This is a genomic window from Allobosea spartocytisi, assembly GCF_014764685.1.
GTDB classification, from domain to species: domain Bacteria; phylum Pseudomonadota; class Alphaproteobacteria; order Rhizobiales; family Beijerinckiaceae; genus Allobosea; species Allobosea spartocytisi.
In genome coordinates this window covers 452,439-507,888 of sequence record NZ_JACXWY010000002.1, presented here as the reverse complement: position 1 = coordinate 507,888, position 55,450 = coordinate 452,439, and the positions used below count along the sequence as shown (strand labels likewise).

At 66.5% G+C, this 55,450-nt stretch carries 57 protein-coding genes (2 of these 57 only partly in view); 17 read left to right on the top strand and 40 right to left on the bottom strand.

Annotated elements, in window-relative coordinates:
• The 9 genes from IED13_RS05265 to IED13_RS05225 all read left to right on the top strand — a co-directional run.
• Positions 1-729 carry the 3' portion of a DUF2232 domain-containing protein gene (locus IED13_RS05265; RefSeq protein ID WP_112762123.1) on the top strand. It extends 219 nt beyond the left edge of the window, so 729 of the gene's 948 nt are visible here — the last part of the coding sequence; its start codon lies off the left edge, out of view; it ends in the stop codon at positions 727-729.
• Positions 730-760: 31 nt separating this feature from the next.
• Positions 761-1,324, top strand: coding sequence for a 50S ribosomal protein L9 (rplI, locus tag IED13_RS05260; protein ID WP_038367650.1), 564 nt, complete (start codon positions 761-763; stop codon positions 1,322-1,324).
• Between the two features lie 217 nt (positions 1,325-1,541).
• Positions 1,542-3,029, top strand: a complete 1,488-nt coding sequence (locus tag IED13_RS05255) for a replicative DNA helicase (protein ID WP_038367653.1) — start codon at positions 1,542-1,544, stop codon at positions 3,027-3,029.
• The gene (gene alr, locus IED13_RS05250) at positions 3,029-4,156 is read left to right on the top strand and encodes an alanine racemase (RefSeq protein ID WP_191123572.1); all 1,128 of its coding nucleotides are present in this window, start codon (positions 3,029-3,031) and stop codon (positions 4,154-4,156) included. The genes IED13_RS05255 and alr overlap by 1 nt, the downstream gene beginning before the upstream one ends.
• On the top strand, positions 4,156-5,556 hold the full coding sequence (radA, locus tag IED13_RS05245; protein ID WP_113253102.1) for a DNA repair protein RadA: 1,401 nt from the start codon (positions 4,156-4,158) through the stop codon (positions 5,554-5,556). Before alr ends, radA begins: the two co-directional genes overlap by 1 nt.
• Before the next feature lie 107 nt (positions 5,557-5,663).
• A complete protein-coding gene (locus IED13_RS05240) occupies positions 5,664-6,281 on the top strand; it encodes a CvpA family protein (protein ID WP_038367659.1) in 618 nt (205 codons plus the stop codon).
• Positions 6,282-6,326: 45 nt separating this feature from the next.
• Positions 6,327-7,799 (top strand): amidophosphoribosyltransferase, encoded by a 1,473-nt coding sequence (purF, locus tag IED13_RS05235; protein ID WP_112762120.1) that lies wholly within the window; start codon positions 6,327-6,329, stop codon positions 7,797-7,799.
• 14 nt (positions 7,800-7,813) lie between these two features.
• On the top strand, positions 7,814-8,554 hold the full coding sequence (locus IED13_RS05230) for an SDR family NAD(P)-dependent oxidoreductase (protein WP_191123571.1): 741 nt from the start codon (positions 7,814-7,816) through the stop codon (positions 8,552-8,554).
• 157 nt (positions 8,555-8,711) lie between these two features.
• Positions 8,712-9,395, top strand: coding sequence for a tetratricopeptide repeat protein (locus IED13_RS05225; RefSeq protein ID WP_191123570.1), 684 nt, complete (start codon positions 8,712-8,714; stop codon positions 9,393-9,395).
• Here the strand turns inward: IED13_RS05225 and IED13_RS29325 are convergent.
• The 3 genes from IED13_RS29325 to IED13_RS05210 all read right to left on the bottom strand — a co-directional run bounded on the left by IED13_RS29325 (position 9,382) and on the right by IED13_RS05210 (position 11,908).
• Complete coding sequence (locus tag IED13_RS29325) at positions 9,382-9,702, bottom strand: NAD(P)-binding protein (protein ID WP_191123569.1); 321 nt, start codon at positions 9,700-9,702, stop codon at positions 9,382-9,384. The two genes, IED13_RS05225 and IED13_RS29325, sit on opposite strands and share 14 nt — an antisense overlap.
• Positions 9,702-11,099 (bottom strand): ribosome biogenesis GTPase Der, encoded by a 1,398-nt coding sequence (gene der, locus IED13_RS05215; RefSeq protein WP_038368697.1) that lies wholly within the window; start codon positions 11,097-11,099, stop codon positions 9,702-9,704. Before der ends, IED13_RS29325 begins: the two co-directional genes overlap by 1 nt.
• A gap of 146 nt (positions 11,100-11,245) precedes the next feature.
• The gene (locus IED13_RS05210) at positions 11,246-11,908 is read right to left on the bottom strand and encodes a tetratricopeptide repeat protein (protein WP_191123568.1); all 663 of its coding nucleotides are present in this window, start codon (positions 11,906-11,908) and stop codon (positions 11,246-11,248) included.
• Positions 11,909-12,097: 189 nt separating this feature from the next.
• On the opposite strand from IED13_RS05210, the gene IED13_RS05205 reads away from it, so the two are divergent.
• Positions 12,098-13,132: a purine-nucleoside phosphorylase gene (locus IED13_RS05205; protein ID WP_191123567.1), complete on the top strand. Its 1,035-nt coding sequence runs from the start codon at positions 12,098-12,100 to the stop codon at positions 13,130-13,132.
• Between the two features lie 112 nt (positions 13,133-13,244).
• Here the strand turns inward: IED13_RS05205 and queA are convergent, their stop codons facing one another.
• The 26 genes from queA to IED13_RS05075 form a co-directional block, all read right to left on the bottom strand.
• The gene (queA, locus tag IED13_RS05200; protein ID WP_191123566.1) at positions 13,245-14,330 is read right to left on the bottom strand and encodes a tRNA preQ1(34) S-adenosylmethionine ribosyltransferase-isomerase QueA; all 1,086 of its coding nucleotides are present in this window, start codon (positions 14,328-14,330) and stop codon (positions 13,245-13,247) included.
• 101 nt (positions 14,331-14,431) lie between these two features.
• Positions 14,432-14,902, bottom strand: coding sequence for a peptidylprolyl isomerase (locus IED13_RS05195; protein WP_038367672.1), 471 nt, complete (start codon positions 14,900-14,902; stop codon positions 14,432-14,434).
• On the bottom strand, positions 14,902-15,546 hold the full coding sequence (locus IED13_RS05190; protein WP_051988449.1) for a hypothetical protein: 645 nt from the start codon (positions 15,544-15,546) through the stop codon (positions 14,902-14,904). Before IED13_RS05190 ends, IED13_RS05195 begins: the two co-directional genes overlap by 1 nt.
• A 76-nt stretch (positions 15,547-15,622) precedes the next feature.
• Positions 15,623-16,177 carry a peptidylprolyl isomerase gene (locus IED13_RS05185; protein WP_038368701.1) on the bottom strand — a complete coding sequence of 185 codons (555 nt, stop codon included), beginning with the start codon at positions 16,175-16,177 and terminating at the stop codon, positions 15,623-15,625.
• 545 nt (positions 16,178-16,722) lie between these two features.
• Positions 16,723-17,358: a DUF1062 domain-containing protein gene (locus IED13_RS05180; protein ID WP_191123565.1), complete on the bottom strand. Its 636-nt coding sequence runs from the start codon at positions 17,356-17,358 to the stop codon at positions 16,723-16,725.
• Between the two features lie 410 nt (positions 17,359-17,768).
• On the bottom strand, positions 17,769-17,999 hold the full coding sequence (locus IED13_RS05175) for a DUF1467 family protein (RefSeq protein WP_113253092.1): 231 nt from the start codon (positions 17,997-17,999) through the stop codon (positions 17,769-17,771).
• Entirely contained in the window at positions 17,996-18,388 is a 393-nt protein-coding gene (locus tag IED13_RS05170; RefSeq protein ID WP_191123564.1) for a RidA family protein, read from the bottom strand. Before IED13_RS05170 ends, IED13_RS05175 begins: the two co-directional genes overlap by 4 nt.
• Positions 18,389-18,391: 3 nt before the next feature.
• Positions 18,392-18,796 carry a methylmalonyl-CoA epimerase gene (gene mce, locus IED13_RS05165; protein ID WP_133564106.1) on the bottom strand — a complete coding sequence of 135 codons (405 nt, stop codon included), beginning with the start codon at positions 18,794-18,796 and terminating at the stop codon, positions 18,392-18,394.
• A 172-nt stretch (positions 18,797-18,968) separates the two neighbouring features.
• Positions 18,969-20,639: a ribonuclease J gene (locus IED13_RS05160; RefSeq protein WP_038367681.1), complete on the bottom strand. Its 1,671-nt coding sequence runs from the start codon at positions 20,637-20,639 to the stop codon at positions 18,969-18,971.
• A gap of 171 nt (positions 20,640-20,810) precedes the next feature.
• The gene (locus IED13_RS05155; protein WP_038367683.1) at positions 20,811-21,566 is read right to left on the bottom strand and encodes a biotin--[acetyl-CoA-carboxylase] ligase; all 756 of its coding nucleotides are present in this window, start codon (positions 21,564-21,566) and stop codon (positions 20,811-20,813) included.
• Positions 21,567-21,705: 139 nt separating this feature from the next.
• On the bottom strand, positions 21,706-23,133 hold the full coding sequence (gene nuoN, locus IED13_RS05150) for an NADH-quinone oxidoreductase subunit NuoN (RefSeq protein ID WP_038367685.1): 1,428 nt from the start codon (positions 23,131-23,133) through the stop codon (positions 21,706-21,708).
• Positions 23,134-23,143: 10 nt separating this feature from the next.
• On the bottom strand, positions 23,144-24,655 hold the full coding sequence (locus IED13_RS05145) for an NADH-quinone oxidoreductase subunit M (RefSeq protein WP_038367688.1): 1,512 nt from the start codon (positions 24,653-24,655) through the stop codon (positions 23,144-23,146).
• 4 nt (positions 24,656-24,659) lie between these two features.
• Positions 24,660-26,678 (bottom strand): NADH-quinone oxidoreductase subunit L, encoded by a 2,019-nt coding sequence (nuoL, locus tag IED13_RS05140; protein ID WP_191123563.1) that lies wholly within the window; start codon positions 26,676-26,678, stop codon positions 24,660-24,662.
• Between the two features lie 29 nt (positions 26,679-26,707).
• Positions 26,708-27,016, bottom strand: coding sequence for an NADH-quinone oxidoreductase subunit NuoK (gene nuoK, locus IED13_RS05135; protein WP_038367693.1), 309 nt, complete (start codon positions 27,014-27,016; stop codon positions 26,708-26,710).
• On the bottom strand, positions 27,013-27,636 hold the full coding sequence (locus tag IED13_RS05130) for an NADH-quinone oxidoreductase subunit J (RefSeq protein WP_112762106.1): 624 nt from the start codon (positions 27,634-27,636) through the stop codon (positions 27,013-27,015). The genes nuoK and IED13_RS05130 overlap by 4 nt, the downstream gene beginning before the upstream one ends.
• 277 nt (positions 27,637-27,913) lie before the next feature.
• Complete coding sequence (gene nuoI, locus IED13_RS05125; protein WP_038367698.1) at positions 27,914-28,402, bottom strand: NADH-quinone oxidoreductase subunit NuoI; 489 nt, start codon at positions 28,400-28,402, stop codon at positions 27,914-27,916.
• Positions 28,403-28,421: 19 nt separating this feature from the next.
• Positions 28,422-28,658: a hypothetical protein gene (locus IED13_RS05120; protein WP_191123562.1), complete on the bottom strand. Its 237-nt coding sequence runs from the start codon at positions 28,656-28,658 to the stop codon at positions 28,422-28,424.
• 193 nt (positions 28,659-28,851) lie between these two features.
• Positions 28,852-29,904, bottom strand: a complete 1,053-nt coding sequence (gene nuoH / locus IED13_RS05115; RefSeq protein ID WP_112762103.1) for an NADH-quinone oxidoreductase subunit NuoH — start codon at positions 29,902-29,904, stop codon at positions 28,852-28,854.
• A gap of 6 nt (positions 29,905-29,910) precedes the next feature.
• Positions 29,911-31,974 carry an NADH-quinone oxidoreductase subunit NuoG gene (gene nuoG, locus IED13_RS05110; RefSeq protein WP_191123561.1) on the bottom strand — a complete coding sequence of 688 codons (2,064 nt, stop codon included), beginning with the start codon at positions 31,972-31,974 and terminating at the stop codon, positions 29,911-29,913.
• 4 nt (positions 31,975-31,978) lie between these two features.
• Positions 31,979-33,283, bottom strand: a complete 1,305-nt coding sequence (nuoF, locus tag IED13_RS05105; RefSeq protein ID WP_113253087.1) for an NADH-quinone oxidoreductase subunit NuoF — start codon at positions 33,281-33,283, stop codon at positions 31,979-31,981.
• 11 nt (positions 33,284-33,294) lie between these two features.
• Positions 33,295-34,512 (bottom strand): NADH-quinone oxidoreductase subunit NuoE, encoded by a 1,218-nt coding sequence (nuoE, locus tag IED13_RS05100; protein ID WP_191123560.1) that lies wholly within the window; start codon positions 34,510-34,512, stop codon positions 33,295-33,297.
• Positions 34,513-34,802: 290 nt separating this feature from the next.
• A complete protein-coding gene (locus tag IED13_RS05095) occupies positions 34,803-35,993 on the bottom strand; it encodes an NADH-quinone oxidoreductase subunit D (RefSeq protein WP_112762099.1) in 1,191 nt (396 codons plus the stop codon).
• Entirely contained in the window at positions 35,990-36,433 is a 444-nt protein-coding gene (locus IED13_RS05090; RefSeq protein ID WP_191123559.1) for a GFA family protein, read from the bottom strand. The genes IED13_RS05095 and IED13_RS05090 overlap by 4 nt, the downstream gene beginning before the upstream one ends.
• Entirely contained in the window at positions 36,433-37,038 is a 606-nt protein-coding gene (locus tag IED13_RS05085) for an NADH-quinone oxidoreductase subunit C (protein ID WP_112762097.1), read from the bottom strand. The genes IED13_RS05090 and IED13_RS05085 overlap by 1 nt, the downstream gene beginning before the upstream one ends.
• Before the next feature lie 41 nt (positions 37,039-37,079).
• The gene (locus IED13_RS05080; protein ID WP_038367718.1) at positions 37,080-37,664 is read right to left on the bottom strand and encodes a NuoB/complex I 20 kDa subunit family protein; all 585 of its coding nucleotides are present in this window, start codon (positions 37,662-37,664) and stop codon (positions 37,080-37,082) included.
• A gap of 63 nt (positions 37,665-37,727) precedes the next feature.
• Entirely contained in the window at positions 37,728-38,108 is a 381-nt protein-coding gene (locus tag IED13_RS05075; RefSeq protein WP_210323503.1) for an NADH-quinone oxidoreductase subunit A, read from the bottom strand.
• 333 nt (positions 38,109-38,441) lie between these two features.
• Here IED13_RS05075 and IED13_RS29160 point away from each other — a divergent pair, with 333 nt between their 5' ends.
• Positions 38,442-39,158, top strand: a complete 717-nt coding sequence (locus IED13_RS29160; protein ID WP_112762096.1) for a DUF882 domain-containing protein — start codon at positions 38,442-38,444, stop codon at positions 39,156-39,158.
• Between the two features lie 34 nt (positions 39,159-39,192).
• Here IED13_RS29160 and tam read toward each other — a convergent pair whose 3' ends face one another.
• The 9 genes from tam to IED13_RS05020 form a co-directional block, all read right to left on the bottom strand.
• On the bottom strand, positions 39,193-39,981 hold the full coding sequence (gene tam, locus IED13_RS05060; protein ID WP_248312447.1) for a trans-aconitate 2-methyltransferase: 789 nt from the start codon (positions 39,979-39,981) through the stop codon (positions 39,193-39,195).
• 118 nt (positions 39,982-40,099) lie between these two features.
• Positions 40,100-40,831, bottom strand: coding sequence for an amino acid ABC transporter ATP-binding protein (locus IED13_RS05055; protein ID WP_404801882.1), 732 nt, complete (start codon positions 40,829-40,831; stop codon positions 40,100-40,102).
• Positions 40,832-40,977: 146 nt separating this feature from the next.
• A complete protein-coding gene (locus tag IED13_RS05050) occupies positions 40,978-41,814 on the bottom strand; it encodes a transporter substrate-binding domain-containing protein (RefSeq protein ID WP_112762094.1) in 837 nt (278 codons plus the stop codon).
• 43 nt (positions 41,815-41,857) lie between these two features.
• Positions 41,858-42,508: an amino acid ABC transporter permease gene (locus IED13_RS05045; protein ID WP_038367723.1), complete on the bottom strand. Its 651-nt coding sequence runs from the start codon at positions 42,506-42,508 to the stop codon at positions 41,858-41,860.
• A 9-nt stretch (positions 42,509-42,517) separates the two neighbouring features.
• Positions 42,518-43,186, bottom strand: coding sequence for an amino acid ABC transporter permease (locus IED13_RS05040; RefSeq protein ID WP_191123556.1), 669 nt, complete (start codon positions 43,184-43,186; stop codon positions 42,518-42,520).
• 111 nt (positions 43,187-43,297) lie between these two features.
• A complete protein-coding gene (locus IED13_RS05035) occupies positions 43,298-44,059 on the bottom strand; it encodes a 3-ketoacyl-ACP reductase (RefSeq protein WP_191123555.1) in 762 nt (253 codons plus the stop codon).
• Between the two features lies 1 nt (position 44,060).
• Positions 44,061-44,834 (bottom strand): enoyl-CoA hydratase/isomerase family protein, encoded by a 774-nt coding sequence (locus tag IED13_RS05030; protein ID WP_191123554.1) that lies wholly within the window; start codon positions 44,832-44,834, stop codon positions 44,061-44,063.
• Positions 44,831-46,423 carry an acyl CoA:acetate/3-ketoacid CoA transferase gene (locus IED13_RS05025; RefSeq protein ID WP_191123553.1) on the bottom strand — a complete coding sequence of 531 codons (1,593 nt, stop codon included), beginning with the start codon at positions 46,421-46,423 and terminating at the stop codon, positions 44,831-44,833. Before IED13_RS05025 ends, IED13_RS05030 begins: the two co-directional genes overlap by 4 nt.
• A gap of 21 nt (positions 46,424-46,444) precedes the next feature.
• Positions 46,445-47,512, bottom strand: coding sequence for a LacI family DNA-binding transcriptional regulator (locus tag IED13_RS05020; RefSeq protein ID WP_191123552.1), 1,068 nt, complete (start codon positions 47,510-47,512; stop codon positions 46,445-46,447).
• 165 nt (positions 47,513-47,677) lie between these two features.
• Here IED13_RS05020 and IED13_RS05015 point away from each other — a divergent pair, with 165 nt between their 5' ends.
• Positions 47,678-48,841, top strand: a complete 1,164-nt coding sequence (locus IED13_RS05015; RefSeq protein ID WP_191123551.1) for a dihydrodipicolinate synthase family protein — start codon at positions 47,678-47,680, stop codon at positions 48,839-48,841.
• A 10-nt stretch (positions 48,842-48,851) separates the two neighbouring features.
• On the top strand, positions 48,852-50,000 hold the full coding sequence (locus tag IED13_RS05010; protein ID WP_248312446.1) for an acyl-CoA dehydrogenase family protein: 1,149 nt from the start codon (positions 48,852-48,854) through the stop codon (positions 49,998-50,000).
• Between the two features lie 21 nt (positions 50,001-50,021).
• Here the strand turns inward: IED13_RS05010 and IED13_RS05005 are convergent, their stop codons facing one another.
• Positions 50,022-51,380 carry a sensor histidine kinase gene (locus IED13_RS05005; RefSeq protein WP_191123550.1) on the bottom strand — a complete coding sequence of 453 codons (1,359 nt, stop codon included), beginning with the start codon at positions 51,378-51,380 and terminating at the stop codon, positions 50,022-50,024.
• Entirely contained in the window at positions 51,373-52,038 is a 666-nt protein-coding gene (locus IED13_RS05000) for a response regulator transcription factor (RefSeq protein ID WP_191123549.1), read from the bottom strand. Before IED13_RS05000 ends, IED13_RS05005 begins: the two co-directional genes overlap by 8 nt.
• A 108-nt stretch (positions 52,039-52,146) precedes the next feature.
• On the opposite strand from IED13_RS05000, the gene IED13_RS04995 reads away from it, so the two are divergent.
• The 4 genes from IED13_RS04995 to IED13_RS04980 all read left to right on the top strand — a co-directional run.
• Positions 52,147-52,926, top strand: coding sequence for an ABC transporter ATP-binding protein (locus tag IED13_RS04995; protein ID WP_191123548.1), 780 nt, complete (start codon positions 52,147-52,149; stop codon positions 52,924-52,926).
• Positions 52,927-52,942: 16 nt separating this feature from the next.
• Positions 52,943-53,809 (top strand): ABC transporter permease, encoded by an 867-nt coding sequence (locus tag IED13_RS04990; protein WP_112762365.1) that lies wholly within the window; start codon positions 52,943-52,945, stop codon positions 53,807-53,809.
• 152 nt (positions 53,810-53,961) lie between these two features.
• Entirely contained in the window at positions 53,962-54,978 is a 1,017-nt protein-coding gene (locus tag IED13_RS04985; protein ID WP_112762087.1) for an ABC transporter substrate-binding protein, read from the top strand.
• A 141-nt stretch (positions 54,979-55,119) separates the two neighbouring features.
• On the top strand, positions 55,120-55,450 hold the 5' portion of the coding sequence (locus IED13_RS04980; RefSeq protein WP_191123547.1) for a xanthine dehydrogenase family protein molybdopterin-binding subunit. Its footprint extends 2,009 nt past the window's final position; only the first 331 of its 2,340 coding nucleotides appear in the window; it begins with the start codon at positions 55,120-55,122; the stop codon falls past the right edge of the window.

Below are 55,450 nucleotides of genomic sequence, written 5' to 3'. Positions count from 1 at the left end.
GCCCTGATCATCGGCCTGCCGGCCTGGTGGATCGGCTATCTCGCCTTGCTCGCACGCGGCGATGCGCAGGGCACGACGGAATGGTACCCGCTCGGCAATCTCATGGTCTGGATCGCCGCCACCGCCGCGCTCGCGACCGTCGGCAGCGCGCTGGTGATGACCACCGACTACGAGACCTATCGCTCGGTGATCGCGCGGATGATCGAGAACCTGCTGAACGAGATGGTACGCGGCCGTCTGATCGCCCTGCCCGCCGGCATCGAGGTCGGCGAGCTGGCGCAGAGCCTCGCGCCCGCCGTGCCGCTCGGCATCGGCGCTTCCTTCGTCACCACGATCACGGCCAATCTCTGGCTCGCCGCCCGCGCGGTGAAGGTCTCCGGCCGGCTACCGCGGCCCTGGCCCTTCATTCCGGCCACGACGCTGCCGCGCCCCGCGCTGCTGCTCCTGCTCGCCTCTGCCTTCCTCGCCACGCTCGGCAGTTTCGTCGGCGTCGCGGCGATGGCCCTCACGGGCGCCCTGCTCGCCGCCTTCATGTTCTGCGGCTTGAGCCTGCTCCACGACATCTCGCGCGGCCGCCCCTGGCGGGCGCCGATGCTGATCTCGGTCTATGTCGCGCTCGTCGTGATGCAGGCCCTGCTAACGCCGCTGCTCGCGCTCATCGGGCTCGCCGACACGCTGTTCGGCCTGCGCAAGCGTTCAGCGTCGCCGCCTCCGCCTACCCAATCCTGAAAACCAGACCAGACCTGTAAGGAGAAGACAAATGGAAGTGATCCTGCTCGAACGCGTCGCCAAGCTCGGCCAGATGGGCGATGTCGTGCGCGTCCGCGACGGCTTCGGCCGCAACTACCTGCTCGCCCGCGGCAAGGCGCTGCGCGCCACCGAGGACAACAAGAAGCGCTTCGAGAGCCAGAAGCTCGAGCTCGAGACCCGCAACCTCGAGCTGAAGTCGGAAGCCGATGCCGTCGCCGCCCGCCTGAACGGCCAGAGCGTCACCATCCTGCGCCAGTCCGGCGAGTCCGGCGTGCTCTACGGCTCGGTCTCGACCCGCGACATCGCCGAGGCCCTGACCAAGGACGGCTTCAACGTCGCCCGCAGCCAGGTGACGCTGAACACCCCGATCAAGACGCTCGGCCTGCACACCGTCCCGGTCGTGCTGCATCCGGAAGTCGCCGTCACGGTCACCGTCAACGTCGCCCGCTCGGCCGAAGAGGCTCATCGCCAGGCCGCCGGCGAGGACGTCACCGCCCGCGAGGAGTTCGACCTCGACGATCTCGGCCTCGAGGTCGGCGCGGCGCTGGCCGAGGCCGGCGACGACGATCGCTGAGCCGAACCGCTCGGACGACGAGTCAAGGGCGCCGTGGCAACACGGCGCCTTTTTCGTTCCGTGGCCTGTGCAAAGGAGTGGATCACGCATCACGCTGCTGGCAGGAGATGGCGGGGTGGTAATCTAAGAGTCTTCCGAATCAGCCGCCGCGCGTTTCGTATCCAGCGGCCGAATGTCGGCTTGAAGTATCAATCAGCATCGATTTATCGGGACGGCCATGGCCACCGCTACAGCCCTCGTCGCACGCCTCGACAACCGCGAGGCGGAATACCGCGTCCAGCCTCACAACATCGAGGCCGAGCAGGCGCTGCTGGGCGCGATCCTGGTCAATAACGACGCCTTCTACCGCGTCTCCGACTTCCTGCTGCCGGACCATTTCTTCGAGCCTATCCATCAGCGCGTCTTCGAGCTGAGCTCCAGCCTGATTCGCTCCGGCAAGCTTGCGACGCCGATCACGCTCAAGACCTTCGTCAACGACCTCGATCTCGGCGACATCACGCCGAGCCAGTATCTCGCCCGACTGGCCGCCGAGGCGACGACCGTCATCAACGCCGGCGATTACGGCCGTACGATCTACGAACTCGCCGTGCGCCGCCTGCTCATCGGCGTCGGCGAAGACCTCGTCAACGTCGCCTATGACGCCCCCGTCGAGATGGCGCCGCGCGAGCAGATCGAGGAAGCCGAGCGCAAGCTCTACGAACTCGCCGAAAAGGGCCGCTACGAGGGCGGCTTCCAGAAATTCGACGGGGCGCTGCGTCTCGCCATCGACATGGCGGCGAGCGCCTATCAGCGCGCCGGCGGCCTGTCGGGCATCTCGTCGGGCCTGCGCGATCTCGACCAGCGCATGGGCGGCCTGCAGCCCTCCGACCTGATCGTGCTCGCCGGCCGCCCGGCCATGGGCAAGACCTCGCTGGCGACCAACATCGCCTTCAACATCGCCAAGGCCTGGCGCGGCGAGCGGCAGGCGGACGGGACGATCAAGACGGTCGATGGCGGCGTCGTGGCCTTCTTTTCGCTCGAAATGTCGTCCGACCAGCTCGCGACCCGTATCGTCGCCGAGCAGTCCGGCATTTCCTCCTACAAGATCAGGCAGGGCCGCATCACCGAGGCCGATTTCGCCCGGCTGACCGATGTCGCCGCGCAGATCGAGCGAATCCCGCTCTATATCGACCAGACCGGCGGCATCTCGATCGCGCAGCTCGTCGCTCGCGCCCGGCGACTCAAGCGGCAGAAGGGGCTCGATGTCCTGTTCATCGACTACCTCCAGCTTCTGTCAGGCTCCTCCAAGAACAGCCAGAACCGCGTGCAGGAGCTGACCGAGATCACGACCAGCCTGAAGGCGCTGGCGAAGGAGCTCTCGGTTCCGATCATCGCGCTGTCCCAGCTCTCGCGCCAGGTCGAGAGCCGCGACGACAAGCGCCCGCAGCTCTCGGACCTGCGCGAATCCGGCTCGATCGAGCAGGACGCCGACGTGGTCATGTTCGTCTATCGCGACGAATACTACCTCAAGGGCAAGGAGCCGCGCCCCGGCACCGAAGAACACAACAAATGGCAGATCGAGATGGAGGCGGCGCATGGCGTCGCCGAGCTGATCATCGGCAAGCAGCGCCATGGCCCGACCGGGACGATCGCCCTCCAGTTCGACGCCGATGTGACGCGCTTCTCCGACCGCGCCGACGACCTTCGCCTCCCGGACCGTGAATGATGTCTGTCGAATCGCCTGAATCCGGCGCCTATGGCGCGACGCTGACCATCGACCTCGATGCGCTGGTTTCGAACTGGCGGCTTCTCGGCAAGCGCGCCGGCACGGAGGCGGGCGCCGTCGTCAAGGCGGACGCCTACGGCATCGGCATCGAGCCGGCCGTGACGGCTCTGAGCCGGGCGGGCTGCCGCAATTTCTTCGTCGCCCATCTCTCCGAAGGCATCCGCGCCCGCAAGGTGGCACCCGGGGCGACGGTCTACATCCTGAACGGGCTGCTGCCCGGAAGCGGCGGGATCTATGCCGAGCATGAATTGTCGCCCGTGCTCGGCTCGCATGAGGAATTGCTGGAATGGGCCTCGTTCCGGCAGACCGGCGCGAAAGTCCGGCCGGCGGCGCTGCATGTCGACACGGCGATGAACCGGCTCGGGCTCTGGCCCGGCGAAGGGCTGAACCTCGCCCGCGAGAAATCGGGCACCCTCGCCGCGGCCGATATCGGCCTGCTGATGAGCCATTTCGCCTCTTCCGAGGACGAGGCCGACCCGGCCAATGCCCGCCAGATCGCCGCCTTCGCCGAGATCGCCGCCGTCTTCCCGGAGCTGCCGGCCTCGCTCCTCAACTCGTCCGGACATTTCCTGAAGGACTGCCCGTCCTACCAGCTCACCCGGCCGGGCTACGCGCTCTATGGCGGCAATCCGACGCCGGGCCGGCCGAATCCGATGCAGCCCGTCATCGGGCTCGAAGCAACGATCATCCAGACCCGCGAGGTCGAGGATGGGACCCAGGTCGGCTATAACGGCCGCTGGACCGCCAAGGGCAAGCGCAAGCTGGCCACGATCTGCCTCGGCTATGCCGACGGCTATCCGCGCAACGGGAGCTGGACCGACACGATCACCGGCGGCTCGGCCCTCGTCGCCGGCGTGGCCTGCCCCTTCGTCGGCTCGGTCTCGATGGACCTGATCATCATCGACGTGACCGATGCGCCCGCGGGCGCCGCCCAGCGCGGCGCGAGCGTCACGCTGATCGGCGGGCCACTCGATCTGGAGTCCGTCGGCGCCGGTGCCAAGACGATCGGCTACGAGATCCTGACCAGCCTCGGCCGTCGCTATGAGCGGCGGTATTTGGGCGGCTGATGGCCAAGCGCGGCCCGACCTATCATTGTCAGGCCTGCGGGGCCGTCTATCACCGCTGGCAGGGCAAGTGCGACGCCTGCGGGACATGGTCCTCGCTCGTCGAGGAAGCGCAAGCGGCGCCGGTTCCGGGCGGCGGGCGCCCCTCGTCCGGCGGGAGGGCGCGGGGCCGCGTCTTCGCGCTGGAGACGCTCAAGGGCGAGACGCAGGACGCGCCGCGCATCGTCTCAGGCATAGGCGAACTGGATCGCGTCACGGGCGGGGGCTTCGTGCCAGGCTCGGTGCTGCTGATCGGCGGCGACCCCGGCATCGGCAAGTCGACGCTCCTGATGCAGGCCTGCGCCGCGCTGGCGCTGGGCGGGCGGCGCGTCGTCTATGTCTCGGGCGAGGAATCGACCGGGCAGGTCAGGTTGCGTGCCGAGCGCATGGGGCTGGCCGAGGCGCCGGTCGATCTGGCGGCGGAAACCAATGTCGAGGATATCATCGCGACGCTCGGCCAGGGTGAGCGCCCTGCCCTCGTCGTGATCGATTCGATCCAGACCATGTGGTCCGGCGAGGTCGAAAGCGCGCCCGGCACGGTGACGCAGGTGCGCGGCTCGGCCCAGGCGCTGATCCGCTACGCCAAGACCAGCGGCGTCTGCCTGATCCTGGTCGGCCATGTCACCAAGGACGGGCAGATCGCCGGCCCGCGCGTGGTCGAGCACATGGTCGACGCCGTTCTCTCATTCGAAGGAGAAGGTGCGCACTCGTTCCGGATCCTGCGCGGCCAGAAGAACCGCTTCGGTGCCACCGACGAGATCGGCGTCTTCGAGATGACCGGCAAGGGGCTGTCGGAGGTCACCAACCCCTCCGCCCTGTTCCTCGCGGGCAGAGACCAGCCGGCGCCGGGCGCGGCCGTCTTCGCCGGCATCGAGGGCACGCGGCCGGTGCTGGTCGAGATCCAGGCGCTGGTGGCGCCGACCGCGCTGGGCACGCCGCGGCGCGCCGTGGTGGGCTGGGAGAACAGCCGGCTCGCCATGGTGCTCGCGGTGCTCGAAACCCACGGCGGCCTCAGACTCGGCCAGCACGACGTCTATCTGAATGTCGCGGGTGGCTTGCGCGTCAACGAGCCGGCGGCGGATGTCGCGGTGGCGGCGGCGCTGGTCTCCTCGCTGACGGGCGCGATCCTGCCGCAGGAGGCGGTCTATTTCGGCGAGATCGCGCTGTCGGGCGCGGTCAGGCCGGTCTCGGTCGCGGCGGCGCGACTCAGGGAGGCGGCGAAGCTCGGATTCGAGGCGGCGCTCATGCCGGCGGGCGGTGCCGACCATGGCGACGGCAATGGCCTGTCGCTGCGCCGTTTCGGCCATGTGACGGAACTCGTTGCCGATATCGCCGCCCGCGCGCCACGCAAGAGTGTGAAATGACATCGCCGGCAGGGTGACGCAGGGGCGAGGAACGCGTATAGCAAAACCGAAACGGTGGTCCGTCGGCGGGCCGGCCGTCGTGAGTCATCAGCAAAGCGGCCTTCCCAATGCCTGTCACCATTCTCGATCTCGTCGTCATCGGCGTGGTTCTGATCTCGGCTTTGCTGGCCGCGGTCCGCGGCTTTACCCGCGAAGTGCTCGCCATCGTCTCATGGATCGCCGCGGCGGCCGTCGCCTGGGTGTTCCATCCGCAGCTCGTGCCCTTCATCCAGCAATACATTCCGGCAAGCTCGGCGCAGGGCACGATCGCGCTGGTCGCCTCGATCGCGCTGTTGTTCCTCGGCACGCTGATCGTCGTCTCGCTGCTGACGGCGCGCATCTCCGACTTCGTGCTCGACTCGCGCATCGGCGCGCTCGACCGCACCTTGGGCTTCGTCTTCGGCGCGGCGCGCGGGCTGCTGCTGGCGGTGATCGGCTACGTCTTCTTCGCGGCGCTGGTCGGCAACGAGAAGATGCCGGTCTGGGCCAAGGAGGCCAAGGCCAAGCCGATGCTGGAGGAAACCGGACGCTCGCTGATCGCGATGCTGCCGCAGGACGTGAATGCCGACTTCATCAAGAACCTGCTGAAGAAGCCCGGCACCGAGGCCGCGCCCGAAGCGCCCGCAGAGGAGCCCCGCGCTCCGGGCACGCCGGCGCCCGTTGCGCCTGCCCCAACCCGTCCCTAATTAGCGCGTAGAAAGTTCGCCTCTAAACCCCGTGTGGAGCTCGCCATGATCTCGCCGACCGAGACGGAGACCGCCTTCGATCCCAACGCCGACCGGCTGCGGGAGGAATGCGGCGTCTTCGGGATCTACGGCCATGCCGATGCCGCGGCGCTGACGGCGCTGGGCCTGCATGCGCTCCAGCATCGCGGGCAGGAGGCGGCGGGCATCGTCTCTTTCGACGGCACCCGCTTCCACTCGGAACGGCGGCTCGGCCTCGTCGGCGATGCCTTCTCGGAAGCGAGCGTCATCGACAAGCTCAAGGGCAAGCAGGCGATCGGCCATGTCCGCTATTCGACGACGGGCGAGACCATCCTGCGCAACGTCCAGCCTCTCTTCGCCGAGCTGCATGGCGGCGGGTTCGCCCTGGCGCATAACGGCAACCTCACCAACGGGCTGACGCTGCGCCGCAACCTCGTGCGCGACGGCGCGATCTACCAGTCGACCTCCGATACCGAGGTGCTGCTGCATCTGGTGGCGCGCAGCCGCAAGCAGAATTTCGTCGACCGTTTCGTCGAGGGCATCCGCCAGATCGAGGGCGCCTATGCCTTCGTCGGCATGACCAACAAGAAGCTGATCGGTGCGCGCGATCCGCTTGGCATCCGCCCGCTGGTGCTGGGCGAGCTCGACGGCTGTCCGATCCTGACCTCCGAGACCTGCGCGCTCGACATCATCGGCGCCAAGTTCATCCGCGAGGTCGAGAACGGCGAGGTGCTCATCGTCTCCGAGAGCGGCATCGAAAGCCACAAGCCCTTCCCGCCGATCGCGGAACGGCCCTGCATCTTCGAATACATCTACTTCGCCCGGCCCGATTCCATCGTGAAGGGCCGCAGCATCTATGAGCGCCGCAAGGCGATGGGCGCCGTGCTGGCGCAGGAATCCCCCGCCAACGCCGATGTGGTCGTGCCGGTGCCGGATTCGGGCGTACCGGCGGCGCTGGGCTATGCCCAGGCCAGCGGCATCCCCTTCGAGCTCGGCATCATCCGCAACCACTATGTCGGGCGCACCTTCATCGAGCCGACGCAGAAGGTCCGCGAGCTCGGCGTCAAGCTGAAGCACTCGGCCAACCGCTCGGTGGTCGAAGGCAAGAGCATCGTGCTGGTCGACGATTCGATCGTGCGCGGCACGACCTCCTTCAAGATCGTCAAGATGATGCGCGAGGCCGGCGCCCGCGAGGTGCATTTCCGCATCTCCTCGCCGCCGATCACCCATCCCGACTATTACGGCATCGACACGCCCGACCGCGAGAAGCTGCTCGCCGCGACGCATTCCCTCGAGGAGATGCGGCAGTTCGTCGGCGCCGACTCGCTCGCCTTCATCTCGGTGGATGGGCTTTATCGCGCCATGGGTCATGAGCGGCGCGATCCGCTGAGGCCGCAATTCACCGACCACTGCTTCACCGGCGACTACCCGACCTCGCTGACCGACGTGATCGGCGAGAGCGCCAAGCAGCAGATCTCCCTGCTGGCCGAAGCCGGCTGAACCGGCGGCGTCTGATGTCCAAGCCTTTGCAGGGGCGTATCGCGCTCGTCACCGGCGCCTCGCGCGGCATTGGTCGTGCGGCGGCGCTCGCCTTCGCCGCAGCCGGCGCCCATGTCGTGGCGCTCGCCCGCACCACAGGCGCGCTCGAGGAACTGGACGACGAGATCAACGCGCTCGGCGGCAGCGCCACGCTGGTGCCGCTCGACCTCGCCGATGCGGGCGGGCTCGAGAAGCTCGGTCCTGCCCTGCTGGAGCGCTGGGGCAAGCTCGACATCCTGCTCGCCAATGCCGGCGTCCTCGGTTCCCTCTCCCCGCTCGGCCACGTGACCGAGAAGGACTGGGCCAAGGTGCTCGACATCAACGTCACGGCCAACTGGCGATTGATCAAGTCGCTCGATCCGGCGCTGCGCGCTTCCGACGCTGGACGCGTCATCCTGCTCTCCTCGGGCGCGGCGCATAAATGCCTGGCCTATTGGGGGCCGTACTCGATCTCCAAGGCGGCTGTGGAGGCTCTGGGGCGCACCTATGCGGCCGAGACGGCGACGACCCCGGTCAAGGTCATGCTGGTCAATCCCGGCCCGCTGCGCACCAAGATGCGTGCCGAGGCGATGCCGGGCGAAGACCCGGCGACGCTGAAGACGCCGGGGGACCTCGCGCCGCATCTCGTCACGCTGGCCTCGCCGGACTGGGCCGACAGCGGCAAGATCTTCGACTTCCCGCAAGGCAGGGTGCTGGCGCCGCAGATGCCGGCCTGAGAGCGTCTCGCCGCTCCCGACCATCGGAGGCAGAATGCTCGCAGGTTTCGTCTGGCGTCCGCTTTCCCTCCCGGCCCTCGGCGCGGCTATGGTCCTGACCACCGGACATGCTCTTGCCGATGACGGGGCGGCATCTCCTCGCCCGGCCATTTCGGACTTGCGCCAAACCTGTCGCTCCGGCCTCACGGAAGCGGCCCTCGATCCGCTGGAGAGCATCGCCCGCCATGACCGGGCTCTGGCGGCCTGCAATGCCTTGATCGACAAGGGCGGTCTCGCAGGTGACGCGCTTGCCGCGGCCCTGCTCGATCGCGCGGACCTGCTGGCGCCGGGGACGGGCGCAATCTACGCGCGAGCGCTCGCCGATTACGACCGCGCCATCGCGCTTGCGCCGACGCTCGCGGTCGCCTTCTGGAAGCGCGGAAAGGCCCATCTATTCTACATGCGGGATCTTCCGCGGGCCTTGAGCGATCTCGACACCGCCATCCGTCTCGACCCTGCGCAAGCAGAGTTCCTCGTAACGCGCGCCTCGATCCAGGCCTCGCTCGGTGAATCCGACAAGGCGCTCGCCGATCTCGATCGCGCTGTCGCCCTCGCCCCGGGATTGGAAAAGGCGCGCACCGTCCGCGGCCTGACCTATTTCAACAGGGGTGATACGGCCCGTGCCATCGCCGACTTCAGCGAGGCGATCCGCCTCGCGCCCGAATCGGACGCGAATTACCGGTTCCGCGCCGCGGCCCGGCATGCGGCAAAAGACGAGGACGGGGCTCGGGCAGACGAGGCGAAGGCCAAGGAACTGTCGGCGCGCGACACGGGCAGACCGGCCGGCGTCACTCGGCCCTGAGCCAGCGCAGCAGCCCGGCCTGATCGTCGCTCTCGACCGCCGCAGCGACCCGCCGGCCCACGGCCGCGCCGAATTTGTAGCCGTGGCCCGAACAGGCCGAGACGACCGTGGCCCGGCCGATCTGCCGCGAGAGGAACCTCTTGTCGGCGGTGAAGGTGTGGGCGGACGCGGTGCTGGTCGCCGGACGCGGCGTAGGGGTTGGGGATCTGCGGTGCCTGCTCGAACAGCGTACCGCATGCCCGCGCCGGTTCAACGACCAGGCGGTCGAAAGACCGGCGATGCCGGCGCCCACGACCGCGATACGCATCAGCCCTTGCGTTCCTTGTCGTAAGGATTGTGGCCGCCGCGCGTATGCAGCCGGATCGGCGTGCCCGGCAGCTCGAAGGCCTCGCGCAGATTGTTGACGAGGTAGCGGGTGTAGGACACCGGCAGGTGGTCGAGCTGGTTGCCGAACAGAGCGAAGGTCGGCGGTCGGGCCTTGGCCTGCGTCATGTAGCGGATCTTGATGCGGCGCCCGGCCACCGCCGGTGGCGGATGGGCCGAGAGAACGCCTTCGAGCCAGCGGTTGATGCGCGCGGTCGAGACGCGGCGGTTCCACACCTCATAGGCCGAGAACACACCCTGCATCAGCCGGTCGATGCCCTCGCCGGCGAGGCCCGAGAGCGGGATGATCGGCACGCCGCGCACCTGCGCCAGCAGATGGTTGGCCTTCTCCTTGAGCTCGGCGAGCAGGCCCTGCTTGTCGGCGACGAGGTCCCATTTGTTGAGGCCGATGACGACGGCCCTGCCCTCGCGCTCGGTCAGGTCGACCAGCGTCAGGTCCTGCTTCTCGAAAGGAATGGTCGCATCGAGCAGTACGACCACGACCTCGGCGAAGCGGATGGCGCGCAGCGAATCCGCTACTGAGAGCTTCTCCAGCTTCTCCTCGATGCGGGCGCGCTTGCGCATGCCGGCCGTGTCGAAGAGCTTGACCTTGCGGCCGCGCCATTCCCAGTCGACCGAGATGGTGTCGCGGGTGATGCCGGCCTCAGGGCCGGTGAGCAGCCGCTCCTCGCCGATCATGCGGTTGACCAGCGTCGACTTGCCGGCGTTGGGCCGGCCGATGATGGTGACGCGCAGCGGCCGGTCCGGATCGATATCCTCTTCGGTCCCCTCTCCTGCGACGTTCTCCCAGGCGGCCTCGCTCTCCTCCCCATCCTCATCGGGCTCGTCGTCGATGAAAGGGGCGAGCGCTTCCAGCAGATCCGAAGTGCCCTCGCCATGCTCGGCCGAGAACGGCACGGGATCGCCGAGGCCGAGCGAATAGGCGTCGATGATGCCGTCCGCGCCCTTTTTGCCCTCGGCCTTGTTGGCCAGCAGGATCACCGGCTTGCCGGAGCGGCGCACCAATTCGGCGAAGGGCTGGTCCATCGGCGTCAGGCCCAGCCGGGCGTCGATCATGAAGACGACGACATCGGCCTGGGCGATCGCCGTCTCGGTCTGGGCGCGCATGCGGCCCAAAAGTGAATCCTTGTCGGCCTCTTCCAGACCGGCGGTGTCGATGACCTTGAAGCGCAGATGGCCGAGCGAGGCGTCGCCCTCGCGGCGGTCGCGCGTCACGCCCGGGCGGTCATCGACCAGCGCGAGCTTCTTGCCGACGAGCCGGTTGAACAGGGTCGACTTGCCGACATTGGGGCGCCCGATGAGGGCAACGATGGCTGTCATTCGCTTCACATCTTCCGTCGTCATCCCAGCCACGCAAAGCGCAGAGCCGAGATCCATTGCCTGAACCTTAGCTGGAAACGCTCAGGCATGGATCCCGGGTCTCCCTGCGGTCGCCGGGATGACGCGCGCGATGATAAGGGTTTTTTCTAGTTCTGCACCGTCACCGGCCCGCCACGGACCAGCGCGAGGTAGAGGTCGGCCCGCTGACGCTCGGCCTGCGGTGTCGCCGGATCAGTGACGATGGCGTCGAACCAGCGCCCGGCATCCTCGAAGAGGTTGTTCTTCAGGGCCGAGACGCCGAGGAATTCGCGCGCGGAATGGCGCCAGATGCCCTGCGGCGTCGCCAGCGGCTCCAGCGCCTGCTTGATCTCGGCATAGGGAACGAGATCGACGCGCAGGATGCCGGCGCGCAGCCGGGCCAGGTCGCGATAGCTCTGGTCGAGCGAGCCGTTATTGGCGAGCGCGTCGAAGGCGGTGGCGCCGGCGGCGGGATCGTTCTTGGCCGTCTCGGCGGCGAGACGGAAGCGGGCGATCTCGCGATAGCCGGCCGGTGCACCCGCGGCGAGCTCCTTCAGGATCGACTCAGCCTGGGTGCTATCGCCGTCGCGCGAGGATTTCAGCGCCGCCTCGAAGCGAGCGCCGACGGCCGCCGCCGCCTGATTCTGCTGGTGCTGCCAGAACTGCCAGCCGGCCATGCCGATCACGGCAAGCACGGCCAGCGCCACAGCGGCCCAGCCGTACTTCTTCCAGAACTGCGCCGCCTTGTCCCGGCGGACTTCCTCATCGATCTCGCGAAAAATATCGGCCATTTGACTGTCAAAATCCCTGTTGGGAGCCCGGTAGCATTTTCACGGCCGGAATGCGAGCCGGTTCAACGACCGTGGCGTCGCAGATTGCAGCATCGACGTGGACGGCCCGGCGGCCGCCATGGCAGAACACGGCACGAGGCTTGCTGTGACTCGCTGGAAAGCGGGCAGATCGCCGCTGCGGAGGCCGACATGGCTCAGAACATCATCTCGCGTTGCGGCATCGCTGCCCTCGCCCTTGCCACCCTTGCCCTTGGCACCATCACCTTGCCGGCGAGAGCCGCCTCGGAGCCGATCAAGGTCAAGGTCTTCGTCGCGGCGATGTTCGAGATCGGCGAGAATACGGGCGATCGCGCCGGCGAATTCCAGCACTGGTACGAGCGCTACTGGGTGAAAAGCCCGCCCCATGCCGTCAAAGGCGCGCTGAAGCCGGTCTATTGCAACGATGACGGCGTCTGCGGGGCCGTGCTCGGCATGGGCAAAGTCAACTCCTCCTCCTCGATGCAGGCGATCCTGCTCGACCCGGCCTATGACTTCTCGCAGGCCTATTTCATCCTGAGCGGCGTCGCCGGCACGCCGCCTTCGCGCGGCACCATCGGCGACGTCTCCTGGGCGAGCTGGCTCGTCGATTACGATCTCGGCCATCGCTGGGCGCCGGAGGAAGGCAAGCCGGGCGAGCCGGTCTTCATGCCGCGCAAGGGCTATGAGAGCTACCGCCTCTTCCAGCTCAACCCGGCGCTGGTCGGCTGGGCCGTCAAGCTGAGCCAGGGCACCAACCTGCAGGATTCCGATGCGGCGCGGCAATACCGCATGCGCTATCCGGAGAAGCGCGCGCAGGCTGCGCCGGCCGTGACGACCGGCACGCATATGACCGGCGACACCTTCTTCCACGGCCCCGGCCTGTCGAAGGAGGCCCAGTACATCGCCAAGCTCTACGGCGCCGACGATTATGTCATCACCGAGATGGAGGCGGCGGCGATCACGCTGGTGATCAAGCGCCAATTCGGCACCGACCGTGTCCTGAGCCTGCGCGGCGCGGTCAATTTCGACCAGGGCAACCCGAACGAGACGACGCTGCAGCATCTCGACCCGGCGCCGGGCCAGACCGCCGGCGGCTTCGCCGAAACCGTCGCCAATATCGAGGCGGCGGGCTCGCGCGTCGTCGATCACATCGTGACGGACTGGCCGGAATGGCAGAAGGGCGTGCCGCCGCTGCCGGGGAAGTAAGAGACTGGGAGCGTCATTCTCGGGCGAAGCGAAGCGCAGACCCGAGAATCTCAGGACGAGAAAGCACCGGTTTCAAAGATGCTCGGGTCAAGCCCGAGCATGACGGCTGCGGTCAGCCCGCCCTGAACAGCAGGCTGCCGTCGCCATAGCTGTAGAAGCGGTATTGCTCAGCGATCGCATGGGCATAGGCACGTTTCATCACGTCGAGTCCGCAGAAGGCGGAGACGAGCATGAACAGCGTCGAGCGCGGCAGATGGAAATTGGTCATCAGCACGTCGACCGCGCGGAAGCGATAGCCCGGCGTGATGAAGATCGCCGTGTCGCCGGAGAAGGGCCGGATCGCCCCGTCCTCGCCGGTCGCGCTTTCGAGGAGGCGCAGCGAGGTCGTGCCGGCGGCGACGATGCGCCCGCCCCTCGCCTTCACCGCGTTGAGCGCGGCCGCCGTCTCCGCCGAGACCGTGCCCCATTCGGCATGCATGCGGTGTTCGTCGGTGTCCTCGGCCTTGACCGGCAGAAAGGTGCCGGCGCCGACATGCAGCGTGACGAAATGGCGGGAGATGCCGCGCGCCTCCAGGCCTGCGAACAGCTCCGGCGTGAAATGTAAGCCAGCCGTCGGCGCCGCGACGGCGCCCTCATGACGGGCGTAGGACGTCTGGTAATCGCGGGCATCGGCGGGGTCGGCGGGCCGCTTGCCGGCGATATAGGGCGGCAGCGGCAATTCGCCGAGCCGCGCGATCGCCTCATCGAGATAGGCGCCGGTCAGGCTGAAGCGCAACTCGACCTCGCCGCCCTCGCCCTTCTCCAGGACTTCGGCCTGCAAGCGGCCGAGCTCGCAGGCGTTGCTGGCGCCATCCGCGTCGAACATGACGGTCTCACCCAATGCCAGCTTCTTGGCTGGGCGGGCGAAGGCGCGCCAGCGATCCTCGCTCTCGCGCTTGTGCAGCATGATCTCGACGCGTGCCGAATCCTCGCCGCGATAGCGCCGGCCGCGCAGGCGCGAGGGAATCACGCGGGTATCGTTGAGAACGAGCGCGTCGCCCGGCTGCAGCAGGGACGGCAGGTCACGGATGCCGAGATCGGCGAAGGGCCGGGCTGAGTCAGGACGCACCACGAGCAGACGCGCCGCATCGCGCGGGCTTGCCGGCCTCAGTGCGATACGGTCCTCGGGCAGATCGAAATCGAAGAGGCCGACATCCATCGGTCTACATCTCTCTTCAAACGCAAAGAGCCCTCATTCCGGGCGTCGAACGCGGCTGGCGCCGCATCTCCCGGAACGAGGGCTCGGGTTGAGCGAAGCGATCAGGCCGCGTCGGCCATCACCTTCATCGAGACGATGGAGTCGGGATCGCGCACGGGCTCGCCGCGCTTGATCTTGTCGACATTCTCCATGCCTTCGACGACCTGGCCCCAGACGGTGTACTGCTTGTCGAGGAAGCGGGCATCGTCGAAGACGATGAAGAACTGGCTGTTGGCCGAGTTCGGGTTCTGGGAGCGGGCCATCGAGCAGATGCCGCGGACATGCGGCTCGGCGTTGAATTCCTGCTTCAGGTCAGGATAGTCCGAGCCGCCGGTGCCCGTGCCATGGGGGCAGCCGACCTGCGCCATGAAGCCGTCGATGACGCGGTGGAAGACGATGCCGTCATAGAAGCCCTCGCGAGCGAGCGTCTTGATGCGCTCGACATGGCCCGGAGCGAGGTCGGGGCGCAGCTTGATGACCACCTTGCCCTTGGTCGTCTCCATGACGATGGTGTTTTCTGGATCGAGCGACATCAGCTCTGCCTTTCGTTAAGCGGCACGTGGCCGTGGAAGCGTATGATGAAGGGTCGCCCCGCGATACTCGCTCCGAGGCCCTTCGACAACCTCATCGGCGTGCAGGCATGCACGGCGGCAACGGCGGACTCGCTGAAGCGTCTCTGGAACGCGGGATCGCCCCGCCGGGTTTCCCAGGTCACGCGCGGCTGGCCGAACAGCGTGCCGTCACGCCGCAGGCTGAAGCGGAGCGAGACCATCGCGCCGGTCAGGTCGCCCGGCAGCGGCGGCGGCTGCCAGCAGCGGCGCAGGGCCGGCGCGATGTCGGTGAGCTTGTCGACAGCCTCGTCCGGCTCGTTCGGCGTCTGGGGCGAGACGTCGCCGATCAGACCGATCTCGCCCGCGCCGCCCCTGAGGCGAGACGGGCCGATCCGGCGCTGATCGATGCCGGGGATGTCGTTGCCGCTGAACGGCCCACCGACGCCCGGAGCGTAGCGCTGGCCGCTCTGCGGCGGCAGGATCGGGTTCTGCGAGCCGGAAGGCGGCGGCAGAACCGGATTCTGCGAGCCCGAGGGCGGTGGCCGGCCGAGATCGAGCGTTTCCTGCGCGGCGGCCGGCGCGAGCGCCGCGCCGAGGAGAAAGGCAGTCAAGACGAGAGGGCGCATGGCCTGCTCCTTTGCACCAGCCTGCCCCATCCGCCGGAGACGCTCACGCCCGACCTGGCCCGCTTACTCGGTCCGCTTACTTGGCGTCCGCCTGCATCCGCATGGAGACGATCTTGTCCGGGTTCGTGACCTGACCGCTGCCGGGCGCGCCCTTCTTGATCTTGCGCACGGCATCCATGCCGGAGACGACTTCGCCGAAGAGCGTGTAGCTGCCGGTCAGAGAGCCGCAGCCCTCGTAGCAGATGAAGAACTGCGAATTGGCGGAATTCGGCGATTGCGAGCGCGCCATGCCGACGGAACCGACCTTGTAGGGCGTCTGGCTGAACTCGGCCGGGATGTTCGGCAGGTCGGAGCCGCCGGTGCCGGTGCCGGTCGGATCGCCGGTCTGGGCCATGAAGCCGTCGATGACGCGGTGGAAGACGACGCCGTCATAGAAGCCGCGCTTCACCAGCGCCTTGATCTGCGCGACATGCTTCGGCGCCAGATCGGGCCGCAGGCGGATCGTCACCGGGCCGTCCTTGGTGGTCAGCACCACGGTGTTGTCGGGATCGGGCTTCGGCGCGGCAGTCTGTGCCTGGGCAAAGCCGAGCGAGGCGAGAAGGGCAAAAGCGGCGAGCGAGCTGCGCAGCATGAAGATCTCCATGGCCGCAAATGAGGCGGCGACCTTTCGGTCAGTAGCGATATCCTTTGACCGGAACAAGGCATGCGGCGGCCGAGAATCCAGCCTTGTTGCACTGCACAAGTGCAGCCGAGAATGAATTTGCAAAAAGTTGAGGCTGGAGGTGCCTAAACTGATGACAACTCCGTCACAATCGGCTAATCCTTCTTGCGCTGGGCACGCTTTGTTAAGGCAAGGCGCCGCGGACCAGGTCTCGGGAGGAACGAACGCCCGCTAGTATGCAAGTCGTACGCACATAGACGTACGCCGATACTGCGGAAAAAGGCGGACTCACCAAGGCAAGGCTGCGGCCTTGCCTTTTTTCTTTTGGGGCTCCCGTTGAGGCGCCGCGTGAGCGACGCCCCAGCCTGAATCGATATGGCGACTGCGAATGGCGGGCTCGAACCGCGAGCCCTTTTCGCAGCAGACGCCGCAGCCTCCGTCGCTCGAGCCGTTTCCCGATCATGGCGAAGCCGTGGAAGGCATGGGGGCTCGAAAACCGGCACCCGCGCCAAGAACTACAGCACGGCTCCCGTCGCGCGGGATCTCCAGAGCCGTTCTCGATCGGGCTCCGGCGACAGATCAAAAATTGCCACGGTCCCGGTTCGGATGTGACGTCGCAGAGCATCGCTGCGCTGCGTATCGATCCGAAGCCTGCCCAGGTCGTGGAATTCCTGAAGCCGTGTGTGCGAAACCGCCAGCTCGGACGCCAGCAGGCGATCGAGGCGCGTGCCGACGTGAAGCGGCACCGCCAACTCGATCTCCAACTCCGTCCAACGAGGAGCTTCGCCTATGACAGCCTTCGAGATGTCGTACCCGGGGAACTCGTCGATGCGTTGCGACTTGTGCCTCAATGCATCGAGGTTGAACGCTTCTGCCCGGATCCATTGCGGATCGTTGGACTGAAGCGCCTCCAGAACCGAAGGATCGATGTCGCGAACATTGCGTCGCTCGAAGAGCGGACGATTCCACGTCTTCTCGCAATCCACGCATTTGTAGATGAGCCAGGCGTCGAGCTTGCGGCCATTGGCGTTGAGCCGGATCTTCCCACTGGATTGGAAGGCTTTCAGCCCGCCGCAACCGCTACAAGCAATCCAAGGTCGGGGGGCGGTTTTGGGCGTGATGGTCCAACGGACCCGAAGTGCTCTGCACATAGTTGTCTTGGTCTTCAGTTCGGAAGTTCACCAAGATGGCGCGTGAGAGACCCTTGCCGGGCGCGGTATGGCGGTGTCGTGATGGTCGAAGAGCAGAGACAGCGGGAGCTGTGCTGGCGCATTTGAACAGTGCCAAACCGGTCTCTCGCCACCACCCGACGAACGCAATGATACGCCGACGGCGTTCCACCATCGGCTGTACGGGTGAACTGGATTGAGACCGGACTTACTTAGGCAAAGTCTACCTCGAGGCGCCAAAGCTCTTCGACGCCAGCGATAGCAGGTGATCGGTGCTAGCGGGAGCCCCGGGTAGCGCCCGAGGGAAAGAGCCGCCGGATGAGATAATTCTGCAACGACACCCGATGACGACGACCGAGCTGAAAAGCGCGCTTGAGAACGCAGCGGCCGCTTCAGAAGTCGTAATTCGCCCAGATATACCAGACGAAGACAAAGATGACGGCCGCGATGACCGAGGTGATCGCCGCCTTCTTCAGCAGCCCGGGCAGGACCGGCGCGCCGGGCTCGGTGCCGTCGACGACCTCCCCGCTTTCCTGCTGGCTGCGGATGCCGAAGGGCAGCACCGCGAACAGCACCGTCCACCAGATGATGAAATAGACCGCAAGCGCGCTGGCGATGGTCATGGCGTGGTCCCTGTCAGCGCGATGCAGGAAAAGGCGACGCGCGCCTCGGTCGGAACACCGAAACGGGCCGTGTGGCGCGCCGGCAGGCCGTTCGGGAAATGCTTCACATATTCGGCGTTGCAGGCGACGTAATCGGCCGGATCGGTGATCAGCATCGTCATCTGGACGACGCGATCGAGCGCGCTGCCCGCCTCTGCCAGAATCTCGGCGACCCGGCCCAGCGCGTTGCGCACCTCCTCGGCCGGCGTCGCGCCGCGATGGATGCCGCGCGCCGGATCATGCGGCGCGGAATGCCCGGAAACGAAGACGAGGCCGCCGGCAACCGTCGCGGCGCTGAAAGGGCGCGGCGAGCCGGGTTCAGGCTGGCCGAGAAAAACGATGTCGGACATGATTCAGGCCTGCTCCAGCTCGACCAGCGTGCCGAGGAAATCCTTGGGGTGCAGGAACAGCACCGGCTTGCCATGGGCGCCGATGCGCGGCTCGCCGGAACCGAGCACCCGGGCGCCCTGCTCCTTCAGCCGGTCGCGGGCGGCGAGGATGTCGTCGACCTCGTAGCAGATGTGATGGATGCCGCCGTCCGGGTTGCGCTCGAGGAACTTCGCGATCGGAGAATCGGCGCCGAGCGGCTCGAGCAGCTCGATCTTGGTATTGGGCAGTTCGACGAAGACGACGGTGACGCCGTGCTCCGGCTCGGGCTGCGGCTGCGAGACGCGCGCGCCGAGCGTGTCGCGATAGAGCGCCGTCGAGGCCGCGAGATCCTTCACGGCAATGGCGACGTGGTTGAGGCGTCCGATCATGTCTCTCTTCCCGCTCACACCCATCCTCGGAAACGCTACGTCATCCCGGACAAGCGGCGCAGCCGCGCCGATCCTGGATCCATCGAAGGGCGATGTCTCGCCTTATGATGGATTCCGGATCTCCGCTTCGCTGCGTCCGGAATGACGGTGCGTGACCGTACGAGATCGTACTCTAGACCTCGATCACCAGCGCATGCACCTGGGGCTTCTTGCCCCATTCCTCGTTGACGGCGCTGCGGACGCCGCGCTCCAGCGCATTGCGCAGAGCCTCGGGGTCGCGGCGGCGGGCCTTGGGAATGCCGTCGAGCAGTTCGGCGACGGTGTCGGCGACGTATTCTTCGAAATCCGTGCCGTCCTGCGTGCGCGGCGGCAGGCCGAGGATGGCGATCTCCGGCTCGCCGGCGATGCCACCCTTCTCGTCGACCGCGACCGCGACCGAGACCATGCCGGCGAAGGAGAGCCGACGGCGCTCGGCAATCGTCTTCTCCAGCGAATTCACCAGCAGGCTGCCATCCTGATAGAGCCGGCCATGCGGCGCCTCGTCGATCTTCCGCGCCCCCTCGGCCGAGATCGCGACGACATCGCCATTGACGGTGCGCAGCACATGCTTGACGCCGAGACTGCGGGCGAAGCTCTCATGCTCGGCGAGGTGCAGATCCTCGCCATGGGCGGGGATCGCGATCTGCGGCTTCAGCCAGCCATAGAGCCTGGCCATCTCCTCACGGCGCGGATGGCCGGACACGTGCACGAGATGGGTGCGGTCAGTGATGATCTCGATGTTGTCGCGCGCCAGGGCGTTCAGGATGTTGCCGACCGATTTCTCGTTGCCGGGGATGGTGCGCGAGGAAAAGATTACGCGATCGCCGGCCGAAAGCGCGATCTCGGGATGGTCATCGGCGGCGATGCGCGAGAGCGCGGCGCGCGGCTCGCCCTGGCTGCCGGTGACCAGCGCCACGACCTTGTCGCGCGGCAGGTAGCCATAGGCATCGACCGGGCGGAAGGACGGGATGCCGTCGAGATAGCCGCATTCGCGCGCGACATCGATGACGCGGTCCATGGCGCGTCCGACGACGACGACCTCGCGATCATTCGCCATCGCGGCTTCGGCGACGGCGCGCAGCCTTGCGACATTGGAAGCGAAGGTGGTGACGGCGACACGGCCCGGCGCGGAGGCGACCAGCTCCTTCAGCTTGGCCGCGACATCGGCCTCGCTCGGGCTGGTGCCGTCGCGCATGACGTTGGTCGAGTCGCAGATCAGGGCGAGCACGCCCTCCTCCCCGAGCTCGCGCAGGCGCTTCTCATCGGTCGGCAGGCCGACGCGCGGGGTCGGGTCGATCTTCCAGTCGCCGGTATGGACGACGAGGCCGGCCGGGGTGCGGATGGCAAGTGCGTTCGACTCGGGGATGGAGTGCGCGACGGGCACGAACTCGATGTCGAAGGGGCCGAGCGTGATGCGCCCGCCCTGCGGCACGACATTGATCTCGACCTTGGGCGCGCCGGGCTCCGAGAGGCGGCGCGTGCCGAGCAGGCCGGCGGCGAATCGCGTGCAGTAGACCGGGGCGCGCAGGCTCGGCCAGAGCGCCGCGAGCGCGCCGATATGGTCCTCATGGGCGTGGGTGATGACGATGCCGATGAGGTTCGCCCGCTCCTCGATGATATAGCGCAGGTCGGGCAGGACGATGTCGACGCCCGGCGCCTCCGGCCCGGCGAAGGACAGGCCGCAATCGACCAGGATCCATTTTCGCCGCCCTTCCGGCCCGAAGCCGTAGAGGGCAGCGTTCATGCCGATCTCGCCGAGGCCGCCAAGGGGAACGAAAACAAGCTGGTCGCTGGAACGGGTCACGGATGATCCTGCAGGCACGGAGAGCCGCCAGCGGCATGCCTCATCGCACGCCGGTCGCAGCTTCCTGGTGGATCCCGGGTCGTCCCTTGGCCGTCCGGGATGACCGCGTTGAACCGGAAATGTCCTTTAGCACGGTCGCGTCGCGGCAGGCCAGCATTGCCGCCCGCCACCTCAGGGCGCCCCGAAGAACAGATCGCCCGCATCGATCAGGCGTCGGCCGGTTTCGGTTTCGAGCTCGAGGCGGCCGGTCGGATCGAGGCCGTTGAAACGGCCCGCAAGCGGCCCTTCCGGCAAACGGATCGTGATGGTTTCGCCGAGGAAGGCGGCACGCTCGAGCCAGGCGGCGCGGATCGGGCCGAAACCGCCGGGTTGCGACCAGACGGCGTGGCGCTTCGCCCAGGCGTCGCTGAGTGCGAGCAGCATCGCCTCGACATTCGCGCGGGGCGCGGCGGTCTTCAGGTAAGTCGCCGGATAGGGCGTGTCCGTCGGGCAGGAGGCGATGTTGACGCCGCAGCCGAGGATCACGTTGAGCCGCCCTGCCCGGCTTTCGCCTTCGAGCAGCAGGCCCGACGTCTTGGCGCCGCCGAGCAGCAGGTCGTTCGGCCATTTCAGCTTGAGCCCGCCAGCGGCGGGGCCGAGCAGTTGCGAGGCGGCATCATGCAAGGCGAGCCCGGCGACGAAGCCGAGCTGCGGCGCCAGCGCCGGCTCGCACGGGTCGGTCAGCAGCAGGCTGGCGTAGAGATTGCCGGGCGGCGAGCCCCATTGCCGGCCGTGACGCCCGCGCCCGGCCTTCTGGCTGCGGGCGACGATCCAGAGCTTGCCCGGCTCACCCTGATGCAGGGCGCGGCGGGCCTCCTCCATGGTCGAGCCGACCTCGTCGCGGATGATCAGCCGGTAGCCGGCAGCGCGGGCGGCTTCACCGAGCATGGCGCGCAACGCACGGAGACGACATGCCCCCGTCATTCTCGGGTGAAGCGAAGAGCAGACCCGAGAATCTCAGGCCGGAAAAGCCGCCTCTCCTTCGCGAGATGCTCGGGTCAAGCCCGAGCATGACGGCCCGCATCACTCAAAACAGCGACTTCGCCGCAGCCGCAGCGGAGTCGAAGAGCGGTGCCGGCACGAGCGACAGCGCCAGCACGAAGACGGCCGAGACGAACAGCACCGTGCGCACGCCAAGATCCGAGCGCTCGAAGGCCGGCTTCGGATCGTCGAAATACATCACCTTGACGAGGCGCAGATAGTAATAGGCGCCGACGACGCTGGTCAGGACGCCCACCACGGCGAGCGTGTAGAGCTTGGCGTCGATCGCGGCGAGGAAGACGTAGAACTTCGCCCAGAAACCGGCCAGCGGCGGGATGCCGGCGAGCGAGAACATCATCATCGAGAGCGCGAAGGCCATCCAGGGGTTCGTCCGGGAGAGGCCGGCAAGCTCGTTGATATCCTCGACCAGCTTGCCGTCGCGGCGCATCATCAGCACGCAGGCGAAGGCGCCGAGCGTGGTGGCGAGGTAGATCGCCATATAGGTCATCACGCCCTGCACGCCGCCGGCCGTGCCCGCGGCGAGGCCGACCAGCGCGAAGCCCATATTCGCGATCGAGGAATAGGCGAGCAGGCGCTTGATGTTGCGCTGGCCGATCGCGGCGAAGGCGCCGAGCGCCATCGAGGCGATCGAGATGAAGATGATGATCTGCTGCCAGTCATGGATCGCGCCGGGGAAGGCGCCGATGAAGACGCGGATCACCATCGCCATCGCCGCCATCTTGGGCGCCGAGGCGAAGAAGGCGGCGACCGGGGTCGGCGAGCCCTCATAGACATCCGGCGTCCACATATGGAACGGCACGGCCGAGATCTTGAAGGCGACGCCGGCGGCGATGAAGACGATGCCGAAGACGAGACCGAGGCCGGCATGGCCGCCCTGCGTCGCCGCGGCGATGCCCGGGAAGGTCACCGTTCCGGTGAAGCCATAGGTCAGCGAGGCGCCATAGAGCAGCATGCCGGAGGAGAGCGCGCCGAGCACGAAGTACTTGAGGCCGGCTTCCGTGGAGCGGGCATTGTCGCGATCGAAGGCGGCGACGACGTAGAGCGCCAGTGACTGCAATTCGAGGCCGACATAGAGGCTGATGAGATCGTTGGCCGAGATCATCATCATCATGCCGATGGTCGAGAGCACGATCAGGATCGGGAACTCGAAGCGCATCACGCCCTGACGGCGCAGCGTCTCCGAGGCCAGGAGGATGGTCGCGCCGGCCCCCAGCAGCGTCAGCACCTTCATGAAGCGGGCGAAGCCGTCGGCGACGAAGCCGTCGTTGAAGGTCAGGAGTCTGCCCTCGCCCGAGACGACCACCACGAGCGCCACGGCTAGCAGGACAAGCGCCAGGCCTTCCAGCAGGCGGCCGGCACGCTCGCCGCGGACGGCGCCGATCAGCACCATGGCGATGGCGCCGAGCGCCAGAATGATTTCCGGCAGGGCCGGGCCGAGAGCGGGCAGAGCCATGTCCGAGACCTTACTGCGCGGCGAGCATGGCCGTCTTCGCGACGGTCAGCGCGGCCTGATAGTTCTTGATGAGCATTTCGGTCGGCGCCGCGAAGGCGTCGAGGATGGTGTGGGGCTGGATGCCGTACCAGATCGTCAGCAGGACCAGCGGAGCGAGGATCGCGATCTCGCGGCCGTTCAAATCCTTGATGTCCTTGAGCTCGGGCTTCACCAGTTCACCGAAGACGACGCGGCGATAGAGCCAGAGCGCATAGCCCGCCGAGAGGATGACGCCGGACGTCGCGAAGAAGGCGACCCAGGGATTGGCGCGGAAGGCGCCGAGCAGCGTCAGGAACTCGCCGACGAAACCGGCCGTGCCGGGCAGCCCGACATTGGCCATGGTGAAGACCATGAAGACCACGGCGTAGAGCGGCATCCGGTTCACCAGCCCACCATAGGCGGCGATCTCGCGGGTGTGCATCCGGTCGTAGATCACGCCGACGCAGAGGAAGAGCGCGCCCGAGACGAGGCCGTGGCTCATCATCTGGAACATGGCGCCCTGGATGCCCTGCGGGGTCAGGGTGAACAGCCCCATGGTGACGAAGCCCATATGCGCCACCGAGGAGTAGGCGATCAGCTTCTTGATGTCCTCCTGCATCAGCGCCACCAGCGAGGTGTAGACGATGGCGATGACGGAGAGCGCGAAGACCAGCGGCGCGAAATCATGCGACGCCTCCGGGAACATCGGGATCGAGAAGCGGATGAAGCCGTAGCCACCCATCTTCAGGAGGATCGCCGCCAGGATGACGGAGCCTGCGGTGGGCGCCTCGACGTGGGCGTCAGGCAGCCAGGTATGAACCGGCCACATCGGCATCTTCACCGCGAAGGAGGCGAAGAAGGCGAGCCACAGCCATTTCTGCATGCCGGCCGGGAACTGGTGGGCGAGCAGCGCCGGAATGTCGGTGGTGCCGGCGTTCCAGTACATCGCCATCACGGCCAGCAACATCAGCACCGAGCCGAGCAGCGTGTAGAGGAAGAACTTGTAGGAGGCGTAGACGCGCCGCTTGCCGCCCCAGATGCCGATGATCAGGAACATCGGGATCAGGCCGGCCTCGAAGAACAGGTAGAACAGCACGAGGTCGAGCGCCGCGAAGACGCCGATCATCAGCGTCTCCAGCACCAGGAAGGCGACCATGTACTCCGCCACCCGCTTCTCGACCGAGGTCCAGGAAGCGAGGATGCAGAACGGCATAAGGAACGCCGTCAGCACGATGAAGGGGAAGGAGAAGCCGTCGACGCCGAGCTTGAAGCGGATCGACTCCGAGATCCAGCCATGGCTCTCGACGAGCTGGAAGCCGGGATCGGCCGGGTTGAAGCGGCTCCAGGCGACGCAGGCGAGCACGAAGGTCAGCACCGTCGTGACCAGCGCCGCCCAGCGGGCGTTGGAAGCGACCGAAGCCTCGTCGCCGCGCTGCGCCAGGATGAAGGCAGCGCCGACCAGCGGCAGGATCAGGAGACCGGTGAGAATACCGAAACCGAACATCATCTCACCCGCGGGTCACGAGATACCAGGTCACCAGCCCGGCGACGCCGATCAGCATGGCGAAGGCATAGTGGTAGAGATAGCCGGTCTGCAGGCGCACGACGCGGTTGGTGACGTCGACGACGCGGGCCGAGACGCCGTCCGGACCGAATCCGTCGATGACGAAGCCGTCACCCTTCTTCCAAAGGAAGCGGCCGAGCCACTTCGCCGGACGCACGAACAGGAAGTCGTAGATCTCGTCGAAGTACCATTTGTTGAGCAGGAACCGGTACAGAACCGGGTTCGCTGCCGCGAGCCTGCCCGGGATGTCCGGCCGGCGGACATACATCCAGTAGGCCAGCACGAAGCCGATCGCCATCGCCACAAAGGGCGACCAGACCACCCAGCCCGGCACTTCATGCATGGTGTGCAGGATGTGGTTGTCCTTGCCCATGAACAGCGCCGACTTCCAGAAATGCTCGAAGTCGTGGCCGATGAAGTACTCCTTGAAGACGTAGCCGGCAGCGACCGCGCCCAGCGAAAGCAGGGCGAGCGGCAGCAGCATCACCCAGGGGCTCTCATGCGGGGTGTGATCATGGCCGTGGCCGTGATCGTCATGCGCATGGTCATCGTGGCCGTGAGCGGCGTGCGCCTGATCGTCGTGACCATGTGAACCATGGCCATGGCCCCAGCGCGGCGCGCCCTCGAAGGTCATGAAATAGAGCCGCCAGGAGTAGAAGGAGGTCATGCAGGCCGCGACGACCAGCAGGACGAAGGCGTAGGACGAGGCGAAGCCGCCATGCGCCACCGAGGCATAGGCGCTCTCGATGATGGCGTCCTTGGAGAAGTAGCCGGCGAAGCCAGGGAAGCCGGTCAGTGCCAGCGTGCCGATGGTCATGGCGGCGGCGGTGAAGGGGATATGCTTCCGCAGGCCGCCCATATGGCGCATGTCCTGCTCGTGGTGCATCGCGTGGATGACCGAGCCGGCGCCCAAGAAGAGCAGCGCCTTGAAGAAGGCGTGCGTGAACAGGTGGAAGATGCCGGCGCCGTAATTGCCGACGCCGAGCGCGACGAACATGTAGCCGAGCTGCGAGCAGGTCGAATAGGCGATGACGCGCTTGATGTCGTTCTGCACCAGCCCGACCGTCGCGGCGAAGAAGGCCGTGGTGGCGCCGATGACGACGACGACGGTGAGCGCGACCGGAGCATATTCGAAGATCGGCGAGAGACGCGCGACCATGAAGACGCCGGCCGTGACCATCGTCGCGGCATGAATGAGGGCGGAGACCGGGGTCGGGCCTTCCATCGCGTCCGGCAGCCAGGTGTGCAGCAGGAACTGCGCCGACTTGCCCATGGCGCCCATGAACAGCAGCAGGCAGGTCAGCGTCAGCGCATTCCAGTCATAGCCGAGGAAATGGAAGGGCTTGCCGACCATCTCGCCGACGCGCGGGAAGATCGAGTCGAAGGTGACCGCGCCGAAGAGCACGAAGATCAGGAAGATGCCGAGCAGGAAGCCGAAATCGCCGACGCGGTTGACGATGAAGGCCTTCATCGCCGCGGCATTGGCCGAGGGCTTCTGGTACCAGAAGCCGATCAGCAGGTAGGAGGCGAGACCGACGCCTTCCCAGCCGAAGAACATCTGGACGAGGTTGTCCGCCGTCACCAGCATCAGCATGGCGAAGGTGAACAGCGAGAGATAGGCGAAGAAGCGCGGCCGGTGCGGATCCTCGTGCATGTAGCCGATGGAATAGAGGTGCACGAGCGAGGAGACCGTGTTGACGACGACCAGCATCACCGCCGTCAGCGTGTCGATGCGGAAGGCCCAGTCGACCTGCAGGGCACCAGAGGAGATCCAGTTCGCGACCTGGATGCGCGTCGTGCCCGAACCCAAGCCGACCTGAAAGAAGGCGACCCAGGACAGCACCGCCGAGACGATGAGCAGCGAGGTCGTGACGATCTCGGAGCCGCGCGCGCCGATCAGCCGGCCGAAGAGCCCGGCAATCAGGAAGCCGATGAGGGGGAGGAAGACGATCAGGTGATACATGTCCGTGAGGTCCAGGCGCCTTGCGACGCTCAGCCTTTCATCATGTTGATGTCTTCCACCGCGATCGAGCCGCGGTTGCGGAAGTAGACGACGAGAATGGCGAGACCGATCGCGGCCTCCGCCGCCGCCACCGTAAGCACGAGCAGCGCGAAGACCTGGCCGACGATGTCGCCCAGGAAGCTCGAGAAGGCGACGAAGTTGATGTTGACCGAGAGCAGGATGAGCTCGACCGACATCAGGATGACGATGATGTTCTTGCGGTTGACGAAGATGCCGAGCACGCCGAGCGTGAACAGGATCGCGCTGACGGCGAGATAGTGGCCCAGTCCGATCATCATGCCATCTCCTCGGGAACGCCGGCGCGCGAGGGCACCTGCTTGACCTCCATCGCCGCGGCCTTGGTACGGGCGTTCTGGGTCGGGACGTGCTGGCGCTTGATGCCGTGGCGCTCGCGCAGCGTCAGCACGATCGCGCCGATCATGGCGACGAGCAGCACGAGGCCGGCCGCCTGGAAGTAGTAGATGTACTGCGTGTAGAGCACGCGGCCGAGCGCCTCGGTATTCGTGATCCCGCTGGGAATCGCAGCGACCGGCGCCTTGACGAGCTGCGGGTTGATGACCCAGGCGCCGACGACCATCAGGAGCTCGACGGCGAAGATGAAGCCGATCAGCGCGCCGATCGGCAGATAGTTGAGGAAGCCCTGGCGGAACTCGGCGAAATCGACGTCGAGCATCATCACCACGAAGAGGAAGAGCACCGCGACCGCGCCGACATAGACGACGACCAGCAGCATCGCGAGGAACTCGGCGCCGAGCAGCATGAACAGCCCGGCCGCGTTGACGAAGGCCAGGATCAGGTAGAGCACCGAGTGCACGGGATTGCGCGAGGTCACCACCATGAAGGCGGATGCCACGGTGATGCCTGCGAAGAGATAGAAGAAAGCCGCTGCGGCATTCATCTCGGCCAGCCCTTCCCGCCCCTTTTCGGCGCGGTCCTCGTTTGGTTCGTGCTTCGGGACTCAAAAGACCCCGAGCAATTTGGAGCGTCTATAATCAGGCCCGCCGGGCGGGACAACCGCACGGCGGGTCTGTGAACTCAATCGCACCCTGCAACGTCATCCCGGGCAAGCGAAGCGCAGACCCGGGATCCATCGTAAAGCGCAGTTCCCTCCGGTGGATCCCGGATCGACGCCGCTTCGCGGCTTGTCCGGGATGACGCCGGAGGGGCAAATCATCTCATCGATAGGGCGCGTCCATCGCGATGTTGCGCGCGATCTCGCGTTCCCAGCGCGCGCCGTTCGCGAGCAGCTTGTCCTTGTCGTAGAACAGCTCCTCGCGGGTCTCGGTCGCGAACTCGAAATTCGGCCCCTCGACGATGGCATCGACCGGGCAGGCTTCCTGGCAGAAGCCGCAATAGATGCACTTCGTCATGTCGATGTCGTAACGGGTGGTGCGGCGCGTGCCGTCGTTGCGGCGCGGGCCGGCCTCGATGGTGATGGCCTGCGCCGGGCAGATCGCCTCGCAGAGCTTGCAGGCGATGCAGCGCTCCTCGCCGTTCGGATAGCGGCGCAGCGCGTGCTCGCCACGGAAGCGCGGCGAGAGCTGGCCCTTCTCGAACGGGTAGTTCAGCGTCGCCTTCGGCTTGAAGAAATAGCGCATCGAGAGCCCGATCGCCCCGACGAACTCCTTCAGCAGCAGGCCCCTTGCGGCTTGCGCGAGTGACATCGCCTTCGTCCTTCCATCCTCAGCCGAACAGCGTCCGGCCGATCACGAAACCCAGGATCGGCGTGACGCCGATCGTCATCACAACCAGCACCACCCGCAAGATGCGGATACGGCGCTCGTAATCATCCTTCTCGGCCTGCATCTCCGAGCGATCCGTGCGCCTGAGCGCGCCGATCACAACGGCCGAGATCAGCCGGTATTCCAGCAGGCCGAGCCCGAAGCCGATCAGGGCGCCGAACCAACCCGCCATGTTCATGTCGCCAGCAGCCCAAGCCAGACGACGCTCTTGTATCCGAGGAACCCACCGACGAAAGCCGCGACCGCGAGTCCGACGATGAAAGCCTCAATATCCTTTGCGGCAGTCCCGCGGAGAACCCGCAGGACACAAGCCACGTAACATACTCCGCCGACGACCATGCCCGCAGCCGGGCCCACGATCGCCGGGTTGATCATCCGCCGACCGGGCCCCAGCCCGTCAGCTGCAGCACCAGCGCCACGATCACCACGCTCGCGATCGACAACGGCAGGAAGACCTTCCAGCCCAGGCGCATCAACTGGTCGTAGCGGTAGCGCGGCACGAAGGCCTTCACCAGCGCGAACATGAAGAACACCAGGCAGACCTTGAGCGCGAACCAGAACACGCCGGGCAGCCAGGTGAAGGGCGGCAGCGCGACCGGGGGCGCCCAGCCGCCGAGGAAGAGGATCGTGGTCAGCGAGCACATGGTCATGATCGCCACGTATTCGCCGAGCATGAACAGCAGGTACGGCGTCGAGGAATACTCGACCATGAAGCCCGCCACGAGTTCGGATTCCGCTTCCGCCAGATCGAAGGGCGGCCGGTTCGTCTCGGCCAGCGCCGAAACGAAGAAGACTACGAACATCGGGAAGAGCGGGATGAAGTACCAGTTCAGGATCGAGAGCCACGGCACGCCGAGCGCATGGGCAAGGCCCCGGTTCTGCTGCGCCTCGACCACGGCCGAGAGGTTCAGCGAGCCGACGCAGAGCAGCACGGTGATGATGACGAAGCCGATCGAGACCTCGTAGGACACCATCTGCGCCGCCGAGCGCAGCGCGCTCATGAACGGGTATTTCGAGTTCGAGGCCCAGCCGGCCATGATGATGCCGTAGACGCCGAGCGAGGAGATCGCGAGGATGTAGAGCACGCCGACATTGATGTCGGCGATCGCCCAGCCTTCCGCCACCGGGATCACCGCCCAGGCGCCGAGCGCCAAGAGGCAGGAGATGAAGGGCGCCAGCAGGAAGATGCCCTTGTTGGCGCCGGACGGAATGATCGGCTCCTTGAGCGCGAACTTGATCAGGTCCGCGAAGCTCTGGAACAGGCCCCAGGGACCGACCACGTTCGGGCCACGGCGGAGCTGCACCGCCGCCCAGACCTTGCGGTCGGCCAGCAGGATGTAGGCGATGAAGACCAGCAGGCAGACCAGCAGCAGCAGGCTCTTGCCGAGAACGATCGCGATATCGAGGACGAGGTCCCAGTTCATGGCCGGTTACTCCGCCGCCTGCTGGTGCCGGCCCGAGGCCAGCGCCGAGCATTCCGCCATGATGGCGGAGGCACGCGCGATCGGGTTGGTCTGATAGAAATCGGCGACGGGCGAGACGAAGCCCGCCTTGTCGGTCTTGCCGCCGAGGCCGGCGAGCTTGCCGATCTCCGAAGCGTCATTGGCCGGCAGGCCGTCGAGCGCCGCGAAATGCGGATGCGCCTCATAGAGCGCCTTGCGCAGGCCGGCGAGCGAGTCGAAGGGCAGCGTCTTGCCGAGCGTCGTGGAGAGCGCGCGCAGGATCGCCCAATCCTCGCGGGCATCGCCCGGCGGGAAGGTGGCGCGGTCGCCCATCTGCACACGGCCTTCCGTGTTCACATAGGTGCCGGACTTTTCGGTATAGGCCGCGCCCGGCAGGATGACGTCGGCGCGATGGGCGCCCTTATCGCCATGCGTGCCCTGGTAGACGACGAAAGCGCCTTCCGGCACCTCGATCTCGTCGGCGCCGAGCAGGAAGAGCACATCGAGCGCGCCCGGCTGGACCATCGCAACGGTGTCCAAACCGCCCTCGCCGGGCACGAAGCCGAGATCGAGCGCGCCGACACGCGACGCTGCGGTGTGGATGACGCCAAAACCGTTCCAGCCTTCGCGGACAGCGCCGAGCGCTTGTGCCGCCTTGGCGGCGAGCGAGAGCACAGCCTCACCGTCAGTGCGGGTCAGAGCGCCCTGCCCGACCAGTACCATCGCCTTGCCCTCGCCGGCCTGGGCCGATTTCACGACATCGGCCAGCGTCTCCGGGCCGGCGCCGAGATAATCATAGGCATAGGTCAGATCGGCCTTCTCGCCGATGACGCTGACCTTGAAGTTGCCGCGCAGCCAGCGCTTGCGGATGCGGGCATTCAGGATCGGCGCCTCGCGGCGCGGGTTCGAGCCGATGATGAGCAGCGAATCCGCCTGCTCGATGCCGGCGATGCCGGCGTTGAGCACGTAGGAGGCGCGGCCGAACTTCGGATGCAGCCTGGTGCCGTCCTGGCGGGCATCGAGATTGGCGGAGCCGAGCGAGGCGATCAGCGCCTTCAACGCGAACATCTCTTCCACGGCCGCGAGATCGCCGGCGATGGCGCCGATCTTCTCTGGGCTCGCGGCCTTCACCTTGTTGGCGATGGCAGCGAAGGCCTCCGTCCAGCTCGCGGGGCGCAAGCGCCCGTTCTCGCGGATATAGGGCCGGTCGAGGCGCTGGGTCTTGAGACCGTCGGCGATATGGCGGGTCTTGTCGGAGATCCACTCCTCGTTCACCGCCTCGTTGAGGCGGGGCAGGATCCGCATCACTTCCTTGCCGCGCGAGTCGACGCGGATGGCCGAGCCGACCGCATCCATCACGTCGATGCTCTCGGTCTTGGAGAGCTCCCAGGGCCGGGCCTTGTTCTGGTAGGGCTTGGAGGTCAGCGCGCCGACGGGGCAGAGATCGACGACATTGCTCTGGAGCTCCGACGACATCGCCTGCTCGAGATAGGTCGTGATCTCCATATCCTCGCCGCGGCCGATGGCGCCGAGATCGGAGGCGCCGGCAACCTCGGTGGTGAAGCGGACGCAGCGCGTGCACTGGATGCAGCGCGTCATCGTCGTCTTGACCAGCGGGCCGATATACTTGTCCTCGACCGCGCGCTTGTTCTCGGCGAAGCGGGAGGTTTCCGCGCCGAAGGCCATGGCCTGGTCCTGCAGGTCGCATTCGCCGCCCTGATCGCAGATCGGGCAATCGAGCGGGTGGTTGATGAGGAGGAACTCCATCACCCCCTCGCGGGCCTTCTTGACCATCGGCGACTTGGTCGAGACGACCGGCGGCTCGCCGTTCGGGCCGGGGCGCAAATCGCGCACGCCGATGGCGCAAGAGGCCTGCGGCTTCGGCGGGCCGCCCTTCACCTCGACGAGGCACATGCGGCAATTGCCGGCGATGGAGAGGCGCTCGTGGAAGCAGAAGCGCGGCACCTCGGCGCCAGCCGCCTCGCAGGCCTGGAGAACCGTGTAATCGGCCGGGACGTCAACCTCGATGCCGTCGATGACGAGTTTGGTCATGGTCTCACTCCGCCGCCATCAGGCGCACAGGCTCGCTGTGCGGGTTGGCGGCATAGTCGTCGATGCGCTGCTCGATCTCGTGACGGAAATGCGCGATCAGGCCCTGGATCGGCCAGGCCGCGGCGTCACCGAGCGCGCAGATCGTGTGGCCCTCGATCTGCTTGGTGACGTCGAGCAGCATGTCGATCTCGCGCTTCTGGGCGCGGCCCTCGGCCATGCGCTCCATGACGCGCCACATCCAGCCCGTGCCCTCGCGGCAGGGCGTGCACTGGCCGCAGCTCTCATGCTTGTAGAAATGGCTGATGCGGGCGATGGCGCGGACGATGTCGGTCGACTTGTCCATCACGATCACCGCCGCCGTGCCGAGGCCGGAGCGCAGCTTGGAGAGCGAATCGAAATCCATCGGCGTGTCGATGATCTGCTCGGCCGGAACCATGCGCACCGAGGAGCCGCCGGGGATAACCGCCTTCAGGTTGTCCCAGCCGCCGCGGATGCCGCCGCAATGCTTGTCGATCAGCTCGCGGAACGGGATGCCCATCGCCTCCTCGACGTTGCAGGGCTTGTTCACATGGCCGGAGACGCAGAACAGCTTGGTGCCGACATTGTTCGGCGTGCCGATCGAGGAGAACCAGGCGGCGCCGCGGCGCAGGATGGTCGGGGCGACCGCGATCGACTCGACGTTGTTCACCGTGGTCGGGCAGCCATAGAGGCCCATATTGGCGGGGAAAGGCGGCTTCAGCCGCGGCATGCCCTTCTTGCCTTCGAGGCTCTCCAGCAGCGCCGTCTCTTCGCCGCAGATATAGGCGCCGGCGCCATGATGCACATAGAGATCAAAGGGATAGCCGTGGACATTGTCCTTGCCGATGAGCTTGGCCTCATAGGCCTCATCGACGGCGCGCTGCAGCGCCTCGCGCTCGCGGATGTATTCGCCGCGGATGTAGATATAGGCCGCATGCGCGCCCATGGCGAAGGAGGCGATCAGGCAACCCTCGACCAGCGTATGCGGGTCGTTGCGCATGATCTCGCGGTCCTTGCAGGTGCCCGGCTCCGACTCGTCGGCATTGACGACGAGGTAGTGCGGGCGCCCGTCACTCTGCTTGGGCATGAATGACCATTTCAGCCCGGTCGGGAAGCCGGCGCCACCACGACCGCGCAGGCCGGACTTCTTCATCTCGTCGATGATCCAGTCCCGGCCCTGCTCCAGGATGAACTTGGTACCATCCCAGCCGCCGCGTTGGATCGCGCCCTTCAGGGAGCGGTCATGCAGGCCGTAGAGATTGGTGAAGATGCGGTCGCGATCTGCGAGCATGTCCTAGTGCCTCACTCTGCCGGCTTGTCGCCAAGCTTCGACTCCGGGCGCCAGCCCGTCGCGAGCTTCTTCGACTGAGCAATCCAGTCGTCACGCAGCGCCCGGCCCTTGAAGCCGGTCAGCCGTGCATCGACCCAGGCGAGCTCCGCCGGTGTCCATTTGGCGATCTGGTCGTAATGCCAGACCCCCATCTCGTTGAGCATCCTGCCGAGCTTCGGCCCGACGCCCCAGATCAGTTCGAGATCGTCGCCCTTGCCGTCGCGCGCGGCGGTCAGCAGCTCGGGCTTGCTCTCGTCGGTCGCGATGGTCTTGTCCGCTGCCGCAGGCTTGGCAGCCTCGGCGACGTCCTTCTTCTCGACCTTGCCCTTGGCAGCCGGTGTGTCGTTCGCGGCGCTGGAGGGCTGGGCCGGCGACGAGGGCTGCGGACGTGCGGCAGCGGCCGTCTCTGTCGCGGGCTTCTCGGCAACGGCGGCCGGGGTCGCCTCGGCCTTTTTGGCCTCGGCTTCGGCGGCCTTCTTGGCTTCTGCCTCGGCGGCGGCCTTGGCGGCTGCGGCTTCGGCCGCGGCCTTACGCTGCTCGGCGATGCGCTTCTGCCAGTCGCCCGCGCCGATCATCGAGCCGTCATAGAGGGCCTTGTCGGTCAGGGTCTGCGGACCACCTTCCGGCTCGGAGCCGGTGCGGCCGTTCTGCGGGCCGGGCTTGGTGGCGCGGCCATTGCGGAGATCGTCGAGAAGCTGGCGGAAATTCGCCGGCGTCAGGTCCTCGTAGTAATCGACATTGATCTGCGCCATCGGGGCGTTGCAGCAGGCGCCAAGGCACTCGACTTCGAGCCAGGAGAGCTTGCCGTCGGCGGTGACCGTCGATTGCGGGCCGATGACGTCCTCGCAGACCTTCTTCAGCGCTTCGGCGCCGCGCAGCGCGCAGGGCGTCGTACCGCAGAGCTGGACGAAATACTCGCCGACCGGCTGCAGGTTGAACATCGTGTAGAAGGTCGCGACCTCCAGCACGCGCATCGGCGCCATGCCCAAGCGCTTGGCGACGGTCTCGATCACGGCGCGCGAGACCCAGCCCTCCTGCTCCTGCGCCTTCCACAGAAGCGGGATGACGGCGGAAGCCTGGCGGCCTTCGGGGTACTTGGCGATCTGCTGGTCGATCCAGTTCTCGTTCGCCGCAGTGAAGGCGAAGGAGGCCGGTTGGATAGGATCAGGTGCGAGACGACGGACGGACATTCGGCTTTCTCAACCCTGGCAATAGCTTCGATATTGGGCGGCGGCACGCGGCAGAGCCGGCACACAACGCCCATAATTCGGATCCTGGCCGCCGCAGCTGCAGCTGAAGACCGGATCCGTACAACGGCGAACATAAATCCAGGAACACCAGCTCACATAGCCGGGCTGATCCTTGGCAACATAGCGAAATCCGGCCTTCTCAAGCTGCTGATAGGTCGGACGGCCCTGCGCCGACGCGCCACTCGCGGCGATCGCGCACCCAACCAGACCCATCGAGGCAGCGGCCAATCTCACCGATCGACCTCCCCGAACACGATGTCCAGCGAGCCGAGGATCGCGGAGACGTCGGCGAGCATGTGCTTGCGGCACATGAAATCCATGGCCTGGAGATGGGCGAAGCCCGGGGCCTTGATCTTGCAGCGATAGGGCTTGTTGGTGCCGTCGGAGACCAGATAGACGCCGAACTCGCCCTTCGGCGCCTCGACGGCCGCATAGACCTCGCCGGCCGGCACCCTGTAGCCCTCGGTGTAGAGCTTGAAATGGTGGATGAGCGACTCCATCGAGCGCTTCATCTCGCCGCGCTTGGGCGGCACGACCTTGCCGTCGAGCGAGGAGACCGGGCCGCCACCATCGGGCGCCAGCAGCTTCTCGCAGCACTGCTTCATGATGCGCACCGACTGGCGCATCTCTTCCATGCGGATGTGATAGCGGTCGAAGCAGTCGCCGTTCTTGCCGACGGGGATGTCGAATTCCATCTCCTCGTAGCATTCATAGGGCTGCGACTTGCGCAGATCCCAGGGCGCGCCGGAGCCGCGCACCATCACGCCCGAAAAGCCCCATTTCCAGCAGGTCTCGAGATCGACCACGCCGATATCGACGTTGCGCTGCTTGAAGATGCGGTTGTCGGAGAGCAGCCCTTCGAGGTCGTCGCAGACCTTGAGGAAGGGGTCGCACCATTCGGCGATGTCGTGGATCAGCGAAACCGGCAGGTCCTGATGGACGCCACCCGGCCGGACATAGGCCGCGTGCATGCGCGCGCCGCAGGCACGCTCGTAGAAGACCATCAGCTTCTCGCGCTCCTCGAAGCCCCAGAGCGGGGGCGTGAGCGCGCCGACATCCATCGCCTGCGTGGTCACGTTGAGGATGTGCGAGAGGATGCGGCCGATCTCGGAATAGAGCACGCGGATGAGCTGGCCACGGCGCGGCACCGTGATGCCGAGCAGGCGCTCGACCGCGAGCGCGAAGGCATGCTCCTGATTCATCGGCGCGACATAGTCGAGTCGGTCGAAATAAGGCACGGCCTGGAGATAGGTCTTGGCCTCGATCAGCTTCTCGGTGCCGCGATGCAGCAGGCCGATATGCGGATCGACGCGCTCGACCACCTCGCCGTCGAGCTCCAGCACCAGGCGCAGCACGCCGTGCGCAGCCGGATGCTGGGGGCCGAAATTGATCGAGAAATTGCGGATGTTGTGCTCGGTCATGCCGTGCCGCCCTGCTTTGCCGCGACGCGGGCCAGGAACTCGTCCCCGGTCAGTCGTGGCCGCTCGCCGGCAAACGCATAGAGCGCCGGCTTGTCATCAATGAAGATCTCCGCGACGAAGTCGAAGGACGATTGGTCGTCGAAGGCCTGGAAGGCCACCGCGACATGGCCGTCCGCACCTTCGCGCAGGCGCCAGAACAGGCTCGACCCGCAGGTCCTGCAGAAGACCCGCTCACCCCAGTCGGAAGATGGATAGACCTCGAGCGCCTGCTCGTCCGCCACGGACACGCCGGAGCACGGCACCGCCATGAAGACGCCGCCGCTCCATTTCCGGCACATGCCGCAATGGCAGACATCCATCTCCTGCTTCTCGGGCGTCGCGGTGAAGCGCACCGCGCCGCAGAGACAGCCGCCGGACAGGGTTTGGTGGCTGGACGCCATCACGCCCCCTTCGCCTTCTCGTCGCCCGGCAGCACGTAATCCGTGCCTTCCCAGGGCGAAAGGAAATCGAAGTTGCGGAATTCCTGGTTCAGCTTCACCGGCTCGTAGACGACGCGCTTCTGCTCGTCGTCATAGCGAACCTCGACGAAGCCGGTCAGCGGGAAGTCCTTGCGCAGCGGATAGCCCTCGAAACCGTAATCGGTGAGGATGCGGCGCAAATCCGGATGGCCGGTGAACAGGATGCCGTAGAAATCGTAGGCCTCGCGCTCGAACCAGTTGGCCGCCGGGAAGACGTCGACGACGGAGGGAACCGGCGTCGCCTCGTCGGTCTGGACCTTGACGCGGATGCGCCGGTTATGGTGCGGCGCGAGCAGGTGATAGACGACGTCGAAGCGCTTCTCGCGGCCGGGATAGTCGGCCCCGGCGATGTCGGTGAAGTTCACGAAGCGGAAGCGCGGGTCGCTGTAGAGCGTGCGCAGGACCTCGACGATCGAAGCCGCCTCGGCATGGATCGTCAGCTCCTCGAAAGCGACGACCGCCTCCGTGACCGCGCCGGGCAGCGCAGCCATGATCTCTTCACCGAGCTTTTCGAGCGCTTCGCTCATCGTCTCACCTTCATCGCCTGCCGCATCGACCGATGGAGCGCTCAGCGCTCGATCGTGCCGGTGCGGCGGATCTTCTTCTGCAGCAGCAGCACGCCGTAGAGCAGCGCCTCGGCCGTCGGCGGGCAGCCCGGAACGTAGATGTCGATCGGGACGATGCGGTCGCAGCCGCGGACCACCGAATAGCTGTAGTGGTAATAGCCGCCGCCATTGGCGCAGGAGCCCATCGAGATGACGTAGCGCGGCTCCGGCATCTGGTCGTAGACCTTGCGCAGCGCCGGGGCCATCTTGTTGGTCAGCGTGCCCGCCACGATCATCACGTCGGACTGGCGCGGTGAGGCGCGCGGCGCGAAGCCGAAGCGCTCGACGTCGTAGCGCGGCATCGAGAGCTGCATCATTTCGACAGCGCAGCAGGCCAGGCCGAAGGTCATCCACATCAGCGAGCCGGTGCGGGCCCAGTTGATCAGATCGTCCGTCGCGGTGACGAGGAAGCCCTTGTCGGCCAGCTCGTTGTTGATCTCGACGAAGAAGGGATCACGCGCCCCGACGGGCTTGCCGTCCGGACCGAGCAAACCCCTCGGCGCCTGCGCGACGAGCGGATCACCACGATCGATCGCTGTGACTGCCATGTCCTAATCCTCGTGAACGTCTAGTCTGCCTGACAGAAAACGGAAAACCGCCTCACGATCAGGTCAGTCCCACTCCAGCGCGCCCTTGCGCCACTCGTAGATGAAACCCACGGTGAGCACGCCGAGAAAGACCATCATCGACCAGAAACCATACCAGCCAAGGCTGCCGAAGGCGACGGCCCAGGGGAACAGGAACGCGACCTCGAGATCGAAGATGATGAAGAGAATCGCGACCAGGTAGAACCGCACGTCGAACTTCATGCGCGCATCGTCGAAGGCGTTGAAACCGCATTCGTAAGCCGAGAGCTTTTCGGCGTCAGGCTTCGAATAGGCGATCGCGAAGGGGGCGATCAGCAGCGCTAGCCCGATCACCGCCGAGACGCCGATGAACAGCACCAGCGGCAGGTAGTCGGTCAGAAGGGAATGCACCGGAAGAGCTTGCATCGTCGAACTCGCTTCGCGCGGCCGCACAACGGCTCACCGCCCCGTTCGCTTAGACCCTCGATTAGAATGAAGCAAGACTCCGCCGCGCCGCACAATCGCGTGGGCGGGTTGTATGCGGCGCAGGATGCGGCAAAATCGCACCGCCTCCGCTCTCCCTCCCACGGCCATGAGGCAAAATTCGGCCGGAAGCGCGTATTTTTCGCGTTGGGAACCCACAGCAATTCGTTCACCCTGCCCGAATCGCCCGCGGGCGGACGCTTTTTTTGAAAGGCCCTCCATGCGCTCCCCCTCCCGGCCATCCTGCGGCGCAACACCGCGCGGAGCCCGGCCGGCGTGAAGCCGCTCGCCTGCCTGCCGGCGAGCCTGGCGTTCGCCGTCGCCCTGCTCCTTGCCGCCGAAGCCCGCGCCCAGGACGGTCAAAGCGTGCGTGCGCCCCAGCCGCCGCAACGTCCCTTCGATCTCGATCTGGCAGGCACGCCGAAACTGCCGCCGATCGTCGTGCCACCCGCGCCGCGCCCGGCGCAGGAGACGCCGGCAAGCCCCGCCGTCGCAGAGACGCCGCCGGCCGCGCCATCGACGGAAACGCCCGCAGCCGGCGGAACGCCCGCATCGGAAACACCGCCCGCAGAGGGCACCGCGCCCATGGCCGACGGGCCGGACGAGGATGAGGGGCCGGAATGGCCGAAGCTCACCCCCGGGCAGAAGGCCGGCGCGGAGCCGGCATTCGACCCGAACGAGAAGGCCGACAGGCCCGGCATCTCCACCGATCCAGGCACGTCGACCGCCTGCCTGCCGCAGCGGCTGAAGCTGATTCTCGGCAAGATCGTCGACAGGTACGGCGCGGTGAAGGTGACCTCGACCTGGCGGCCGCCCTGGCGGGCGCGGCGCGGCTCCTATCACAAGCGCTGCGAGGCGATGGATTTCCGCGTTCCCGGCGTGAAGCCGCGCGTCGTGCTGGAGTGGGCGCGGTCACTGCCGGAGGTCGGCGGCAACCAAGTCTACTGGAACGGACTGATCCATATCGACACCGGGCCGCGCCGGCCCTGGTGAGTCGGCGCGGCAATGGCCGGGGCCAGCCTGTCGGTCAGGCCCCGGCCCTGGTCGCGAGGATGAACAGGCGGGGGAAGCGCAGCAGCACCTTGCCGTCCGGCTCGACCGGATAGGCGGGCGCGATCCGCTCCTTGTAGCGTGCGAGGAAGCCCTCGCGCTCATCCGCAGGCAGCGGGTCGAGATAGGGCTTCAGAGCAGTGCTCTTGAACCATTCGACGATCGCGTCATGGCCAGCCAGCGCGTGGACATAGGTGGTCTGCCAGAGATCGACGGTGCAGCCGGCCTCCGCGAGCCAGCGGCGATAATCAGAGAAACTGCCCATCGGCGCCCGCGCTGCGGCGGCCTCGACGAGACGCCCCGCCCAGGGCCCTTCCGCCGCGGTCTCGGCCATGGCGACGTGAGAGGGCTCGGCGAGATTGTTCGGCATCTGCACGGCGAGCTGGCCGCCGGGCTTCAGCGCACCCGCGAGCCGGGGAAACAGGCTCGCATGGTCCGGCAGCCATTGCAGCACCGCATTGGCGAAGATCAAATCGTAGTCAGGGCCGGCCGACCAATCATCGAGATTCGCCAGCACGAAGGAGAGCTGCGGCAAGCGCTTGCGCGCCTTTTCGATCATGTCGGGCGAGGAATCGAGCCCCGTCACCTCGGCATCGGGAAAGCGGGCCGCGACGAGCTCCGTGCTGTTGCCGGGGCCGCAGCCGAGATCGATGCACCGCGTCGGCGCCCGAAGCCCGACGCGCTGGATCAGATCGAGCGGCGGGCGCGTCCGCTCGTCCTCGAAGCGCAGATACTGATTGGCATCCCAGTCGGCTTTGGCAGACATGTCGCATTCCATTCCCTGCTGCGCCGCCATGGGACGGCGGCGCACTCTACAATAGCGGGCCGCATGCCGTGTCCAGCCCGATATCGCAGCGCCGTGTTCTTCGGGCGCGGTTCGCCGCTCAGTGGCTCTCGCCGTGCTTCAGGATCTGGCCGAGGAATTTGCGGGTGCGCTCGTTCTGCGGCGCCGAGAAGAACGATTCGGGCGGCGCGACCTCGACGATCTCGCCAGCGTCCATGAAGATCACCCGGTCGGCGACCTTGCGGGCAAAGCCCATCTCATGGGTGACGCAGAGCATGGTCATGCCGCTCTCGGCGAGCTCGACCATAACGTCGAGCACCTCGCTGACCATTTCGGGGTCGAGCGCCGAAGTCGGCTCGTCGAACAGCATGATCTTGGGGTTCATGCAGAGCGAGCGAGCGATGGCGACGCGCTGCTGCTGGCCGCCGGAGAGCTGGACCGGATATTTGTTGGCCTGCTCCGGGATATGGACGCGCTCCAGGATCCTGCGGGCGTTCGCCTCGGCCTCAGCCCTCGCAATGCCGCGCACCTTCATCGGCGCCAGCGTGCAGTTCTCCAGCGCGGTCAGATGCGGGAACAGGTTGAAGCTCTGGAAGACCATGCCGATCTCGCGGCGGATGTCCTCGATGCCCTTCAGCCCGGCATGGACCGTCGTGCCGTCGATGACGATATCGCCCTTCTGATGCTCCTCGAGCTGGTTCAGGCAGCGGATCAGGGTCGACTTGCCCGAGCCGGAGGGCCCGCAGATGACGATGCGCTCGCCGCGCGAGACGGTGAGGTCGATATCGCGCAGCACATGGAAGTCGCCATAGAATTTGTCGACATGACGCATCTCGATGATCACGTCGCCGATCTCATGGTCGCCGGCGGAGGGAGCGGTCGCGGACATCTGCAAAAGCCGTTCTGGTTCGATTGGAGATGCGCCCGGCACAGGACCGGGCGCATCCGGTTTCGGAAGCCGTCAGGCCCCGTGAGCGATCACCACTTGGTGCCTTCGAACTGCGGCATCGGCGGCAGCTTGGGCAGCGGCATGCCGAACCATTTCTGGTTGATCTTGGACAGTTCGCCGTTGCCCTCGATCTCGGCGATGAACTTGTTCGAGAACTCGGCCAGCGCGGTATCGGCCTTGCGGAAGGCCATGCCGTTGGCCTGTTCCTTGAGCGTGATCTTGGGTTCGATGCCGAGCTGCGGATAATCCTTGTTGAGCTGGGCGAGGATGGTGTTGCTGGCGCCCATGCCCTGGACCTGCCCGGAGATCAGGGCCTGCAGGGCGGTGGCGTCGTCGTCATAGCGCTTCAGCGGGGTACCGGGAGGGGCGACATTGCTGATCGCGATGTCCTGCGTCGAGGCGCGCGCGACGCTGATCGTGACGTTCTTCAGATCCTCCGGCGCCTTGACGTTCACGCTCTTGGGAGCCAGCACATAGATCGTCAGCGTGCTGTAGGGGTTGGAGAACAGCACCTGCTTCTGGCGCTCGGGGGTGATGCCGAAGGTGGCGATCAACAGGTCGACCTTGTTGGTCAGCAGATAAGGGATGCGGTTCGGGCCGGTGACCGGGACGAGCTCGAGCTTGACGCCGAGCGCCTTGGCCATCAGCGCCGCGACATCGGCGTCGTAGCCGGCCGGCTGCTGCTGGGCGTCGGTGCCGCCGAAGGGCGGGTAGTCGGTCAGCACGCCGACCATCAGCTTGCCGCGGGCCTTGATCTCGTCAGGGGTAGCGGCCTGCGCCGGGGCGACGTTGAGCGCGGCGGCGGCAAGGCCGGCGAAGACCAGCGTGCCGAGGCCGCGGCGGCAAATCGATTTAAACAGGGACATGGGGACGTTCTCCTCTGGGACAGGCTGAATTGCATCGCCGCCTTCAGCGGGCGGCGACGAGGAGCTTTTGCTCCATCCTTTTGCTGTAGGCCGAGAGCGGCCTGCAGATGACGTAATAGAGCAGCGCGACGAGCGCGAAGACCGTGAACGGCCGGAAGGTCGCGTTGTTGATGATCTGCGCCGCGCGTGTCAGCTCGACGAAGCCGATGATCGAGGCGAGCGAGGTGCCCTTGATGAGCTGCACCAGGAAGCCGATCGTCGGGGGAATTGCGATGCGGACGGCCTGCGGCGCGATGACGAGCATCATCTTCGGCCAGTAGCGCAGGCCCAGCGAGGTCGCCGCTTCCCATTGTCCGCGCGGCACGACCTCGATGGCGCCGCGCCAGATCTCGCCGAGGAAGGCGCTGGCATGCAGCGACAGGCCGAGCGCCGCCGCCGTCCAGGGGTCGACCGACCAGCCGAACAGCCCGGGCACGAAGAAGGCGAGGAAGAGCTGCATCAGCAGCGGCGTGCCCTGGAAGAGCTTGATGTAGCCAGCCGAGGCGAAGCGCAGCCATTTGTATTCGCCGCTGCGGGCGAGCGCCACCAGCGCCCCGCCCAGCGCGCCGCCGAGAAAGGCGACGAGCGAGAGCAGCAGCGTCCAGCGCACCGCCATGATGATGTAGATGATGTCGCCTGATCCGAGTGTGCGCATGTCGTCACCTCACCGGGTTGGCTTGCGCAGGAAGGCGCGTTCGATCCCGGCGAAGACCGTCCAGAAGAAGACGGAGAGGCCGAGATACAGGCAGGTGGCGACGAAATAGACCTCGAAGCTGCGGAAGGTGCGCGACTGGATGTCGCCCGCCACCGCCGTCAATTCGCTCGCCGCGATCGCCGAGCAGACGCTGGTGTTCAGCATCAGCAGGATGAACTGGCTGGTCAGCGAAGGGTAGATCGCCTGGATCGCCGGCTTCAGGATGATGTAGCGGAAGATCTGGAGCGGGCGCATGCCCAGCGACTTGCCCGCCTCGACCTGGCCCTTCTGGATGCTCTCGATGCCGGCGCGGATGATCTCGATGCCATAGGCGCCAACATTCACCACCAGCGCCAGCAGCGCCGCCGTGTTCGAGGACATCTTCAGGCCCATCGAGGGCAGGCCGAAATAGATCATAAAGATCTGGATCAGGAAGGGCGTGTTGCGGATCAGCTCGATATATTCGTCGATGATCCGGACCAGCCATTTCGGCCCCGAAGTCTTGCCGAGCGCGCCGGCGACCGAAACCACCATGCCGATCGCCATCGCCAGTGCCGACAGGACCAGCGAATTGAGCAGCCCCTGCAGCAGCTCGGGCCATGCCGAGAAGACATCGGCGAAATCGAATTCATAGCTCATGCGGGCCGCCCGTTCCGGGTGGCGAAAGCAGGGCTGCCTTCATATGCCTTCCTCATCAATCCTCCCGGCCGGCCGGGCCGCCGGTTCTCGCCCGGGGCCGCAGCAGAATCCCTACAATCGCGGAATCAGCAAGCCGCCATCGGCGTTGATCACTGTTCCAGTCGCATAGGCGAACTGTCCACCCGTCAGGGCGGCGACGACCGCTGCGACATCTTCGCCCTCGCCCCAGCGGCCGGCGGGAATCAACCCCTCGGCGATGCGCGCATCGTATTTCGCGGCGACCTTTGCGGTCATGTCAGTGCGGATCACGCCCGGCCTGACCTCGAAGACCGGGATGCCCTCCGGCGCGAGCCTGACGGCGAGCGCCTTCGCCCACATCGAGAGGCCGAGCTTGGAGACGCAGTACTGCGCCCGGTCGATCGAGACCAGCTCGGTCGAGGCCGAGGTGATGAAGACGATGGCCGGGCGTTCCGGCCTGTCCGCGAGCATGGTCTTGGCCACCTCCTGGCTCAGGAAGGCGGCGCCGCGCAGGTTGACGTCCATGACGACGTCGAAACTCTGCGGCGTGATCTCCAGCATGTCACCGCGCACCGGCGCACCGATGCCGGCATTCGAGACGAAAACATCGAGCCGGCCGCATCGCTGTTTGACGTTCGCCACGAGGTCGGCATGGCTCGCAACGGCCGCGACATCGTGCCTGAAGAACCGAGCCGCAGCGCCCGCCGCCTCGAAGAGCTTCAACGCCTCGCTCGCGGCCTCATCCTCGACAATGTCGGTGAAGGCGATGTCATGGCCCGCCTTGGCGAGCGCGACGCCGATGGCGCGGCCGATGCCACGCCTTGCGCCGGTGATCAGGGCGACGGGACGGCTCATCTCATTCTCCCCGGTATTGCGGCGTGCGCTTCTGCTGGAAGGCCGCGACGCCCTCCTTCACATCCTCGGTGTAGGAGACGAGCGAACTCGCCAGCGTCTCCATGATCGCGGCGCTGTCCTCGCCCTCGGCCGCATTGATGAGCTGCTTGACGACGATATTCGCGACCGGCCCGCGTGCCGTGACGCGCTCGGCCATGGCCTGCGCGGCCGCGAGCGCCCCGCCCTTCTCCACGACCTGATCGACGATGCCGAGCGAAAGCGCCGTCTCGGCGGTGACGATCTCGCCGGTCAAGGCAAGCCGGCGCGCCACCTGCCCGCCGAGCCGCCTGACCAACCGCTGCGTGCCCGACCAGCCGGGAATCATGCCGAGCCCGCTCTCGGGCAGGCCGATCTTGGCCTGCGCCTCGCAGATGCGGATATCGGCGGTAACGGCGAGCTCGAGCCCGCCGCCGAGCGCGTGGCCATTCATCGCGGCGATGACCGGCGGCTTCATCCGGGCGAGCTTGTCGAAGACGCGATGGCCGGAGCGGACCCAGCCCTGCCCCATCTCCAGCGGGGACAGCCCGCCCCAGGCGACGATGTCGCCGCCGGCGCAGAAGGCCTTGCCCTCGGCCGTCAGGATGACGGCACGGACCGAGCGGTCGGCGTCAATGGTGTCAGCAAAGCGGCCGAGCAGGCCGACCATGACGTCGTCGAGCGCGTTGAGCTTTTCCGGCCGGGCGAGCGTGATCGTCGCGATGCCCGAGGCGATGTCGAGGCGGACGGGATCGCTCATGCCGCCCTCGCGGGGAGTTCGAGGCCGATCAGCGCCTCGTCGAAGAGCGCGGCGTCCATCAGCTTCGGCGGCTTCGGGACCAGCAGCGGGAATTCGCTCTGAGCGAGAATGTCGCGCTCAAGATCGACGCCGGGCGCGATCTCGGTGACGGCGATGCCGTCCGCCGTCAGTTTCATCACGCAACGCTCGGTGATGTAGGTCACGTCCTGGCCCTGGGCGACGGCACGAGGGCCGGAGAAAGAAATATGTTCAACGGCTTCGACCAGCTTCTTCACCTTGCCTTCCTTCTCGATGACGAGCTTGCCCTCAGTGATGGCAAGCTTGGCCGCAGCGCTGAAATAGCCGGAGAAGACGATGCGCTTGGCCCGGGCGGTGATGTCGATGAAGCCGCCGGCGCCAGCGGTGACATGCGGACGCACGCCAAGCTTGGAGACGTTGACGCAGCCCTGCCTGTCGATCTGCAGGAAGGAGAGCAGCGACATGTCGAAGCCCGCCCCCTGGAAATAGGTAAACTGGTAGGGCGAAGGCACGATCGCCTCGGCGTTGGAGGCGCAGCCGAACTGGAATTCGAGCAACGGCACGCCGCCGACGGCGCCCTGCTCGATCACCCAGGTGACGGCGCCGTGCTGGCCTTCCTCAATCAGGATGCGCGGGACATTGGCCGAGATGCCGAAGCCGATATTGACCGCGTCGCCGTAACGCAGTTCCTGCGCGACCCGACGCGCGATCACTTTGGCGACGTCGAAGGCCGGCGTCTCGAAGCTCGACAGCGGCCGGCGCACCTCGCCGGAAATGGCGGGATCGTAGACAGTCTGCGTGGTCTGCATCTGGTCTGGCGCGACCACGATGGCATCGACCAGAATGCCGGGCACGAAGACGGCTTGCGTGTTGAGGCTGCCGGCCTCGACCACGCGCTTCACCTGCGCGATGACGATGCCGCCATTGTTGCGCACGGCCAGTGCCTGATCGAGCGGGCCGAGCAAGCCCCCTTCATGCTCGTAGGAGAGGTTGCCGCGCTCATCGGCTGTGGTGGCGCGGATGATCGCGACTTGTGGCACGATGCTGCGGAAATAGAGCCAGTCCTCGCCGTCAAACTCGACGCGGGACACGATCGGCTCGGCCATGGCGCGCGCGTTCATGGCGCAGCCCTGGTGCTTGGGATCGACGAAGGTGTCCATGCCGATCTTGGTCAGCACGCCCGGCCGCTTGGCGGCGGCTTCGCGGTGCATGTCGAACAGGATGCCGCTCGGGATGTTGTAGGCCGGGATCTCATCGCCCGTGACCATCTTCCAGATCGCAGGCGGCTCGGCCGAGGACGGGCCGGAGGGGTAGGAGCCGCCCATGATCCGCGCCAGCAGGCCGGGCTTGGCGATGTGGTCGACGCCCTTGACGCCCCACATGTCGCCGGCCGCGATCGGATGCAGTGTCGTCAGGTTGCGCGGATGCCCGGATACATCGAAGCGCCGGCCGATCGCCGCCAGCACGGCGTCCGGGCAGCCGAGGCCGGAGGAGGAGGAGACCGTGACGATCGCCTCATCCGGGATCAGGGCGGCGGCTTCGTCGGCGGAGAGGATGCGGGGAAAAGCCATGTTTCTTATCTCTTCGAGGTCTCAGCCGGCGGCGGCGAGCGCGCGCTGATAGGCGCCGCAGGATTCACGGATGACGAGGTTGGCGGAGCCGATGAAGCTTTCGGGCTCCGCGGCGGGGTCGTTGATCTGCTTCAGCAGCAGCGCGGCGGCGCGCTCGCCCAAGCCCACGGGATCGACGGCGACGGTGGTCAGAGCCGGCGAGACATGTCGGGCTTCGCTGGTGTCGTCGAATCCGACGATGGCGATATCGCGCCCGACGACGAGGCCGTGGCGCGCCGCCGCCAGCATCGCGCCGATGGCGGTGACGTCGTTGTAGCAGACCACCGCCGTCGGCCGGTCGGCGAGCGAGAGCACAGTGCTCATCGCGCCGAAGCCGCCATCGCGCGTCGGCATGCTTTCGAGGTTGAGCGCCGGATCGACATTGCGCCCGGCCGCCTCCATCGCAGCGAGGAAGCCGCCATGCCGCTCCTGCCGCACCACCATCGAATGCATGCCGCCGAGAAAGGCGATGCGCTCATGGCCGAGATTGATGAGATGGCGGGTGATGCGGCTCGCCCCCGCCAGATTTTCCGGCACGACATGGCTCACAGCCACATCCGGCAGGCGGCGGATCGCCACCAGCAGGGCGGTACCGGCAGCCCTGACCCAGTCGAGATGCTCAGGCCGCGTATCCAGCGCCGGGCAAAGGATGATGCCGCCAGCGCCGTGCTCGCGCATCATCCGCATCACCTGCTCCTGGCGCACCACGCTCTCGGCGGTGTTGGCCATGAAGGCGACATAGCCCGCCATCTGCAGCACCTTCTCCACGCCGATGGCGAATTCGGCGAAGAACGGGTTGGAGAGATCGTTGAGGACGAGCCCGACGATGCGAGACTGCGCATTGCGCAGATTGGCGGCGCCGCGGTTATAGACGTAGCCGAGCCGGCCCATCGTCTCGAGGACGTGCTGGCGCGTCTCGGGCTTGACCGCGCCGCGGCCGGTGAGGACGAGCGAGACCGTCGATTTCGAGACGCCGGCGGCGTCCGCGATCTCGATGATCGTCACCTTCTTCTTGGTATCTTGCCCCTTGCTGCCCTGCGGCTGCGGCATCGTTTCATCCCTAGGCGCATCGCGCTGTTCTTTTCTTGGAACGTTCCATTATCAGCGAATGATAAGTCAATCAATATCCTCTTTCAAAGGATTTATGTCGGCTGTATAAGACTCGAAACACGTTTCTAAAACTGGAACGTTCCAATAAACGATTTGGAGGAAGCGATGGCCGAGATCACCCTGCCCCGCTCGGACGGCAGCAGCGAGCGTTACAGGCTTTCGCCGCCCTCGCCTTTTCCGCGCACGGCCCCGGCCAATGGCATCCGCACCGTCTATGCCGCCGCCCATGTCGTCGCCGCCCCGCTGAAGCAGCAGGAGCCCTGGCGCGTCCCGGCCGTGGATTGGGATGCGACGCTCGCCTTCCGCCGCCATCTCTGGGGCCTCGGCTTCAAGATCGCCGAGGCGATGGACACCTCCCAGCGCGGCATGGGGCTGGACTGGCCCAACGCCGCCGAACTGATCGCCCGCTCGCTGGCCGAGGCCAAGGCGACGCCCGGCGCCGACCTCGCCTGCGGCGCCGGCACCGACCAGCTCGACCCGCAGGTCGCGCACAGCCTCGACGATGTCATCCGCGCCTATGAAGAGCAGATCGGCCATGTCGAGAAGCACGGCGGCAAGATCATCCTGATGGCGAGCCGCGCGCTTTGTCGCGTCGCGAAGGGACCGGACGACTATCTGGCCGTCTATGGCCGCCTGATCCGGCAGTGCCGCGGCAAGGTGATCCTGCACTGGCTCGGCGAGATGTTCGACCCGGCGCTCGCCGGCTACTGGGGCAACCGCGATTTCGAGCCGGCGATGGAGACGGTGCTCACCCTGATCCGCGAGCACGCCGACAAGATCGACGGCATCAAGATCTCGCTGCTCGATGCCGGCAAGGAGATCGAGATGCGCCGCCGCCTGCCGGAAGGCGTGGTCATGTATACCGGCGACGACTTCAACTATGCGGAGCTGATCGGCGGCGACGAGCAGGGCTTCTCGCACGGCCTGCTGGGGATCTTCGACCCGATCGCGCCGGCTGCAGCCGCTGCCTTCGCCAGGCTGGAGGCGGGGGATCGCGCCGGCTTCCACGCGATCCTCGATCCCACGGTCGCGCTCTCGCGCCGGCTCTTCGAGGCGCCGACGCAGCATTACAAATGCGGCGTCGTCTTCCTCGCCTGGCTGAACGGCTTCCAGAGCCATTTCCGCATGGTCGGCGGCGCCGAATCCGCGCGCGGCATCCTGCATTACGCCGATCTTTTCCGCCTCGCCGATCAGTCCGGGCTGTTCTTCGAGCCGGAATTGGCAGCGCGCCGCATGGCACATCTCTGCGCCCTCAACGGCGTCGCCTGAGGAGGAAGCCATGCACGCCCCCTTGCTCGACGCCGAAATCTACGACCAGATCCGTGAGACCGCCCGGCGCTTCGCCGAGGAAATCGTCAGGCCCGCCGCCAACGATCTCGACCGCGACGAGACCTTTCCCACCGAGATTTACCGCCAGATGGGCGCGCTCGGCCTGTTCGGCATCACCGTGCCGGAGGCACATGGTGGTGCCGGCCTCGACACCTACGCCTATGCCATCGTGATGGAGGAATTGTCGCGCGGCTATGCCTCCGTCGCCGACCAATGCGGTCTCGTCGAGTTGATCGGCACGCTGCTGACCCGCTACGGCACGCCCGAGCAGCTCAAGCACCTGCCCGACATCCTCGCTGGAAAGACCCGCGTCGCCTATTGCCTGACGGAAGCCGAAGCCGGCTCCGACCTCTCGAATGTCCGCACCATCGCGCGCGAGACGGACGAGGGCTATGTCATCGACGGCGGCAAGCTCTGGATCCACAACGCGCCGGTCGCCGATCTCGGCTTCGTGCTGGCCTCGACCGATCCCGCCGCCGGCCATCGCGGCATGAGCATCTTCCTGGTCGATCTGCATGCGCCGGGCGTCTCGCGCGGGCCGAAGGAGCACAAGATGGGCCAGCGCGCCAGCCAGGTCGGCGCGCTCAATTTCGATGGCGTCGTGGTGCCGCGCGAGGCTCTGCTCGGCCCGAAGGGGCGCGGCTTCCACATCATGATGAGCGTGCTGGAGAAGGGCCGCGTCGGCATCGCCTCGCTGGCGGTCGGCATCGCGCAGGCGGGGCTGGAGGCGGCGCTGGCCTATGCCCGCGACCGGCGCCAGTTCGGCAAGCCGATCCTCGACAATCAGGGTCTGCAATGGCTGCTGGCCGACATGGCCAAGGACATCGCCGCCGCCCGCGCCCTCGTCGAGCGCGCCGCGCTGCTGATCGACCACGACAAGCCCGCGACCTCCGCCTCCTCAATGGCAAAATGCTTCGCCAGCGACATGGCGGTGGCGCAGACGGCCAATGCCGTGCAGGTCTTCGGCGGCTCCGGCTACATCCGCGGCTTCGAGGTCGAGCGGCTCTATCGCGACGCCAAGATCACGCAGATCTACGAGGGCACCAACCAGATCCAGCGCACTATCATCGCCAAGGAATTGATCAGGAACGGCGCCTGACGCTTCGGCGCCGCGACAGGGTCAGGAACGCGCGAGAACCAGGCGGATGCGCGTCATGGTGCTGTCGCGGGACAGCGCCAGCTCGCCCTTGTGAGCCAGCGCCACCTCGGCGGCGATGGAGAGGCCGAGCCCCGAGCCGCTCGACTCCGGCCCCTTGGCGAAGGGACGCGTGAACTCGGCCAGCGGCGCGGCAAAGCCGTCGCCGTCATCGGCGACCTCGATCCAGGCGGCGTCCCCATCGGCGCCCACCGTCACGACGAGCCGGCTGCGGGCGCCATGCCGTAAGGCGTTGTCGATCAGGTTGCTCAGCGCCTCGCGCAGGCTGACGGCGTCGCCGGAGACGATCGGCGCCTGCTCCGCCGGCACGAAGGCGATGTCGACCTCGCGCGGCAACGACAGCGGAACCGCCTTTGCCAGAACGCCCTTGGCGAGCTGGTTGAGATCGACGGCGGCCGCAACCGCGACATCCTTGCGGTGGATCACCATCGCATGGTCGAGGAGCTGCCCGGTGAGACGGCCGAGCTCCGCCGTCCGTTCATGGATGCGCTTGACGGTATCCGCCTTGCGCCGCGATGCGGGGGTACCGATCAGGATTTCGACCTGCGCATCGAGCGCCGCCAGCGGCGTACGAATCTGATGGGCGGCATCGGCGATGAAGCGCTGCATGATCGCCATCCGCTCTGAGAGGCGCCGCATGAAGTCGTCGATGGCCTGAACGAGATTGCGGATTTCAAGCGGCGGCTCCGCTTCGATCGGGCGCAGGTCGTCGGGGCGCCGGCTCGCGATCTCGCGCTCGATGCGGGTCAGCGGCTTCAGCGCCAGCGTCACCGCATAGGCGGCCGCCAACAGCGCGAGCACGCTCATCACGGCGATGACGCCGAGCGCCTTGAGCGTCAGATCGCGAGCCAGTGCGCGCCGGGCGTCGGTCGTCTGGGCCACGACGATCGTCGACCAGTTGTTGGTTCCGGGCATGTCGATCTGCCGGGCAAGCGTCGCGATCCGTACCGGCTGGCCCTGATAGGTGCCGTCTTCGAGAACGACGCCAGCGCGGGTCTCCACCGGATCGGCGTCCGATACGAGATCCTCGTAGCCGGCGACGACGATGCCGCGCGGATCGACCACCTTGTAGAAGACGAGATCGTAATCGGCGAGCGTCGCAATCGTGGAGACTGGCGGCTCGACCGTGACGACGCCACCCTGGACATAGACGTTCTCGGCGATCTGCACCGCGCCGCCGCGCAGCAAACGGTCATAGGCCTGCTGGGCTGCGAGCGAGGACGAATGCCAGGCGGCAGCACCCAGCACGACCGCACCAGCCGCCAGCACCGCCGCCAGCACGGCGATGATGCGGAAGCGCAGCGACAGGCGAAGGTCAGACAACCGCAAGCTGATAACCCAGTCCGCGCAGGGTCCGGATCTCCACCGGGGCGTTGGCCAGCTTGCGCCGCAGCCTTGCGACGAACTGCTCGACGGCGTTGGGGCTCGCCTCCTGGTCGAAGTTGAAGAGCTGCTCGATCAGCTCCTCCTTGGGCACGATCCGCTCCGGGCGCGCGGCGAGGATCTCGAGCACGGTCAATTCGCGGCGGGTCAGGTTGAGGGGTCTGTCGCCGACGCTCGCGACCCGCCCGGCCCGGTCGATGGCGAGCGGTCCGACGCGCAGCATGTTGTCGGATTGGCCGGCGCTGCGCCGCAACAGCGCCCGCGCGCGGGCTTCGAGCTCGCCATAGTCGAAGGGCTTGACCAGGTAGTCGTCGGCACCGAGATCGAGCGCCCCGATGCGCTCGTCCACGGCGGAGCGCGCCGTCAGGACCAGCACGGGCGTCGCCAGCCGGCGGGCCCGCATCTGGCGCAGGATGGAGAGGCCGTCCTGCCCCGGCAGGCTGAGATCGAGGATGACGAGGTCATAGGCCTGCACCGCCAGCAGCTCGGCGGCGGTGGTGCCGTCCTGCTCCCAGTCGACGGCGTGGCCGATCTTCTCGAGCCGCATCACCACGGCTTCGGCGATGTCGGCGGTGTCTTCCACGACGAGCACGCGCAAGCGGATCGGCCTCTAGTTTTTCGAGTCAGGCTGGAGTCAGTCCCGCAGGCTATCACTGTCGGCAAGCGCCCATAAGTGCGCTCGGGAAACGAAAACAAGGGACGGTGCATGTTAGCCCCATTTAACGCCGCATCCGCGACTCCGCTGCTCTCGGTGGAGGGTGTGACGCTGCAATACAAGACGCCGGACGTGGTGGTGACCGCGACGCGGCGCGTCTCCTTCGACGTCTACCCGTCCGACCGCTTCGTGCTGCTCGGCCCCTCGGGCTGCGGCAAGTCGACCCTGCTCAAGGCGATCGGCGGCTATCTCACGCCGGTCGAGGGCGAGATCAGCCTGAAGGGCCGCAAGGTCTCAGGCCCGGGCCCCGACCGGATGATGGTGTTCCAGGAATTCGACCAGCTCCTGCCCTGGAAGACGGTGCGCGAGAACGTGGTCTTCGCGCTGACGGCCTCCGGCCGGGCGATGCCGTCCGAGGCCGGGGAGCGCGCCCGCTCCTATATCGACAAGGTCGGCCTGACCAAGTTCATCGACAGCTATCCGCATATGCTCTCCGGCGGCATGAAGCAGCGCGTCGCCATTGCGCGCGGCATGGCGATGGAGCCCGACGTTCTGCTGATGGACGAGCCTTTCGCCGCGCTCGACGCGCTGACGCGCCGCAAGATGCAGGACGAATTGCTGCGGCTCTGGGACGACACGAAATTCACCGTGCTCTTCGTCACCCATTCGATCGAGGAAGCCATCCGCATCGGGACCCGCATCCTGCTGCTCTCGCCGCATCCCGGCGAGGTCAAGGCCGAGCTCAACAGCGTGCCGGCCGCGGAGATGGGCACGGGCACGCAGGCCGCGCTCGAAACCCGCATCAACGACATGCTCTTCGCGCATCATTGAACCGGAGGTGACCGACATGACCGATCTCGTCAGCTTCCGCCCGGAAATCATCCGCGACGTCCATTCCAGCGACGCGCCGGTCGTCGCCAAGACCATCGGCCTGGCCGAGCGCATCTATCGCCTCGGCTTCGTCCGCAAGGCGGTGATCCTCGCGGTGCTCGCCGTCGCCTGGGAGCTCTATGGCCGCTGGCTCGGCAATCCGCTGCTGTTCCCGACCTTCGGCCAGACGGTCGAGGCCTTCGTCGAGAACATTGTCAGCGGCGTCATCCCGCAGCGCACGCTGGTCTCGCTGCAGACGCTGGTGATCGGCTACGGCATCGGCATCGTGCTGGCGGCCCTGCTCACGACGCTGGCCATCGGCTCGCGCATCGGCGCCGACCTGCTCGAGACGCTGACCTCGATGTTCAACCCCCTGCCCGCCATCGCGCTGCTCCCGCTGGCATTGATCTGGTTCGGGCTCGGCACCGGCAGCATCATCTTCGTGCTCGTCCACTCCGTGCTCTGGGCGATCGCGCTGAACACCCATGCCGGCTTCCGCTCGGTCTCGAACACGCTGCGCATGGTCGGGCAGAATTACGGGCTGCGCGGCCTGAAGCTGGTGCGGCTCATCCTGATCCCGGCCGCCTTCCCGGCGATCCTGACCGGCCTCAAGGTCGGCTGGGCCTTCGCCTGGCGCACGCTGATCGCGGCCGAACTGGTCTTCGGCGTTTCGTCTGGCGCCGGCGGCCTCGGCTGGTTCATCTTTGAGAACCGCAACCAGCTCGAGACGGCGAACGTCTTCGCCGGCCTGTTCACCGTGATCCTCATCGGCCTCTTCGTCGAGAACGTCATCTTCGCCACCATCGAGCGCAAGACGATCCGGCGCTGGGGCATGCAGCACTGACGACCCGGAGCATTTCCGCCTTCTTCTGAAACGTGGAAATGCTCCATTTTCCTGGCTTTATCGCATTTTCTTCACGCGAACCGGCATCCGCTTCGCTCGAAAACGCTCTGGTTCCACAAGGCCGAACGGCCGTCACTCGGAGGGAAACACCCATGGCATTCAAGACTATCCTGCGCGCCGCCTTCACAGCCGTCGCACTCGGCACCGCGCTCGCCGCCCCGGCCCGCGCCGAGGTCTCGGAAGTCCGCATCTCCAAGGGCTTCGGCATCCTCTATCTGCCGCTCTTCGTGATGCAGGATCAGCAGTTCCTGGAGAAGCGCGCCAAGGCCGCCGGCCTCGGCGACATCAAGGTGACCTGGCTGATGCTCGACGGCGGCAACGTCATCAACGACGCGATGATGGCCGGGACGCTCGACTTCGCCGGCACCGGCGCGCCGGGCTTCGTCACGCTCTGGGCGAAGGCCAAGGGCATTCCGGGCGTCGAGGTCGTCGGCGTCTCCGGCATGAGCTCGACCTCGCTGTGGCTGATGTCGAACAAGCCGGAGCTGAAGTCGCTCAAGGACTTCACCAGCAGTGACAAGATCGCCCTGCCCGGCATCAAGACCTCGCTTGCCGCCGTCGTGCTGCAGATGATCGCCGCCAAGGAGTTCGGCGACGCGAACTACGCCAAGATGGACCCGATGACGGTGAGCCTGCCGCATCCGGAGGCGCTGGCCGCGCTGATCGGCGGCAAGACCGAGATCAAGGCGCATTTCACCTCGCCGCCCTTCCAGTACATCGAGGCGAAGAGCCCGGGCATCAACCGCGTGCTCAACTCGGTCGACTATCTCGGCAACCTGACGCTTGACGTCACCTTCGCGCCGAAGAAGTTCGTCGATGCCAATCCGAAGATGACCCAGGCCTTCATCGACGCGATGGACGACGCCACCGCCCTGATCGCCAAGGACAAGAAGTTGGCGGCCGAGATCTTCGCCAAGGCCTCGAAGGTGAAGATCGACGCCGCCGAGGTCCAGGAGATGATCGAGGACAAGGACGCCCGCTTCACCGCCACGCCCGAAGGCGTGATGCAGTTCGCCGAATTCATGCACAAGGCCGGGTCGATCAAGGTGAAGCCGACGAAGTGGAGCGACATGTTCGTGCCGCAGCTCGCCGGCCGCTCGGGAAGCTGAGCGCATCGCGAACCCCAACGGGTTTTCAGATGCCGAAGGGCGCGGTCTCCTCTGGGGCCGCGCCCTTTTGCATGGTAGCCATGGTCGTTGGCTCGAAAATTGAAACCGGGCCTCGATACGCGACGGAAGAGTGACGGCCTGATGCATGCGAGAATTCCCGGACACCGGGCAGAGACGCTCGGCCCGGCGCTGACACCGACAGATCCGCGCTCGCTGCGCCGTTTCGAGGATGAGCGCTTCCTGACGGGACAGGGCTTCTATCTCGACGACGAGGCAGTCCCCGATGCGCTGCACGCCATGGTGCTGCGCTCGCCGCATGCCCATGCCACGATCCTCTCCATCGACGCCGAAGCGGCGCGGGGCCTGCCCGGCGTCCACGCCGTCTACACCGCTGCCGAGATCGCCGATCTCGCGCCCCTGCCCTGCTCGCTGGCGGTCGCGGGCGAAGCGCCGCTGATCGTGCCGCCCCGAT

What these genes read in the sequence shown, in the direction of transcription:
- IED13_RS05205 (WP_191123567.1), top strand. Translation starts at nt 12,098, where the DNA reads ATGGCTCAGAACATCATCTCGCGTTGCGGCATCGCTGCCCTCGCCCTT.
- IED13_RS05010 (WP_248312446.1), top strand. Translation starts at nt 48,852, where the DNA reads ATGCACGCCCCCTTGCTCGACGCCGAAATCTACGACCAGATCCGTGAG.
- IED13_RS05045 (WP_038367723.1), bottom strand. Translation starts at nt 42,508, where the DNA reads ATGCGCACACTCGGATCAGGCGACATCATCTACATCATCATGGCGGTG.
- nuoK (WP_038367693.1), bottom strand. Translation starts at nt 27,016, where the DNA reads ATGATGATCGGACTGGGCCACTATCTCGCCGTCAGCGCGATCCTGTTC.
- IED13_RS05190 (WP_051988449.1), bottom strand. Translation starts at nt 15,546, where the DNA reads ATGCGCCCTCTCGTCTTGACTGCCTTTCTCCTCGGCGCGGCGCTCGCG.
- IED13_RS05240 (WP_038367659.1), top strand. Translation starts at nt 5,664, where the DNA reads ATGCCTGTCACCATTCTCGATCTCGTCGTCATCGGCGTGGTTCTGATC.
- IED13_RS05055 (WP_404801882.1), bottom strand. Translation starts at nt 40,831, where the DNA reads ATGCGTCATGTCGACAAATTCTATGGCGACTTCCATGTGCTGCGCGAT.
- IED13_RS05075 (WP_210323503.1), bottom strand. Translation starts at nt 38,108, where the DNA reads ATGCAAGCTCTTCCGGTGCATTCCCTTCTGACCGACTACCTGCCGCTG.
- IED13_RS05130 (WP_112762106.1), bottom strand. Translation starts at nt 27,636, where the DNA reads ATGAATGCCGCAGCGGCTTTCTTCTATCTCTTCGCAGGCATCACCGTG.
- IED13_RS05095 (WP_112762099.1), bottom strand. Translation starts at nt 35,993, where the DNA reads ATGACCGAGCACAACATCCGCAATTTCTCGATCAATTTCGGCCCCCAG.
- IED13_RS05180 (WP_191123565.1), bottom strand. Translation starts at nt 17,358, where the DNA reads ATGTGCAGAGCACTTCGGGTCCGTTGGACCATCACGCCCAAAACCGCC.
- IED13_RS05170 (WP_191123564.1), bottom strand. Translation starts at nt 18,388, where the DNA reads ATGTCCGACATCGTTTTTCTCGGCCAGCCTGAACCCGGCTCGCCGCGC.
- IED13_RS05195 (WP_038367672.1), bottom strand. Translation starts at nt 14,902, where the DNA reads ATGTCGCTCGATCCAGAAAACACCATCGTCATGGAGACGACCAAGGGC.
- IED13_RS29325 (WP_191123569.1), bottom strand. Translation starts at nt 9,702, where the DNA reads ATGCGTATCGCGGTCGTGGGCGCCGGCATCGCCGGTCTTTCGACCGCC.
- IED13_RS04990 (WP_112762365.1), top strand. Translation starts at nt 52,943, where the DNA reads ATGACCGATCTCGTCAGCTTCCGCCCGGAAATCATCCGCGACGTCCAT.
- IED13_RS05120 (WP_191123562.1), bottom strand. Translation starts at nt 28,658, where the DNA reads ATGAACATGGCGGGTTGGTTCGGCGCCCTGATCGGCTTCGGGCTCGGC.
- IED13_RS05025 (WP_191123553.1), bottom strand. Translation starts at nt 46,423, where the DNA reads ATGGCTTTTCCCCGCATCCTCTCCGCCGACGAAGCCGCCGCCCTGATC.
- radA (WP_113253102.1), top strand. Translation starts at nt 4,156, where the DNA reads ATGGCCAAGCGCGGCCCGACCTATCATTGTCAGGCCTGCGGGGCCGTC.
- tam (WP_248312447.1), bottom strand. Translation starts at nt 39,981, where the DNA reads ATGTCTGCCAAAGCCGACTGGGATGCCAATCAGTATCTGCGCTTCGAG.
- IED13_RS05255 (WP_038367653.1), top strand. Translation starts at nt 1,542, where the DNA reads ATGGCCACCGCTACAGCCCTCGTCGCACGCCTCGACAACCGCGAGGCG.
- IED13_RS05145 (WP_038367688.1), bottom strand. Translation starts at nt 24,655, where the DNA reads ATGTTCGGTTTCGGTATTCTCACCGGTCTCCTGATCCTGCCGCTGGTC.
- IED13_RS05030 (WP_191123554.1), bottom strand. Translation starts at nt 44,834, where the DNA reads ATGAGCGATCCCGTCCGCCTCGACATCGCCTCGGGCATCGCGACGATC.
- IED13_RS05050 (WP_112762094.1), bottom strand. Translation starts at nt 41,814, where the DNA reads ATGTCCCTGTTTAAATCGATTTGCCGCCGCGGCCTCGGCACGCTGGTC.
- rplI (WP_038367650.1), top strand. Translation starts at nt 761, where the DNA reads ATGGAAGTGATCCTGCTCGAACGCGTCGCCAAGCTCGGCCAGATGGGC.
- IED13_RS05185 (WP_038368701.1), bottom strand. Translation starts at nt 16,177, where the DNA reads ATGCTGCGCAGCTCGCTCGCCGCTTTTGCCCTTCTCGCCTCGCTCGGC.
- nuoI (WP_038367698.1), bottom strand. Translation starts at nt 28,402, where the DNA reads ATGTCACTCGCGCAAGCCGCAAGGGGCCTGCTGCTGAAGGAGTTCGTC.
- alr (WP_191123572.1), top strand. Translation starts at nt 3,029, where the DNA reads ATGTCTGTCGAATCGCCTGAATCCGGCGCCTATGGCGCGACGCTGACC.
- queA (WP_191123566.1), bottom strand. Translation starts at nt 14,330, where the DNA reads ATGGATGTCGGCCTCTTCGATTTCGATCTGCCCGAGGACCGTATCGCA.
- IED13_RS05175 (WP_113253092.1), bottom strand. Translation starts at nt 17,999, where the DNA reads ATGACCATCGCCAGCGCGCTTGCGGTCTATTTCATCATCTGGTGGACG.
- IED13_RS05155 (WP_038367683.1), bottom strand. Translation starts at nt 21,566, where the DNA reads ATGCTCGGTGAAGCCGCCCGCGCTGCCGGCTACCGGCTGATCATCCGC.
- IED13_RS05020 (WP_191123552.1), bottom strand. Translation starts at nt 47,512, where the DNA reads ATGCCGCAGCCGCAGGGCAGCAAGGGGCAAGATACCAAGAAGAAGGTG.
- der (WP_038368697.1), bottom strand. Translation starts at nt 11,099, where the DNA reads ATGACAGCCATCGTTGCCCTCATCGGGCGCCCCAATGTCGGCAAGTCG.
- IED13_RS05085 (WP_112762097.1), bottom strand. Translation starts at nt 37,038, where the DNA reads ATGAGCGAAGCGCTCGAAAAGCTCGGTGAAGAGATCATGGCTGCGCTG.
- nuoH (WP_112762103.1), bottom strand. Translation starts at nt 29,904, where the DNA reads ATGAACTGGGACCTCGTCCTCGATATCGCGATCGTTCTCGGCAAGAGC.
- IED13_RS05015 (WP_191123551.1), top strand. Translation starts at nt 47,678, where the DNA reads ATGGCCGAGATCACCCTGCCCCGCTCGGACGGCAGCAGCGAGCGTTAC.
- nuoG (WP_191123561.1), bottom strand. Translation starts at nt 31,974, where the DNA reads ATGACCAAACTCGTCATCGACGGCATCGAGGTTGACGTCCCGGCCGAT.
- mce (WP_133564106.1), bottom strand. Translation starts at nt 18,796, where the DNA reads ATGATCGGACGCCTCAACCACGTCGCCATTGCCGTGAAGGATCTCGCG.
- nuoF (WP_113253087.1), bottom strand. Translation starts at nt 33,283, where the DNA reads ATGCTCGCAGATCGCGACCGCATCTTCACCAATCTCTACGGCCTGCAT.
- IED13_RS05230 (WP_191123571.1), top strand. Translation starts at nt 7,814, where the DNA reads ATGTCCAAGCCTTTGCAGGGGCGTATCGCGCTCGTCACCGGCGCCTCG.
- nuoL (WP_191123563.1), bottom strand. Translation starts at nt 26,678, where the DNA reads ATGTATCACCTGATCGTCTTCCTCCCCCTCATCGGCTTCCTGATTGCC.
- IED13_RS05210 (WP_191123568.1), bottom strand. Translation starts at nt 11,908, where the DNA reads ATGGCCGATATTTTTCGCGAGATCGATGAGGAAGTCCGCCGGGACAAG.
- IED13_RS05090 (WP_191123559.1), bottom strand. Translation starts at nt 36,433, where the DNA reads ATGGCGTCCAGCCACCAAACCCTGTCCGGCGGCTGTCTCTGCGGCGCG.
- IED13_RS05035 (WP_191123555.1), bottom strand. Translation starts at nt 44,059, where the DNA reads ATGAGCCGTCCCGTCGCCCTGATCACCGGCGCAAGGCGTGGCATCGGC.
- purF (WP_112762120.1), top strand. Translation starts at nt 6,327, where the DNA reads ATGATCTCGCCGACCGAGACGGAGACCGCCTTCGATCCCAACGCCGAC.
- IED13_RS04995 (WP_191123548.1), top strand. Translation starts at nt 52,147, where the DNA reads ATGTTAGCCCCATTTAACGCCGCATCCGCGACTCCGCTGCTCTCGGTG.
- IED13_RS05080 (WP_038367718.1), bottom strand. Translation starts at nt 37,664, where the DNA reads ATGGCAGTCACAGCGATCGATCGTGGTGATCCGCTCGTCGCGCAGGCG.
- nuoE (WP_191123560.1), bottom strand. Translation starts at nt 34,512, where the DNA reads ATGTCCGTCCGTCGTCTCGCACCTGATCCTATCCAACCGGCCTCCTTC.
- nuoN (WP_038367685.1), bottom strand. Translation starts at nt 23,133, where the DNA reads ATGGCTCTGCCCGCTCTCGGCCCGGCCCTGCCGGAAATCATTCTGGCG.
- IED13_RS05040 (WP_191123556.1), bottom strand. Translation starts at nt 43,186, where the DNA reads ATGAGCTATGAATTCGATTTCGCCGATGTCTTCTCGGCATGGCCCGAG.
- IED13_RS04985 (WP_112762087.1), top strand. Translation starts at nt 53,962, where the DNA reads ATGGCATTCAAGACTATCCTGCGCGCCGCCTTCACAGCCGTCGCACTC.